Origin of the sequence: Isoptericola sp. BMS4 (assembly GCF_011634835.1) — a bacterium.
Taxonomy (GTDB): domain Bacteria; phylum Actinomycetota; class Actinomycetes; order Actinomycetales; family Cellulomonadaceae; genus Isoptericola.
This window is the reverse complement of record NZ_SIRP01000001.1, coordinates 1,507,274-1,564,944: the sequence shown is the minus strand read 5'-3', so window position 1 is coordinate 1,564,944 and position 57,671 is coordinate 1,507,274. Positions and strand designations below refer to the sequence as shown.

47 protein-coding genes and 1 riboswitch (2 of these 48 running past the window's edge) are annotated in these 57,671 nt (G+C 73.6%); of the genes, 16 read left to right on the top strand and 31 right to left on the bottom strand.

What is annotated here, in order from left to right; translation table 11 throughout:
• A protein-coding gene (locus tag EYB28_RS06930) for a formate/nitrite transporter family protein (RefSeq protein WP_166845988.1) crosses the window boundary here: on the top strand, positions 1-374 show its 3' end. 487 nt of this gene lie to the left of the window's left edge; only the last 374 of its 861 coding nucleotides appear in the window; the start codon falls outside the window, past its left edge; its stop codon occupies positions 372-374.
• 45 nt (positions 375-419) lie between these two features.
• Positions 420-869, top strand: coding sequence for a cyanase (gene cynS / locus EYB28_RS06925; RefSeq protein ID WP_166845986.1), 450 nt, complete (start codon positions 420-422; stop codon positions 867-869).
• Here cynS and EYB28_RS06920 read toward each other — a convergent pair.
• Positions 857-4,579 (bottom strand): ATP-dependent DNA helicase, encoded by a 3,723-nt coding sequence (locus EYB28_RS06920; protein ID WP_166845985.1) that lies wholly within the window; start codon positions 4,577-4,579, stop codon positions 857-859. The two genes, cynS and EYB28_RS06920, sit on opposite strands and share 13 nt — an antisense overlap.
• Entirely contained in the window at positions 4,579-7,962 is a 3,384-nt protein-coding gene (locus tag EYB28_RS06915) for a PD-(D/E)XK nuclease family protein (RefSeq protein WP_370459447.1), read from the bottom strand. Before EYB28_RS06915 ends, EYB28_RS06920 begins: the two co-directional genes overlap by 1 nt.
• A gap of 282 nt (positions 7,963-8,244) precedes the next feature.
• Between EYB28_RS06915 and EYB28_RS06910 the strand changes: the two genes are divergently transcribed.
• Complete coding sequence (locus EYB28_RS06910) at positions 8,245-8,469, top strand: DUF3107 domain-containing protein (RefSeq protein ID WP_166845983.1); 225 nt, start codon at positions 8,245-8,247, stop codon at positions 8,467-8,469.
• A gap of 67 nt (positions 8,470-8,536) precedes the next feature.
• On the opposite strand, the gene EYB28_RS06905 is transcribed toward EYB28_RS06910, so the two are convergent.
• Positions 8,537-9,292, bottom strand: coding sequence for a ferritin-like fold-containing protein (locus EYB28_RS06905; RefSeq protein ID WP_166845982.1), 756 nt, complete (start codon positions 9,290-9,292; stop codon positions 8,537-8,539).
• Positions 9,293-9,598: 306 nt separating this feature from the next.
• Here EYB28_RS06905 and EYB28_RS06900 point away from each other — a divergent pair, with 306 nt between their 5' ends.
• On the top strand, positions 9,599-11,233 hold the full coding sequence (locus EYB28_RS06900; protein ID WP_166845980.1) for a DEAD/DEAH box helicase: 1,635 nt from the start codon (positions 9,599-9,601) through the stop codon (positions 11,231-11,233).
• A gap of 121 nt (positions 11,234-11,354) precedes the next feature.
• A complete protein-coding gene (locus EYB28_RS06895) occupies positions 11,355-11,654 on the top strand; it encodes a DUF1905 domain-containing protein (RefSeq protein ID WP_166845979.1) in 300 nt (99 codons plus the stop codon).
• Positions 11,655-11,693: 39 nt separating this feature from the next.
• On the opposite strand, the gene EYB28_RS06890 is transcribed toward EYB28_RS06895, so the two are convergent.
• The 4 genes from EYB28_RS06890 to EYB28_RS06875 form a co-directional block, all read right to left on the bottom strand.
• On the bottom strand, positions 11,694-12,881 hold the full coding sequence (locus EYB28_RS06890) for an MFS transporter (RefSeq protein WP_166845978.1): 1,188 nt from the start codon (positions 12,879-12,881) through the stop codon (positions 11,694-11,696).
• Positions 12,878-13,600, bottom strand: a complete 723-nt coding sequence (locus EYB28_RS06885; RefSeq protein WP_166845976.1) for a FadR/GntR family transcriptional regulator — start codon at positions 13,598-13,600, stop codon at positions 12,878-12,880. Before EYB28_RS06885 ends, EYB28_RS06890 begins: the two co-directional genes overlap by 4 nt.
• Positions 13,601-13,868: 268 nt before the next feature.
• A complete protein-coding gene (locus EYB28_RS06880; RefSeq protein ID WP_166845975.1) occupies positions 13,869-14,504 on the bottom strand; it encodes a MarC family protein in 636 nt (211 codons plus the stop codon).
• Positions 14,501-15,352, bottom strand: a complete 852-nt coding sequence (locus EYB28_RS06875; protein WP_166845974.1) for a PHP domain-containing protein — start codon at positions 15,350-15,352, stop codon at positions 14,501-14,503. The genes EYB28_RS06880 and EYB28_RS06875 overlap by 4 nt, the downstream gene beginning before the upstream one ends.
• A 96-nt stretch (positions 15,353-15,448) precedes the next feature.
• Between EYB28_RS06875 and EYB28_RS06870 the strand changes: the two genes are divergently transcribed.
• Entirely contained in the window at positions 15,449-16,321 is an 873-nt protein-coding gene (locus EYB28_RS06870) for an alpha/beta fold hydrolase (protein ID WP_166845972.1), read from the top strand.
• Between the two features lie 54 nt (positions 16,322-16,375).
• Positions 16,376-17,959: an aminopeptidase P family protein gene (locus tag EYB28_RS06865; RefSeq protein ID WP_166845971.1), complete on the top strand. Its 1,584-nt coding sequence runs from the start codon at positions 16,376-16,378 to the stop codon at positions 17,957-17,959.
• Positions 17,960-18,044: 85 nt separating this feature from the next.
• On the opposite strand, the gene EYB28_RS06860 is transcribed toward EYB28_RS06865, so the two are convergent.
• Entirely contained in the window at positions 18,045-18,884 is an 840-nt protein-coding gene (locus EYB28_RS06860) for a general stress protein (protein ID WP_166845969.1), read from the bottom strand.
• Positions 18,885-19,248: 364 nt separating this feature from the next.
• On the opposite strand from EYB28_RS06860, the gene EYB28_RS06855 reads away from it, so the two are divergent.
• The 4 genes from EYB28_RS06855 (at position 19,249) to galK (ending at position 23,512) form a co-directional block, all read left to right on the top strand.
• On the top strand, positions 19,249-20,520 hold the full coding sequence (locus EYB28_RS06855; RefSeq protein WP_166845968.1) for a magnesium transporter MgtE N-terminal domain-containing protein: 1,272 nt from the start codon (positions 19,249-19,251) through the stop codon (positions 20,518-20,520).
• Positions 20,513-21,025 (top strand): DUF1003 domain-containing protein, encoded by a 513-nt coding sequence (locus EYB28_RS06850; protein ID WP_166845966.1) that lies wholly within the window; start codon positions 20,513-20,515, stop codon positions 21,023-21,025. The genes EYB28_RS06855 and EYB28_RS06850 overlap by 8 nt, the downstream gene beginning before the upstream one ends.
• A gap of 9 nt (positions 21,026-21,034) precedes the next feature.
• The gene (locus EYB28_RS06845) at positions 21,035-22,195 is read left to right on the top strand and encodes an Mrp/NBP35 family ATP-binding protein (RefSeq protein WP_166845965.1); all 1,161 of its coding nucleotides are present in this window, start codon (positions 21,035-21,037) and stop codon (positions 22,193-22,195) included.
• Positions 22,196-22,282: 87 nt separating this feature from the next.
• Entirely contained in the window at positions 22,283-23,512 is a 1,230-nt protein-coding gene (gene galK, locus EYB28_RS06840; protein WP_166845964.1) for a galactokinase, read from the top strand.
• Between the two features lie 81 nt (positions 23,513-23,593).
• On the opposite strand, the gene EYB28_RS06835 is transcribed toward galK, so the two are convergent.
• From EYB28_RS06835 to EYB28_RS06785, 11 genes are all read right to left on the bottom strand, one after another.
• Positions 23,594-23,899, bottom strand: a complete 306-nt coding sequence (locus tag EYB28_RS06835) for a hypothetical protein (protein ID WP_166845962.1) — start codon at positions 23,897-23,899, stop codon at positions 23,594-23,596.
• 23 nt (positions 23,900-23,922) lie between these two features.
• Entirely contained in the window at positions 23,923-25,173 is a 1,251-nt protein-coding gene (locus tag EYB28_RS06830) for a Na/Pi symporter (protein ID WP_166845961.1), read from the bottom strand.
• Positions 25,174-25,401: 228 nt separating this feature from the next.
• Positions 25,402-26,223 (bottom strand): exodeoxyribonuclease III, encoded by an 822-nt coding sequence (locus EYB28_RS06825; RefSeq protein ID WP_166845960.1) that lies wholly within the window; start codon positions 26,221-26,223, stop codon positions 25,402-25,404.
• 71 nt (positions 26,224-26,294) lie between these two features.
• Entirely contained in the window at positions 26,295-26,777 is a 483-nt protein-coding gene (locus EYB28_RS06820) for a VOC family protein (RefSeq protein WP_166845958.1), read from the bottom strand.
• A 90-nt stretch (positions 26,778-26,867) separates the two neighbouring features.
• Positions 26,868-27,731 carry a PPK2 family polyphosphate kinase gene (locus EYB28_RS06815; protein ID WP_166845957.1) on the bottom strand — a complete coding sequence of 288 codons (864 nt, stop codon included), beginning with the start codon at positions 27,729-27,731 and terminating at the stop codon, positions 26,868-26,870.
• A gap of 27 nt (positions 27,732-27,758) precedes the next feature.
• On the bottom strand, positions 27,759-28,640 hold the full coding sequence (locus EYB28_RS06810) for a bifunctional methylenetetrahydrofolate dehydrogenase/methenyltetrahydrofolate cyclohydrolase (RefSeq protein ID WP_166845956.1): 882 nt from the start codon (positions 28,638-28,640) through the stop codon (positions 27,759-27,761).
• Positions 28,641-28,792: 152 nt separating this feature from the next.
• Entirely contained in the window at positions 28,793-30,073 is a 1,281-nt protein-coding gene (glyA, locus tag EYB28_RS06805) for a serine hydroxymethyltransferase (protein WP_166845954.1), read from the bottom strand.
• Between the two features lie 93 nt (positions 30,074-30,166).
• A riboswitch (ZMP/ZTP riboswitch) is annotated at positions 30,167-30,254 on the bottom strand.
• 109 nt (positions 30,255-30,363) lie between these two features.
• The gene (locus EYB28_RS06800; protein WP_166845953.1) at positions 30,364-31,275 is read right to left on the bottom strand and encodes a carbohydrate ABC transporter permease; all 912 of its coding nucleotides are present in this window, start codon (positions 31,273-31,275) and stop codon (positions 30,364-30,366) included.
• Positions 31,275-32,252: a carbohydrate ABC transporter permease gene (locus EYB28_RS06795; protein ID WP_166845952.1), complete on the bottom strand. Its 978-nt coding sequence runs from the start codon at positions 32,250-32,252 to the stop codon at positions 31,275-31,277. The genes EYB28_RS06800 and EYB28_RS06795 overlap by 1 nt, the downstream gene beginning before the upstream one ends.
• 68 nt (positions 32,253-32,320) lie before the next feature.
• The gene (locus EYB28_RS06790) at positions 32,321-33,688 is read right to left on the bottom strand and encodes an ABC transporter substrate-binding protein (RefSeq protein ID WP_166845951.1); all 1,368 of its coding nucleotides are present in this window, start codon (positions 33,686-33,688) and stop codon (positions 32,321-32,323) included.
• Between the two features lie 241 nt (positions 33,689-33,929).
• The gene (locus EYB28_RS06785) at positions 33,930-34,958 is read right to left on the bottom strand and encodes a LacI family DNA-binding transcriptional regulator (protein ID WP_166845949.1); all 1,029 of its coding nucleotides are present in this window, start codon (positions 34,956-34,958) and stop codon (positions 33,930-33,932) included.
• Positions 34,959-35,144: 186 nt separating this feature from the next.
• Between EYB28_RS06785 and EYB28_RS06780 the strand changes: the two genes are divergently transcribed.
• On the top strand, positions 35,145-36,716 hold the full coding sequence (locus EYB28_RS06780; RefSeq protein ID WP_166845947.1) for an alpha-N-arabinofuranosidase: 1,572 nt from the start codon (positions 35,145-35,147) through the stop codon (positions 36,714-36,716).
• Between the two features lie 50 nt (positions 36,717-36,766).
• Here the strand turns inward: EYB28_RS06780 and EYB28_RS06775 are convergent, their stop codons facing one another.
• The 3 genes from EYB28_RS06775 to EYB28_RS06765 form a co-directional block, all read right to left on the bottom strand.
• The gene (locus EYB28_RS06775; RefSeq protein WP_205710861.1) at positions 36,767-38,077 is read right to left on the bottom strand and encodes a sulfatase; all 1,311 of its coding nucleotides are present in this window, start codon (positions 38,075-38,077) and stop codon (positions 36,767-36,769) included.
• A gap of 101 nt (positions 38,078-38,178) precedes the next feature.
• Positions 38,179-40,089, bottom strand: a complete 1,911-nt coding sequence (locus EYB28_RS06770) for a right-handed parallel beta-helix repeat-containing protein (RefSeq protein WP_166845943.1) — start codon at positions 40,087-40,089, stop codon at positions 38,179-38,181.
• A 115-nt stretch (positions 40,090-40,204) separates the two neighbouring features.
• Complete coding sequence (locus tag EYB28_RS06765) at positions 40,205-42,127, bottom strand: NosD domain-containing protein (RefSeq protein WP_166845941.1); 1,923 nt, start codon at positions 42,125-42,127, stop codon at positions 40,205-40,207.
• A gap of 136 nt (positions 42,128-42,263) precedes the next feature.
• Here EYB28_RS06765 and EYB28_RS06760 point away from each other — a divergent pair, with 136 nt between their 5' ends.
• Entirely contained in the window at positions 42,264-43,295 is a 1,032-nt protein-coding gene (locus EYB28_RS06760) for an acetylxylan esterase (protein ID WP_166845940.1), read from the top strand.
• A 15-nt stretch (positions 43,296-43,310) separates the two neighbouring features.
• Here EYB28_RS06760 and EYB28_RS06755 read toward each other — a convergent pair whose 3' ends face one another.
• From EYB28_RS06755 to EYB28_RS06745, 3 genes are all read right to left on the bottom strand, one after another.
• Positions 43,311-44,129 carry a carbohydrate ABC transporter permease gene (locus EYB28_RS06755; RefSeq protein ID WP_240930418.1) on the bottom strand — a complete coding sequence of 273 codons (819 nt, stop codon included), beginning with the start codon at positions 44,127-44,129 and terminating at the stop codon, positions 43,311-43,313.
• 170 nt (positions 44,130-44,299) lie between these two features.
• Positions 44,300-45,256, bottom strand: a complete 957-nt coding sequence (locus EYB28_RS06750; RefSeq protein ID WP_166845936.1) for a carbohydrate ABC transporter permease — start codon at positions 45,254-45,256, stop codon at positions 44,300-44,302.
• Positions 45,253-46,614, bottom strand: a complete 1,362-nt coding sequence (locus EYB28_RS06745) for an ABC transporter substrate-binding protein (protein ID WP_166845934.1) — start codon at positions 46,612-46,614, stop codon at positions 45,253-45,255. Before EYB28_RS06745 ends, EYB28_RS06750 begins: the two co-directional genes overlap by 4 nt.
• Before the next feature lie 216 nt (positions 46,615-46,830).
• Here EYB28_RS06745 and EYB28_RS06740 point away from each other — a divergent pair, with 216 nt between their 5' ends.
• Both EYB28_RS06740 and EYB28_RS06735 read left to right on the top strand, forming a co-directional pair.
• Entirely contained in the window at positions 46,831-48,297 is a 1,467-nt protein-coding gene (locus tag EYB28_RS06740; RefSeq protein ID WP_166845932.1) for a sulfatase, read from the top strand.
• A gap of 91 nt (positions 48,298-48,388) precedes the next feature.
• Positions 48,389-49,063, top strand: a complete 675-nt coding sequence (locus tag EYB28_RS06735) for a GntR family transcriptional regulator (protein WP_166845930.1) — start codon at positions 48,389-48,391, stop codon at positions 49,061-49,063.
• A gap of 93 nt (positions 49,064-49,156) precedes the next feature.
• Here EYB28_RS06735 and EYB28_RS06730 read toward each other — a convergent pair whose 3' ends face one another.
• Positions 49,157-50,089 (bottom strand): dihydrodipicolinate synthase family protein, encoded by a 933-nt coding sequence (locus EYB28_RS06730; protein WP_166845928.1) that lies wholly within the window; start codon positions 50,087-50,089, stop codon positions 49,157-49,159.
• Positions 50,090-50,228: 139 nt separating this feature from the next.
• On the opposite strand from EYB28_RS06730, the gene EYB28_RS06725 reads away from it, so the two are divergent.
• Entirely contained in the window at positions 50,229-51,323 is a 1,095-nt protein-coding gene (locus tag EYB28_RS06725; protein ID WP_205710860.1) for a sialidase family protein, read from the top strand.
• A 99-nt stretch (positions 51,324-51,422) separates the two neighbouring features.
• Here EYB28_RS06725 and EYB28_RS06720 read toward each other — a convergent pair whose 3' ends face one another.
• From EYB28_RS06720 to EYB28_RS06700, 5 genes are all read right to left on the bottom strand, one after another.
• Positions 51,423-52,700, bottom strand: a complete 1,278-nt coding sequence (locus tag EYB28_RS06720) for a hypothetical protein (protein WP_166845926.1) — start codon at positions 52,698-52,700, stop codon at positions 51,423-51,425.
• Between the two features lie 201 nt (positions 52,701-52,901).
• Complete coding sequence (locus tag EYB28_RS06715; RefSeq protein ID WP_166845924.1) at positions 52,902-53,885, bottom strand: carbohydrate ABC transporter permease; 984 nt, start codon at positions 53,883-53,885, stop codon at positions 52,902-52,904.
• Entirely contained in the window at positions 53,882-54,865 is a 984-nt protein-coding gene (locus EYB28_RS06710; protein ID WP_240930417.1) for a carbohydrate ABC transporter permease, read from the bottom strand. Before EYB28_RS06710 ends, EYB28_RS06715 begins: the two co-directional genes overlap by 4 nt.
• Positions 54,866-55,004: 139 nt before the next feature.
• Positions 55,005-56,396 (bottom strand): ABC transporter substrate-binding protein, encoded by a 1,392-nt coding sequence (locus EYB28_RS06705; protein WP_166845922.1) that lies wholly within the window; start codon positions 56,394-56,396, stop codon positions 55,005-55,007.
• Between the two features lie 97 nt (positions 56,397-56,493).
• Positions 56,494-57,671, bottom strand: partial view of a glycoside hydrolase family 13 protein gene (locus EYB28_RS06700; RefSeq protein ID WP_370459446.1) — the 3' portion only. It continues 469 nt past the right edge of the window; only the last 1,178 of its 1,647 coding nucleotides appear in the window; the start codon falls outside the window, past its right edge; its stop codon occupies positions 56,494-56,496.

The following is a 57,671-nucleotide window of genomic DNA, read 5'->3' as shown; positions in this document are numbered from 1 at the left end:
CGCTGTTCGTGCGCGGCGTCCTCTGCAACTGGATGGTGTCCACGGGTGTGGTGGCGTTCCTCATGTCCAAGGACACGGTCAGCAAGGTCGTCGTGATGTGGATGCCGGTGTTCCTGTTCTTCTACATGGGCTTCGAGCACTCCGTGGTGAACATGTTCTTGTTCCCCTCCGGCCTGCTCCTCGGCGGTGACTTCACGATCTCCGACTACCTGCTGTGGAACGAGCTGCCGACCGTGCTCGGCAACCTCGTGGGCGGTCTGACGTTCGTCGGCCTGCCGCTGTACCTCACGCACTACCGCACGCGGCCCGAACGCCGGCGCCCCGCCCCCGTCGAGCCCGCCGCGGACGAGCGTGAGGCCGCACCGGTCGCCTGACCGCGGCCGACCGGCAGCACCCGCACCACGACAGGAGGAGCATCGATGGACCCGATCATGTCGAAGGCCGCCGCGGCCGAGCAGGTGGTGACCGCCCGACTGCGCTCGGGGCGCACCTGGCAGGAGATCGCCGACGCGGTGGGCGCCCCCGTCGTCTGGACGACGGCGGCGCTGCTGGGGCAGCACCCGATGCGCGCGGAGCAGGCCAAGGAGGCCTGCGCGCTGCTGGGCCTCGGCGACGACGTCGCGGAGGCGCTGTGCGTGCAGCCGTCCCGCACACGCGACGACGCCGTCCTGACCGACCCGACGATCTACCGCTTCACGGAGGCGCTCGCCGTCTACGGCCCGGCGCTCAAGGAGCTGATCCACGAGGAGTTCGGCGACGGCATCATGTCGGCGATCAACTTCCGGGTCGACGTCGCCCGGCGCCCGCACCCGGACGGCGACCGCGTCGTGGTGACGTTCGACGGCAAGTTCCTCGACTACCGCTGGTGACGGCCCTGGTCCGCGGGTCGGTCCCCGCGGACCAGGGCCTCCAGCTCGGCCTCGCCGAGCAGGCGCTCCGGGCGCACGGTCGTGCCGGTGGGGACGTAGCAGAACGCCGCGGAGACCCGCTCGACCGGCGTGCCGGTGTACCGCGCCCACGCCAGCCGGTAGACGGCGAGCTGCACCTCGCGCGCCGCCCGCGCCGCCGCGTCGGCCGGTTCCCGTCCCGTCTTCCAGTCGACCACGACGACGGCGGGGGCCTCCCCTGGGCGCGCGTCGGGCGCGTCCGGGTCGGCGAACACGGCGTCGATGCGCGAGCGGAGCATGACACCGCCGACGGGCGTCTCCACGTCCACCTCGACGGCGAGGGGCGTGCGTGCCGCCCAGGGCGAGTCGAGGAACCGGGAGCGCAGGGTCTCGAGGTCCACGTCGGCCGGCACCTCGCCGTCCTCCGCGCCCGGCAGGTCGTCGACGTCGACGAGCGACGACGACGTGTAGAACCGCTCCACCCACTCGTGGAACCGGGTCCCGCGGCGCGCGTGCACCGTCGGCTCCGTCGGTACCGGCCGGCGCAGCTGCAGGGCGAACGCGTCCCGGTCCGCGGCGAGCCGCACCAGACCGGAGGCCGACACGTGCGCGGGCATGACGACCTGGTGCGCGTCCCGGTCGGCCCGCTCCGCGAGCAGCACCCGCGTCAGCGACACGAGGTCGCGGCCGCCCGGGTCGAGCAGCACGCCCGGGCGGGGCTCGGCGCCGCCGCGCGCCGCCGCCGTCACCTGCGCGGCCGTGGCCCGCAGCACCTCGCGCGGGCTGCCGGGTCCGGGGTCCTCCGGCGCGGGGCCGTCCGGCCCGGGGGCGCCGGGAGTGCGGGGCAGCTCGTCGGCCGGCCAGCGGGCCGTCACCTCGAGAGCGTCCCGCGGGTTCGTGTCGTCCGGGCCGGGGGGCGCGGCCCAGCCCCTGCCGTCCACGACGCCCGCCTCGGCGAGCTCGGCCAGGAACGGCGACGCACGCCGGGGGCCGCTGCCCGTCCCCCACCAGTGCGCGGTGAGGTGGAGCTCGCGGCGGGCGCGGGTGAAGGCCACGTAGGCCAGCCGCCGCTCCTCCGCGAGCCGGTGCTCCCCGGACGCCGCCCGGAACTCGTCGCGGCGCTCCGCGAGGTCCTTCGTGTCGGCGGCGTCGCGCCACGTGAAGTCGGGCAGGTCCTCCGCGTCCCCGCGCAGGTGGTACGGCAGCGCGGCGAGGTCGGTGAGCCACCCGCTGTCCGTGCGCCCCTGCTGGGACTCGGCCTGGCTCGGGAAGATCCCGTCGACGAGGCCGGGGACGGCGACGACGTCCCACTCGAGGCCCTTGGCGGCGTGCGCCGTGATGACCTGCACGGCATCCGGGTCGGGCTCGCGCACCGGCATGTCCAGGCCGCGCTCCTGGTCGCCCGCGACCCCGAGCCACGCGAGGAACGCGCCGAGCGTGGCGACGTCCGCCGACTGAGCGAAGCTCGCCGCGACGTCCCGGAACGCGTCGAGGTGCTCGCGCCCGCGCTGGCTCACGCCCGCCCCGGACGGCAGCCCGGGCGCTGAGTGCACTGCGGGCCCCGCCCCCTCGGTCGGCAGCGCGTCGGCCAGCACCTGCGCCGTGGCGACCTCGACGTCGAGCCCCAGGGCGCGCTCGGCGCTGACGACGAGCTCGGGCAGCGACAGGTACGTCACCCCGCGCAGATCGCGCAGGAGCCGCGCGAGCGCGGTGAGCCGGCGGTGCCCGTCCGGGGTGAGGGCCCTCCCGTCGCGCGCCGCGCGGCCGGGTTCGGGCAGGTCGTCCAGGGCGTCGACGATGGAGCGGTGGTCGACGACGTCGCCCTCCACGACGCGCGGCGCGTCGTCGTCGGGGTCCGTGACGTCGCCCGGCCCCGCCCCGTCGCCCGGTGCGCCGTGCGGGGCGTCGCCGGGCCGGCCGGGGCGTGCGCCGTCGGCGCGGGCGAGGTCCGCCGCCCACGACCCGAGGGCGTGCAGGTCCGCGGCGCCGAGGTTCACCCGCGGCCCGGTCAGCAGCCGCAGCAGCGAGTCACCGCGGGAGGGGTCGTGCACGGACTCCAGCAGCGCGACGACGTCGACCACCTCCGGGGTGGACAGCAGCCCGCCGAGCCCGACGACCTCCACGGGCAGGCCCCGGCGCCGCAGGGCCACCTCGACGGCCACGAACTGCGAGCGCGCCCGGCAGAGCACCGCCGCCGTCACCCGGTCCGAGCCGTCGGGGCGGGTGGCGCGCCGCCACCGGGACGCCACGAACTTGGCGGCCGCCTCGGCCTCCTCCTCGATCGTGGCCGCGACGTGGGCGGTGACCGCACCCGTACCGGCACCGGGACGCAGGTCGAGCGGCGGGACGTCCACGCCGGTGCCCGTCCGCCGCGCCAGCCCGCGCAGGGGTGCCGCGGTGACGTTCGCGGCGGCCAGCACCGCGGCATCGTTGCGCCACGACGTGCTCAGGTAGCGCACGGCCGCGGGCGCCCCGCCCGCGGTGCGGAAGCGTTCGGGGAACCGCGCCAGCCCGGACGCGGAGGCGCCGCGCCACCCGTAGATCGACTGGTGCGGGTCGCCCACGGCCGTGACGGCGTGGCCGTCGGCGAACAGCCCCGCGAGCAGCTCCACCTGGGCGTACGACGTGTCCTGGTACTCGTCGAGCAGCACCACCCGGTACCGCGCCCGCTCGGTCGCCCCCACGGCCGGGACCTGGCGCGCGAGCTCGGCGGCGAACGCGATCTGGTCGCCGAAGTCGAGCGAGTCGGCCACCCGCTTGCGGCGGCGGTACTCGGCCACGAGGTCGAGCAGGCGCCCGCGCTCGGCCACCGAGTCGATGAGCTGCTGGATCGGCTTGGTCCGCCGCTTCTGCTTCTCGCCCAGCGGCAGGGCGTCGAGGTGGTCCATCAGGTCGGCCAGCTCGGCGCGCACCTCGTCGACGCCTACGAGGTGCTCTCCCAGCGCCCCGGACAGCGCGATGACGGCGCCCACGACGGTGCTGACGGCCTTGTCGGTGCCGAGGTCGTCCGCCCAGGACTCGACGACCTGGGCCGCGAGCTGCCACTGGTTGGCCTCACCGAGCAACCTCGACCCCGGCTCGATCCCGAGGCGCAGCCCGTGGTCGGCCACGAGCGAGGCCGCGTAGGCGTTGTACGTGGCCACCGTGGGCCGGGCCAGCAGGTCCAGGCCCGACGTCGGGCGGCCCTGGGCGCGGGCGAGCTGCGCCAGCCGGGCGGTGACGCGGGTGGTGAGCTCGCCCGCCGCCTTGCGCGTGAACGTCAGCCCCAGCACGTCCTCGGGGGCGACCAGCTCGTTCGCGATGAGCCAGACCACCCGGGCCGCCATCGTCTCCGTCTTGCCCGAGCCCGCGCCCGCGACGACGAGCGCCGGCTCGAGGGGCGCCTCGATCACGGCGACCTGCTCGTCGGTCGGGCTCGGCCGGCCCAGCATCTCCGCGATCTCGCGCGCGGACAGCCGCGGCGCGGGGGCGGCGGCCGGGACGGCGGCGTCCTCGGCACCGACGAGGCCGTCGTCTCCCGGCGCGACGGCGTGCCCCGTCGCGGGCGGGGCGAGGTCCGCGAGCTCGGGGAAACCGAGGTCGGCGTCGCGGCCGGCGCCGTCGAGCACGTCGCCGAGGATCGCCCAGTCGGGCTCGGGGCGCGGGTCGCCGCCTTGTTCGTGGCGCGGTTCGCCGGGGGCCTGACCGGTCATCAGACGACGTTCCTTCCCTCGGGCTGCACCGGGCACGAGCGTCGCACGGGGCACACGGTGCACAGGTCGTTCTCGTGGGCGGTGAACCGGGACGCCGCCATCGTGTCGGCGGCGGTCTCGACGAGCGCGCGGGCCCAGCTCGAGCCGTCCTCCCCGACGTCGAGCCCGGGCTGGGTGCGGACCGTCGGCGACACGGTCGGGGTGCCGACGTACACGAGCTGGGCCCCGGCGCTGCGGGTGCCGGGCGGCAGGTCCAGCGCGCCCTCGGCGACGGCCAGCTGGTAGGCCCCCAGCTGGGGGTGCTCGGCCGCCTTCGCCTTCGACGGCGCCGCCCGGCCGGTCTTGAGGTCCGCCACCGTGACGGTGCCGTCGCCCGCCTCCTCGACGCGGTCGATCTTGCCGCGCAGGCGTGCCCGGCCCACGGGAACCTCGAAGTCCGGCTCGACGAGCACCGGGCGCCTCGCCGTGGCCGTGTACGCCGCGAGCCGTTCGACCATCTGCTCGGCGCGCCGGCGCAGCTGCCGCGCCGGCCAACCGTCGGGCAGCGCGAGCTCGGGCCAGCGCCGGTCGAGCTCGGCCCGCAGCTGTGTCAGCGAGCCCTGCGGGTACGTCTCCGCGATCTCGTGCACGAGGGTGCCCAGGGTCTGGTGCGTCGCGTCGGGCGCCGTCGCCCCCGCCGCCTCGAACGCCCAGCGCAGGGCGCAGGTGCTGACGGTCTCGACCTTCGACGGCGACACCGCGACGGTGTCGTCGGGGCCCCACAGCGGGGCGTCGCTGGACGCCGCGGCCACCCCGTACCAGGTCCGCGGGTCGGCCTCCGCCACCCCCGACCGGGCGAGGTGGGCGAGCAGCGCCGCCGCGGCCGCGGGACGGTCCCGGACCTCGCCGGGCCCACGGTCGTCGGAGGACTCACCGTCCTGGCCCGCCGGCGGCGCGGCGCCCGACGCCGTCGCGGCGCGCACCAGCTCCGCCCGCGCGGCGGCCACGACGCCCCGCAGGTCGAGCGGGGGCCCGACGGCCACACGCCGGCGGTCGGCGCCCTCGCCCCCGGGGCCGTCCTCGCCCGGCGGCGCCACGAGGTCGAGGAACACCGACGGGGTCTCCTCGGCGTCCTCGACGGCGGTCACGACGAGCCGGCGGCCGGCCCGCGAGGTGGCGACGGCGAACGACCGGAGCTCGTCGGCCAGCACCTGCCGGCGCGCCTGCGGCCCGACGCCGTGGGCGTCGTCGGCCCGGCCCGCGAGCAGCTCGACCAGGGCCTGGGAGCCGAGCAGGGAGTCGCGCAGGCGCAGGTCGGGCCACACGCCGTCCTGGACGCCGACGACGACCACCACGTCCCACTCGCGGCCCGCCGCGCCCGCCGGGGTCAGCGCCTCCACCGCCTGGGCGCCCACCGCCGCGGCGGCGAGCGAGTCGGCCGGGAGGTCCTGGGAGGCCAGGTAGTCGACGAACGCCGCCACCGGCGCGCCCGGCATCCGGTCCACGTACGTCTCGGCGGCGCGGAACAGGGCCAGCACCGCGTCGAGGTCGCGGTCGGCGCGCACGCCCGCCGGACCTCCCGCGAGCGCCATGTCCCGCCACCGCTCGGCGAGCCCGGTCGCCGACCAGACGGCCCACAGCACGGTCTGTGCCGTCGCCCCGGGGGCGGCCGCTGCCTCCCGGCCGGCCGCCAGGACGCGGGCGACGGCCACGGGGGCACGGCGCACCGGGGACGGCAGGGTGCCGGCGCGGGGCTCGTCGGCGAGCACCTCGACCAGCAGGGCGTCCGACGACCGGCCGCCGCCTCCCGACAGCTCCTCGGCGCGCAGGGCCCTGCGCAGGCGCCGCAAGCCCACGGCGTCCAGCCCGCCGACGGGCGACGTGAGCAGACCGGCCGCGGTCTCGGCGTCGAGCGCCGGGTCGGTCGTGTCGCCCAGCTCGTCGGCGAGCAGCCGGTCGAGGCCGCCGCCGCCCGCGCACACGCCCAGCGCCGCGAGCAGCGGGGCGACGGCGGGCTCGTCGCGCAGCGGCAGGTCGGACCCGAGCAGCGCCACCGGGACGGACGCGGCGACCAGGTCGCGGCGCAGCGAGGCGAGACGGTCGCCGCTCCGCGCGACCACGGCCATGCGGTCCCACGGGGTGCCGTGCAGCAGGTGCTCCGCCCGCAGCTCCCGGGCGACGTACGCCGCCTCCTGGGCCTGGCCTGCCAGGACCGCCACCTGGACGCCCCGGGGCGCGGGGGTCTCGCCGTCGGGCGCGTCGGCGCCTGCGTCGTCGGTGTCGTCGGTGTCGGGGCGCGCCGACGCCCCCCGGTGCAGGGCACCGGAGACGGTCGCGACGCGCGACGTCACGGCCCGGGTCACCTCCCGCAGCTCTGCGGGCTGCCGCCACGCCGTGCCGAGCACCACCGTGCCGGCGTCGAAGGCGCCCACCGCGCCGGGCCGGGCCGGCGCGGCGGCACGGCCCACGAGCCCCGGCGACGCGCCGCGGAAGCCCTGGACCGCGGAGTCGGGGTCCGCCAGCAGCACCAGCCGGGCCCCGGCGTCGTGCAGCACGTGCAGCAGGCGCGCGGTCGCGACGGTCGCCTCGTGGTAGTCGTCCACCACCACGAGGTCCCAGGTGGGCCGGGGCACGCCCGGCAGCTCGTCCTCCCACCCGTCGAGGCACGCGGCGGCCTCGTCGATCACGCCCGCCGGGTCGTACCGGGCACCGGAGTCCGGGGTGCCCAGCCGCAGGGTGGTGACGTCGAGGTACTCCTCGTACAGCCGCGCGGCGAGCTCCCACTCCGGGCGGTCGTACCGGCGGCCGAGGTCGGCGAGGTCGACGGGCCCCAGCCCGCGCTCGGCGGCGCGCATCAGCAGGTCGCGCAGCTCCTGGCGCAGGCCGCGCAGCCCCAGCGACTCGGCCGGCAGCCCGGGCGGCAGGTCCAGGTCCGCGCCCTCGCCCTCGAGGTGCCCGGCGAGCAGCTCGGCGAGCACGAGGTCCTGCTCCGGCCCCGAGACGAGCGTCGGGGCGGGGTCGCCGTGCGCCGCCGCCCGGGTGCGCAGCACCGCGAACGCCGCCGACGCCGCCGTGCGCACCATCGGCGCGCCCACCGTGCGGCCCGCCTGCGCCGTCACCCGGTCCCGCAGGCGCGACGCCGCCCGCCGGGACGCGGCGAGGACGAGCACCCGCGCCGGGTCGGCCCCGGCGGCCAGGGCCCGCACCGCCACCGTCGTCGCGACCGTCGTGCGGCCCGTGCCGGGGGCCCCGACCACCAGGGTGACCGGCTGGTCCGCGGCGGCCGCGACCGCGGCCTCCTGCGTGGGGTCGAGGACGACGTCCGTGCGCTCCCCCGACTCGGCGGGGTCGCGCGGCGGCACGAGGCGCGGCACGGGCGGCGAGGCGGGTCCTGCTGACGTCACGGGCACGATTCGACCACGCGCCTCCGACAGGGACCATGACGGCCGCGCGCGCCAGCACCGGCAGGTCGCCGCGAAGGCGCCGAGAGGACGACGGGAAGACGCCAGGACGGCACCGGGGCGACGCCCGGCGCCGCGCACCGGTTTTCGCCCTGCGCAATACGGCGCGCGCCGATGCTCCCGGGGCCCGGCGCCCTGACTAGGATCGTCGCGACGTCCGGGCAGCCCCGGTGAACCCGCGTCGTCGTGCGAGAGCGCGGCGGCGCAGCTCGCGAAGGAGACAACGTGGAGATCACGATCGGTGTGCAGAACCAGGCGCGCGAGCTGGTGGTGGAGACCGACGAGTCCGCCGACGCCGTCGCCACCACCGTGCGCGAGGCGCTCGACGCCGGCGGGGTGCTCGAGCTCACGGACAGCCGTGGCCGGCGCGTGCTGGTGCCGACCGCGGCGCTCGGCTACGTCGAGCTCGGCGCCGAGGAGCCCCGCAAGGTCGGCTTCGGCGCCATCTGACGGCCCGGCCCTCGCCGACGGGCGCAGCCGACCGGCCCGGTCGGCTGCGCCCGTCGGCGGTTCCGGCTCAGGCGGCCAGGCCCATGCGGTCCATCCGCCGGGTGTGCTCGGCGGTCAGCCGCGAGATGAGCCACGACCGCACCTCCGCCGCCTCGTCGCCGACGGGCTCGCCCACCGTCTCCCCCGTCTCGGCGGCGTCGGCGCGCCGGGCCGCGGCGGCCAGGCCGGCCAGCACGGGGTGCGCGGCCAGCAGCGCCGGCACGAGCCCGAGCGCCTCCCCCACGACGCGGCGGCCCCACAGGGCCAGCCGGGAGGCGAGCACCGGGTCCTGCTCGGCGGCCTGCGCGAGGACCACGGTCGCGGGCCCGTCCGCCTCCTCGGGCCAGCCGTCGTCGACGGCGCGGCGCAGCTCGGCGGCCTCGTCGGCGGGCAGCCCCCGGGTCAGCTCGCGGCAGAGATCCTGCGCGACGCCGTGCCCCACGACGCCCTTGAGCAGACCCTCGGACCAGCTGTCCGGCTCCGTCCGCGCGTCGAAGTCCGCGAGCACGCCGTCGAACGGCGTCATCGCCGCCGTGGCGTCCACGCCCCGGGTGGCCGCCACGGCGAGCAGGCGCTCCTGGCGCCCGAGGACCCGGCCCGCGGCCGAGGCGAGGGCCTGGCGCGTCACGAGGTCGGGTGCGTCCACCGACCGGCCGGCGAGCAGGCCGAACGCCGCCAGCTCGAGGTAGGCCGCGAGGCCGGTCAGCGCGACCGGCCCGCCGTCGGCGCCACCCCCTCGGGACGTCGCGTCCACGGGGCCGGGAGTGCTGCGCTGCTCGCTCACGCGGCCAGGATAGGCGCCCGGCGGGCCGCCCCGGTGCGAGGGCCTGCCGCCCGGACGGGCCCCTGACTGCCGTCCACGGGACGGTTCGCGGCGTGTCGCGTACCATGGTCGGGTACCTCGGTTGCCCGGTCGTCACGTGTTGACCCGACCGCAGTGCCCGCGAGGCCCGGCCTCGCGGCGCCCGTGCGACGTTTTTCCACGATCGGCTGCCGACCACCTCGGCGCTCCGCGCGATCGTCGCCGGCACCCGGCCAGGCCGGGAGTCCCCGGTCCTCCGCGCGCGCCGACGAGCATGCGAAGGCACCAGTGACCACTACCGAACCCGCCGCCGCCACGAGCGCGGCCCCCGCCGAAGGCCCCGACTACGCGACCGCCGCCGCGATCCAGGCGCAGGGCGTCTCCTTCGCCGACTTCGGCGTCCGGCCGGAGATCGTCGAGGCCCTCTCCGAGTCGGGCATCACCCACCCGTTCCCGATCCAGGCAATGACGCTGCCCGTGGCCCTGCAGGGGCACGACATCATCGGCCAGGCGAAGACCGGCACCGGCAAGACGCTGGGCTTCGGCGTCCCGCTGCTGCACCGCGTCGTCGCGCCGGGCGAGCCCGGCTACGACGAGCTGCCCGCCCCGGGCAAGCCGCAGGCGATCGTCGTCGCCCCCACCCGCGAGCTCGCCGTGCAGGTCGCCAACGACCTCACGACAGCGTCGAGGAAGCGCTCCGTGCGGATCGTGCAGATCTACGGCGGGCGCGCGTACGAGCCGCAGATCGAGACGCTGAACGCCGGCGTCGAGGTGGTCGTCGGTACCCCGGGCCGCATGGTCGACCTCATGAACCAGGGGCACCTCAACCTCACGCGCGCGGCCACGGTCGTCCTCGACGAGGCCGACGAGATGCTCGACCTCGGCTTCCTGCCCGACGTCGAGAAGATCCTCGCGCGCACCCCCGCGGTCCGGCACACCATGCTGTTCAGCGCGACCATGCCGGGGCCCGTCGTCTCCATGGCGCGTCGCTACATGTCGCAGCCGACACACATCCGCGCGGCCGAGCCCGACGACGAGGGCGCGACCGTGAAGGACACGCGCCAGGTCGTCTACCGCGCCCACGCGCTGGACAAGGTCGAGGTGCTCTCCCGCCTGCTGCAGGCCGAGGGCCGCGGGCGCACGATCGTGTTCGCCCGCACGAAGCGGACCGCCGCGAAGGTGTCGGACGAGCTGCGGGACCGCGGCTTCGCGGCCGGCGCCATCCACGGCGACCTGGGCCAGGGGGCCCGCGAGCAGGCGCTGCGCGCCTTCCGCCACGGCCACATCGACGTCTTGGTCGCGACGGACGTCGCGGCGCGCGGCATCGACGTGGACGACGTCACGCACGTCGTCAACTACCAGTGCCCGGAGGACGAGCGCACGTACCTGCACCGCATCGGCCGCACGGGCCGCGCGGGCAACAAGGGCACGGCCGTCACGTTCGTCGACTGGGACGACGTCCCGCGCTGGCAGCTCATCGACCGCGCGCTGGACCTGGGCTTCCCCGAGCCCGTGGAGACCTACTCCTCCTCGCCGCACCTGTACACCGACCTCGGCATCCCCGAGGGCACCAAGGGCCGCCTGCCGAAGGAGAAGCGCAAGCTCGCCGGCCTGGAGGCCGAGGAGCTCGAGGACCTCGGCGAGACCGGCAAGCGGTCCGGCGGGTCCGGTGGTCGCGACGGCGGTCGTGGCGGCGCCCACGGCGGCCCGCGACGCGACGGCGGTGGCCGCTCGCGCGGTGGCCGTGGCGGCTCCCGCGAGAGCCAGGGCAACGGGCGGGGCGACGCCGACGCGGCGGGCTCGGCCGAGCAGCGCGACGGCGGCCAGCGTCGCCGGCGCAGCCGGAACCGCCGCCGCACCCGCGGGGGCCGCCCGGTCGACGGCGGCTCGTCGTCGGCGGCCTCGGCCCCGTCGGAGGGCTGACCGCCGCGCACGGCCCCGTGCTGTGGGTACGAGACACGCCGCCGCCCTCGATGGGGCGGCGGCGTGTCTCGTACCCACAGCGCTCCCGGCTCGTGTCGGTGCCCGGCCATAGGCTCGCGGCATGCACCTGACCTTCACCGCGCCGCTGTGGCAGTGGCAGGTGCGGAGCGACTCGTGGTGGTTCGTCACCGTGCCGCCGGACGAGTCCGACGCCCTGGCCGACCTGCCGCTGCCGCCGCGCGGCTTCGGCTCGATCAAGGTGACGGTCACGGTCGGCGGGACGACCTGGTCGACGTCGGTGTTCCCGAGCGACGAGCAGAAGGGCTATGTGCTGCCGATGAAGAAGGCTGTCCGTCAGGCCGAGGGGATCGGGCCCGGCGATGCCGTCCGCGTCACGCTGGAGCCGGTCGGCCTGCCCTGAGCCCCTCGACCCCGAGCCGCTCGACCTGACGCCCTCGGCTCAGCCGACCGTCTCGTCCCGGCCGGCGAACCACACGGCGACGCCCTGCACCGCGGCCGCCGCGACGAGGATCAGCAGCGGCACGGACCACGACCCGGTGCTGTCGTGGGCGAACCCGACGCCGAGCGGGCCGCAGGCCGCCAGCACGTACCCGGCGCTCTGCGCCATCCCGGACAGCTCCGACGTGCGGGCCGCGGTGTCGGTGCGCAGCGCCATGAGGGTCAGCGCCAGGCTGATCCCGCCACCCTGGCCGTACCCGAGCAGGGCGACCCACAGCACGGCGGCCCCCGGCGCGAGGAGCAGGCCGAGCAGTCCCGTGGCGATGAGGCCCACGAGCACCAGCCCGAGGCCGCGCTGGCGCCGCATCCGCCCGGCGAGCACGGGCGTGACGAACGAACCGGCGATCCCGACGAGGTTGCTCAGTGCCAGCAGCCAGCCGCCGACGGCGACGCTGCGCCCGGTGTCCACGAAGATCTCGGGCAGCCAGGCGTTCACGGAGTAGAACGACATCGACTGGGTCCCCATCAGCACGGTCACCGCCCACGCCAGCGGGCTGCGCCAGACGGACCGCAGCGCGTCGGCGCCGGTGGCGCCGGCCGGCCGAACCGGTGCCGCCACCACGGGGCGCAGTGCGCGCGGCGCCCAGACCACCGCGCCGAGCACGGCGAGCACGCCCCAGGTGGCCAGCGTCCCGCGCCAGTCGAGCCCGGTCGCGGCGGCGATCGGCACCGTGAGGCCCGCGGCCAGCGCCGCCCCGCCCGACAGCGCCATCGAGTACAGCCCGGTCATCAGCCCGACCCGGTCGGCGAAGTCCCGCTTGATGAGGGCCGGCAGCAGCACGTTGCCCAGGCCGATCGCGCTCCCGACCGCGAGAGTGCCCGCGAACAGCGCGCCGGTCGTCGGGACCAGCCGGACGGCGAACCCCACGCACAGCAGCACGAGACTCCCGAACAGCGCCCGCTCGAGCCCGACCCGGCGGGCCAGCACCGGCGCGACCGGGGCGAGCAGGCCGAAGCACAGCACCGGCAGGGTGGTGAGGACGCCGCCCGCGGTCGCGCTGAGGTGCTCGTCGGCGAGGATCTCGCCGAGCAGCGGGGACACGCCCACGACGGCCGGGCGCAGGTTGAGGGCCGCGAGAACGATGGCGAGCACGGCGCCGGCCCCGAGCGGGCGGCGCAGCGTGGTCACGCGTCCTCCCGGGCGGCACGGTCCGCCACGGCGGCGATCTCGGTCAGGTGGTGCCGCACCGCGGCGATCGTCGTGTCGACGGCGTGCTCGGCCGCCCCCGCGTCGCCGTCCGCGACGGCGTCGACGACCGCTTCGTGGCCCGGCACGTCCCGGTGGTGGCGCCCGTGCGCGTCGGTGGCCATCGTGCGCACCAGCACGTGGTCGAGGCCGTCGTACAGCTCGACGAGGAGGGGGTTGCCCGCCGCCCGCACGAGCTCGGTGTGGAATGCCACGTCGGCCGCGCGGAACGCGTCGTCGGCGGCGTCCCGTGCGGCGACCTGGGCTGCCAGCGCGGCGCGCAGCGCGTCCACGGCGGCGGGGTCGCACCGCTCGGCCGCGGCGCGGGCGGCGCCCCGCTCCAGCACGGCGCGCACCTGCAGCACCTGCAGCGCGTCGACGGCGCGGGCCCGGCGCACCAGCGCGGCGTCGAGGCCCGTGGCAGCGCGCACGTACGTCCCGTCGCCGCGCCGGGGCTCGAGGATGCCCGCGTGCTCCAGGGCGCGGACCGCCTCACGCACGGTGTTGCGCCCGACGCCGAGCTGGGTGACCAGCTCCGGCTCCGCCGGGATACGGGTGCCGACCGGCCAGGCACCGGACTCCACGAGGTCCGCGATCCGCTCGACCACGAGCTCGGAGACACGGCGGGGCGGGACGACGGAAGGCGCGACGGGCTGAGACACCGAAAGACCCTAACATCCCATGTTTGAGCGAAGCGCCGACCGACGAACGGCCCGTCACCGGACGCCGCCAGCAAGCAATCCCTCCCCAGCCGATCGGGCGGGAACCGCGACACCACCGACGAGCCGCCGGTCACGGGATGTCGTGTCGAGAGGCTGGCTGGGCCTGGCAGGAGGACGCGAGGAACGAGCGGCCGAGCGGCGTGCCTCGCGACACGACATCCCGCGACCGGCGGCGGCCCGAACCCGGAGTCCACGGCCCGGCCGAAAGCTAAGCAGCCCGCACGAACTCCGTGATCGCGGTCGCGATCCCCTGCACGGCGATCGCGGCCAGCAGGATGCCGGAGATCCGGGTCACGAGCGTCACGCCGGAGTCCTTGAGCACGCGGTGGATGACGTTCGCGAACCGCATGGACAGGTACAGGCTCACGTGCACCAGCACGACCGCGGCGGCGATGGCGACGAGCTGCGCCGGTCCGCCGTCGTCGGACGCCCGGGTCTGCTGCACGAACACCATGGTCGCGACGATCGCGCCGGGACCGGCGAGCAGCGGCGTGCCGAGCGGCACCAGGGCCACGTTCACGCCGGCGGTGCCCGACGGCGCGGGCTCCTCGTACTTGCCCGTCAGCAGGTCCATCGCCACGAGGAGCAGCAGCAGACCGCCGGCCGCCTGCAGGGCCGGCAGCGAGATGCCCATGTAGTGCAGCACCTGCTGACCGAACAGCGCGAACACCACGATGACGCCGAAGGCGACGAGGATCGCCTGCCGGGCCGCCCGGCTGCGCTGCTTGTGCCCCATCGCGGACGTGAGTCCGAGGAAGACCGGCACCGTGCCCGGCGGGTCCATGATGACGAAGAGGGTGACGAAGACCTCGGTGAACAGGGCGACGTCGAGCACCTGGTTCACGGCCGGACCACGCCCAGCGTGCCGCGCGCCTCGATCTCCTCGAGCACCTCGGGCGCCGTCGTGTGCTCCCCGATGCGGTTGAGCTTGCCCGTGCCGTGGTAGTCGCTCGACCCGGTCACCAGCAGGCCCAGGTCCCGCGCCAGCGCGCGCAGCCGGTCGCGCGTGGGGGCGTCGTGGTCGCGGTGGTCGACCTCCAGCCCCGCCAGCCCGGCGTCGGCGAGCGCGGCGATCGTCTCGTCGTCGACGATCCGCCCCCGCTTCCCCGCGCCCGGGTGCGCCATCACCGGCACGCCGCCGGCGGCGACCACCGCACGGACCGCCCCCGCGACGTCCGGTGCGTAGTGGCCCACGTAATACCGCGACCCGGCGTGCAGCATCGTGGCGAACGCCTCGTCCCGGGACGCCACCACCCCGGCCACCACGAGCGCGTCCGCGAGGTGCGGGCGCCCCACCGTGGCCTCGTCGCCCGTCTGCTCGACCACGTCGTCCCACGTGAGCGGGTAGTCCTGCGCCAGCAGGTCGACCATCCGCCGGGCCCGGTCCATCCGCGAGGTCCGCGTCCGGTCCCACTCCGCGCGCAGCGCCGGGTCGTCCGGGTCGTGCAGGTAGCTCAACAGGTGCACGCTGACCCCGCCGTCGGCCGTGCGCGCCCGGGTGGAGATCTCCGTGCCCCGGACCAGCGCGACGCCGGTGCGCCCGACGGCCTCCGCCGCCTGCCGCCAGCCCGCCGTCGTGTCGTGGTCGGTCAGCGCCACGACGCGCACACCGGCGGCCGCGGCCGCCTCCAGCACCTGCGCCGGGTCGTCCGTGCCGTCCGAGGCCCGCGAGTGGGTGTGGAGATCGATCACGGGGCAAGTGTAGGGACCGCACCCACACAACCTCTCCACGGGTCCCGCCGCGGCCCGGCCCCGAACGCCCCGGTGTCCGCGAGAGGATCGGCGGCGATGGAACCGCAGCGCACCACCCGTCCGACCCGCCCGCGCACCCTCGACGCCGGCGGGCACGACGCCGGCGCGCCCGCGGGCGTCGTCCTCGTCCACGGGATGCGCACGTCCTCGGCCATCTGGCAGCGCCAGGTCGACCACCTGCGCACCGCGGGGCACGAGGTCGTGGCCGTCGACCTGCCCGCGCACGGGGACCGGCACGGCGAGCGCTTCTCCATGGCGCGCGCGTTCGAGGTCATCGACGACGCGGCCGCGTCCTTCCGGCCGGGCACGCCCGTGGTCGTCGTGGGGTTGTCGCTGGGCGGCTACACCTCGCTGGCGTGGGCGGCGCGGCACGCCGTCGAGCACGGCCACCGGCGCGGCGACGGCACCCACCCGCGCCTCGCCGGGGTCGTCGCCGCCGCCTGCACCGCCGACCCCAAGGGCAAGCCCGTGGCCGCGTTCCGCGACGTCGCCCGGGTCGCCGTCGCCGGCGCGACGGCGGTGCGGCGGGCCGCCGGGGAGGCGGCGCGCGCGTGGCGGGCCGCGCTCACCGGCGGGCGCTCCCGCGCGGGCGGCGCCGACGTGGCCGCCCTCGTCGGCCCCGGCGCGCCGCCGCGACGCCCCGCACCGGGCTGGGACGTCGTCACCGACGCTCTCTCGCACCTCGCCGGCACGTCGTCGGTGGCGCACCTGCGCACCATCCGGGTGCCGGTGTGGCTCGTCAACGGCGCCCGCGACCAGATGCGCCTCGAGGAGTCGCGGCACCTGGCCGCGGCCGAGCGCGGCGCCCTCGTCGTGGTACCCCAGGCAGGTCACGACGTGAACTCCGACGCGCCCGACGCCTTCAACCACGTGCTGACGCGGGCGCTGGCGGACTTCGCGCGCGCCTGACTCCTCCGCCGGCCGGGCACCCGTGCCCGTCCCCGCGGTGCGACACTGGGTGCCATGACCGACGCAACCCCTGTCGACGAGTCCGTGCCCGCTGAGCCCAGCGCGACGCCCGAGGAGGTGTCCGAGCGCGTGAACAACCGTTCCCAGCGCCCGGTGTCCGAGGCGTTCAAGGCGTTCATCACCTCGCGGTGGGCCCCGCGCCCCGACCTCGGCGTCGAGGCGAGCACGGCCTCGGAGTACACGCCCGCACGCCGGGCCGGTCTCTCCGCCCGCTTCCCCGGTGCCCGGCTGGTCGTGCCCGCGGGGTCGCTGAAGGTCCGTTCGAACGACACCGACTACCGGTTCCGTCCCCACTCCGCGTTCGCGCACCTCACCGGCCTGGGCACCGACGAGGAGCCCGACGCCGTCCTCGTGCTGCACCCGACGGCCTCCGGCGAGGGCGACCCGGACGGCGACGGCCACGGCACGGACCACCACGCGGTGCTCTACGTGCGCCCGCTGGCGGCGCGCGACACCGAGGAGTTCTACGCCGACTCCCGGTACGGCGAGTTCTGGGTGGGCGCCCGCCCGTCGCTGGACGACGTCACGACGCTCACCGGGATCGAGGCGCGGCACGTCGACGAGCTGCGCGACGCCCTGGCCAAGGACGTCGGGGAGGACGGCGTGCGGCTGCTCGTCGTCACGGGCGCGGACGAGTCCGTCGAGACCCTGGTCGAGGCCATCCGGACCGAGGCGGGCGTCGAGCAGGTCGAGGACGAGGAGGCCACCGACGAGCAGCTCGTCGAGGCCGCGTCCGAGCTGCGGCTGGTCAAGGACGAGCAGGAGATCGCGCAGCTGCGTGAGGCCGTCGCGCGCACGATCGAAGGGTTCGAGCAGGTGGTCGGGTCGCTGTCGCGGGCGGTCGCCCACCGTCGCGGCGAGCGCGTCATCGAGACCACCTTCGACGCGCACGCCCGCCTGGAGGGCAACGCGGTCGGCTACGAGACGATCGCCGCCGCCGGCGAGCACGCCACCACGCTGCACTGGACCACCAACGACGGCGTCGTGCGCCACGGGGAGATGGTGCTCGTCGACGCGGGCGTCGAGGTCGACTCCCTCTACACCGCCGACATCACCCGCACCCTGCCCGTGGACGGCGAGTTCACCGAGGTGCAGCGCCGCGTCTACACCGCCGTGCTCGACGCCGCCGACGCCGCGTTCGCCGTCGCGAGGCCCGGCACGAAGTTCCGCGACATCCACGCCGCGGCCATGGAGGTCATCGCCGCGCGGCTCGAGGAGTGGGGGCTGCTGCCCGACGGGGTCACCGCCGAGGTGTCGCTGTCGGCCGAGGGCCAGCAGCACCGGCGCTGGATGGTGCACGGCACCAGCCACCACCTGGGCCTGGACGTGCACGACTGCGCGCAGGCGCGGCGCGAGCTGTACCTGGACGGCGTGCTGGAGCCCGGCATGGTGTTCACCATCGAGCCGGGCCTGTACTTCAAGGCCGACGACCTGGCGGTGCCCGAGGAGTACCGCGGCATGGGCGTGCGCATCGAGGACGACGTGCTCGTCACCGCCGACGGCAACGAGAACCTCTCCGCGGCGCTCCCCCGCCGCCCGGAGGACATCGAGGCCTGGATGGCGCGCCTGCGCGGCTGACCCGCGGGCCGGGTCGGCACTCCGTCCCCGGGTCGGCAGACTTGTGTGCCGACCCGGGGACGAACTGCCGACCCGGGGTGGTGCCTCAGGCGCGGCGGTCGTCGTCCGACGGCGGCGCGTACGGGTCCCGCGGCTCCTCCGGCTGAGACTGCGGCGGCGCGGGCTGCTGGGGCTCCGGCTGCTGGGTCTGCTCCGGCTGCGCGGGCGCCTGCGGCTGGGCGGGCTGCTGAGCCTGGTCCGGCGTCGTGGTCTGCTGGGGCGGAGCCGCCTGGGCGGGCGACTGCGGCTGGTCGGGCCGCATGGCGCCGTAGCGCGGTTGTCCGCTGGGCGTCGTCCAGCGCGGGTCCGGGGTGCGGGGCGCGGGCGGCGCCTCGGCGCCGGGTGCCGCCGTCGTCGTCGCCGGGGCGGCCTGCCGTGTGGTGCTCCCCCGGCGCGCCTTGCCCAGCCCGCTGGGCGACTCCATGAGCATCGCGCGCGCGTCGCCGGCCTGCTCCGCGGCGCACAGGATCGCGTACGAGGACGCGACGATCTGCGACGACGAGGTGAAGTCGCGCCGGCCGCCGGTGAAGGCGTAGGACAGCACGGAGAACATCAGTCCGAACCCGGCGCCGAGGGCGATGCCGACGAAGATCACGCTGGTCGCCCCCGTTCCGCCGAAGAGCGAGAGCAGCAGCCCGACGAAGAAACCGAACCACGCGCCGGACAGGGCGCCCGCGAGCGCGACCCGGCCGTAGGAGAGGCGGCCGGTGACGCGCTCGACCATGCGCAGGTCCGTCCCGACGATCGTCACGTGCTCGACGGGGAACTTGTTGTCGGACAGGTAGTCGACCGCCTGCTGGGCCTCGAGGTAGGTGTCGTAGGCCGCGACCTCGTCACCGCCCGGGAGCGTCGGGACGCGGGGCACAGCTTTCTGGCTGAAGCTCATTCGCCCAGTCTGTACCACGGTCGGCACCGGCACCAGCAGATCGCGCGCGCCTCGCTGGCCTGCCACCAGGAACGGGGGGCGTCGCCCACGTAGGCTGGCGCGCGTGGACGCGAGGAGCCCCCGCGCGGGGACGCCGAGGTACGAGGCGCACCGGAGCGAGGCACCGCAGCGGCCACGCCAGCACGACACCGTGGACGCGAGGAGCCCCCGCGCAGGGACGCCGAGGTACGAGGCGCACCGCAGCGAGGCACCGCAGCGGCCACAGCGAGGCACCGCAGCGGCCACGCCAGCACGACACCGTGGACGCGACGAGCCCCCGCGCAGGAGCGCCGAAGGTCGGGGTGTCGCGCGGGGAGGAGGTGCGGTGAGCACGGCGACGAGGGTCTTCGTGGCGCGCCTGGCCGGCACCCAGGTCTTCGACCCGATCGGCGACGAGGTGGGTCGGGTGCGCGACGTCGTCGTCGTCATCCGGGCGAAGGGCTTCCCCCGGGCGGTGGGCCTGGTCGTGGAGGTCCCGGGCCGGCGGCGCGTGTTCCTGCCGATGACGCGGGTGACGGCGATCGACGCGGGTCAGGTCATCTCGACGGGGCTGCTGAACATGCGCCGTTTCGAGCAGCGGGCGATGGAGTCGCTGGTGCTGGGCGACCTGCTGGACCGTCCGGTGCAGCTGGCGGACGGGACGGGCGAGGCGTCGGTCGAGGACCTGTCGATGACCCGGCAGCGGACCGGGGACTGGCTCGTCGACCAGCTGTTCGTGCGGCGCCGGCAGCCGACGCGCGGGCTGTCGCTGCGTCGTCGGGGCGAGACGCTGGTGGTGCCGGTGGACGCCGTGACCGGGCTGGCGGGGTCCACGGGGGACCAGGGGGCGACGAAGCTCCTCGAGGCGTACGTGGACATGCGGCCGGCGGATCTCGCGGACGCGCTGCACGAGCTGGGTGACGCGCGGCGGGCGGAGGTGGCGGACGCTCTGGACGACGAGCGGCTGGCGGACGTGCTGGAGGAGCTGCCGGAGGACGACCAGGTCGCGATCCTGTCGCGCCTGGAGGTGGACCGTGCGGCGGACGTCCTGGAGGCGATGGACCCCGACGACGCGGCGGACCTGCTGAACGAGCTGCCCGAGCAGCAGGCGACGCGGCTCCTGGAGCTGATGGAGCCGGAGGAGGCGGAGGACGTCCGCCGTCTGCTCACGTACGACGAGGACACGGCGGGCGGTCTGATGACGACGGACCCGGTGATCCTGGGCCCGGAGACGACGATCGCGACGGCGCTGGCGCAGATCCGCCGGCAGGACCTGCCGCCGGCGCTGGCGTCGATGGTGTTCGTGGTGCGCCCGCCGCTGGAGACGCCGACGGGGCGGCTGCTCGGGGTGGCGCACTTCCAGCGTCTCCTGCGCGAGCCGCCGCACGCGGCGATCGGCTCGATGCTGGACACGGGCACGGAGTGGCTGACCCCGGACGCCCCGGTCGGGCGGGTGACGCGCATGCTCGCCGCGTACGACCTGCTGGCGCTGCCGGTGCTCGACCCGGAGCGGCGGCTGCTCGGCGCCGTGTCGGTGGACGACGTGCTCGACCACATCCTCCCGGACGACTGGCGAGAGCAGGTCGACGAGGACCTCGAGGAGGTGCCGCGTGACTGACCGCCTGGACCTGCCGAAGGAGAGCCGGCGCACCTTCATCCCCCGCCCGCGGATGGACCAGGACGCGGTGGGCAAGGCCACCGAGGCGATCGCCCGTTTCCTCGGCACGCCGCGGTTCCTGGTCTATCTGACGGTCTTCTGCGCCCTCTGGCTGGCGTGGAACGCCTGGGGTCCTCAGGAGCTGAGGTTCGACAGCGCCGCGAACGGGTTCACGGCGCTGACGCTGATGCTGTCCCTGCAGGCGAGCTACGCCGCCCCGCTGATCCTGCTGGCGCAGAACCGTCAGGACGACCGGGACCGTGTGACGGCGGAGCAGGACCGGCAGCGCGCCGAGCGCAACCTCGCCGACACGGAGTACCTGGCACGGGAGATGGCGGCGCTGCGCCTCGCGCTGGGCGAGGTCGCCACGCGCGACTTCGTGCGGTCGGAGATCCGGAGCCTGCTGGAGGAGCTGGAGGAGCGCGACCGGCCACCGGGTGACCGGCCGCGCCCGACGTCCTCGTAGGATCGAGGCATGACCTCCGACGACCGCCCCACGCTCGCCGACCGCGTCCGTTCCGCGCTGGCGTCGGTGATCGACCCGGAGATCCGCCGGCCGGTCACGGAGCTGGACATGGTCCGGTCGGTGGAGGTGCACGACGGCGAGGGGCCGGACGGCGCGCGGGTCACGGTGGGCATCGACCTGACGATCGCGGGGTGCCCGATGAAGAGCACGCTCGTGCGGGAGGTCACGGCCGCGACGGAGGCGGTGGACGGCGTGGCGTCGGCGGACGTCGAGCTCGGCGTGATGTCTCCGGAGCAGCGGGCGGCGCTGCGCTCGCGCCTGCGGGGCGGTACCGGCGACCCGGTGATCCCGTTCTCCCAGCCGGGGTCGCTGACGAAGGTGTACGCGGTCGCGTCGGGCAAGGGCGGTGTCGGCAAGTCGTCGGTGACGGCGAACCTGGCCGCGGCGATGGCGGCGGACGGACTCAGCGTCGGCGTGGTGGACGCGGACATCTACGGCTTCTCGATCCCGCGCATGCTGGGCGTGGACCGCCAGCCCACCCGGGTGGACTCGATGCTGCTGCCGCCGGTCGAGCACGGCGTGAAGGTCGTGTCGATCGGGATGTTCGTGCCCGAGGGGCAGCCGGTGGTGTGGCGCGGTCCGATGCTGCACCGGGCGCTGGAGCAGTTCCTCGCGGACGTGTTCTGGGGCGACCTGGACGTGCTGCTGCTCGACCTGCCGCCGGGCACCGGGGACATCGCGATCTCGGTGGCGCAGCTCCTGCCGGGCAGCGAGATCCTCGTGGTGACGACGCCGCAGGCGGCCGCGGCGGAGGTTGCCGAGCGCGCCGGCTCCATCGCCACGCAGACCAACCAGGGCGTCGTCGGCGTCGTGGAGAACATGTCGTGGCTGACGCAGCCGGACGGGTCGCGGCTCGAGGTCTTCGGGTCCGGCGGTGGGCAGCGGGTGGCTGACCGGCTCGCGGACACGCTCGGGGCGGACGTGCCGCTGCTCGGCCAGGTGCCGCTCGACGTCGCGGTCCGCGCGGCGGGCGACGACGGCACGCCGGTGGTGCTGTCCGACCCGGACGCCCCGGGGGCGCAGGTGCTGCGCGACGTCGCCCGCGGGCTGGCGACCCGGTCGCGGGGGCTCGCGGGGATGCGGCTGAACCTCAGCCCGGTCTCGCGCTGACGTCCGCGCCACGACCAGACGCTCCGACGCTCTCACGTGCCGATCGGCGCCCCCGGGGCGCCGACCGGCACTGTGATACTGGGGGCCATGACGTCTCCCGCTTGGCTCGAGTCCTGGTCCCCCGACGACGGCGCGCAGCGCGTGCGCGACCTGTTCGGCAGGTCCTTCCCCGCGGTCGGCGCGCCGGACGGCGTGTGGTCCGCGCCGGGGCGGGTCAACCTCATCGGCGAGCACACGGACTACAACGGCGGCCTGGCGCTGCCGACGGCGCTCCCCCACCGGACGTACGTCGCGCTGCGCCGGCGCGACGACGACGTCGTGCGGCTGGCGTCCGCGCAAGCGCCGGGCGAGCTCTGGCAGACCCGGCTCGCGGACGTGGCTCCCGGGGCCGTGACCGGCTGGGGCGCGTACGTCGCGGGCGTCGCCTGGGCGCTGGCGAAGGACGGCCACGACGTCTCCGGCTTCGACGCGGTCGTGGACTCCTGCGTCCCGTTCGGCGCGGGGCTGTCGTCCTCGGCGGCGCTGGAGTGCGCCGTGGCGGTGGCGCTCGACGAGGTGCACCAGCTGGGCCTGGCTGCCGACGACGCCGGCCGGGCGGCGCTGGTGTCCGCCTGCGTGCGGGCGGAGAACGAGGTCGCGGGCGCCCCGACGGGCGGGATGGACCAGGCGGCGTCGCTGCGCTGCACCGCCGGGCACGCGTTGCTGGTCGACAGCCGCCCCGGCCTGTCCGCCCTGGAGTCGGGCACCCCCGTCCCGTTCGACCTCGAGCCCGCACGCCTCACGCTGCTCGTCGTGGACACCCGCGCGGAGCACGCGCTCGTGGACGGGCAGTACGCCGAGCGGCGAGCGTCGTGCGAGCGGGCCGCGTCGCTGCTGGGCGTCGAGACGCTGCGCGACGTCGCCCCGGAGGCGCTCGAGGGTGCCCTGGTGGCCCTGGAGCCCCACGACCCCGACGGGGTGCTGCGCCGCCGCGTGCGCCACGTCGTGACGGAGATCGCCCGGACGGCGCAGTTCGTCGCGCTGGTGCGCGACGGACGGGTCACCGAGGTCGGGCCGCTGATGAACGCCTCGCACGCCTCGCTGCGCGACGACTACGAGGTGTCCGCCCGCGAGCTCGACCTCGTGGTGGACAGCGCCGTCGGCGCCGGGGCGCTGGGGGCCCGCATGACCGGCGGCGGGTTCGGCGGGTCGGCCATCGCGCTGGTGCGGGTGGAGGACGTCGAGACGGTGGTCACGGTGGTGCAGGCGGCGTTCGACGACGCCGGGCTCACCGCGCCGGGCTTCCTGCTCGCGCCGCCCTCGGCCCCGGCCCTCTGAAACTCTCCCCGGAAGCGTTGTGGGCGTGATTTTGGCGCTATTCCTGACGGAATAGCGCCAAAATCACGCCCACAACACGTCTCAGGCCGGCGGGTCGTCGCGGTCCGTGCCGCCCTCGGCCTCAGGCTCCTGCGGGTCGCCGGGTGCCCGCAGGTGCGTGATGACGTCGTCGAAGAAGTCGCGCACCTCGCCCCAGCGGACGGTCGCGTTGGCGAGGTGCTCCTCCAGCCGGTCGATCTCGGCGTGCTGGGCGGCGTGCTCCGCGGACCGGCGCCGCCGCTCGGCGAGCTCGCGGCGGACCTCCGCGAGCCGCGTCTCGGCCTCCGCGACGATCCGTTCGAGCTCGCGCTCGACGGCGGCCGCGTCCTCGGGGCGCTCGCTCGTCATCCGGTCCCCCTCGCGGTACGGCCTCACAGCACCGCGGTGATGCCGATGAGGGCCAGCGGGATGCCGACGAACACGCCGAGCGTCCACGCGGCCGCCCACACCTTGTTGGTGGCAGCGAGATTACCGAGCCAGGTCGCGCCGCGCAGCGGGAGCTGGCGCATGAACGGCAGCCCGAAGACGACCAGCGCAGCGAAGACGTTGAACAGCACGTGGACGAACGCCGCCTGCAGCGCCAGCTCGCCCTCGGCCCCGGTGAACGCGAACGCCGCGATCAGCGCGGTGATGGTGGTGCCGATGTTCGCCCCGACGGTGAACGGGTAGACCTGCTTCAGGGTGAAGGTGCCCGACCCGGCGAGCGGGATCATGAGGCTGGTCGTCGTCGACGAGGACTGCACCATCATCGTCACGACGGCGCCGCTGGCCACGCCGCTCATCGGGCCGCGGCCGACGGACCGGTGCAGCACATGCGCCGCGCGCCCGACGAGGAGCACCTTGAGCAGCTTGCCGAGCCAGGTGATGACGGCCAGGATCAGACCGATCCCGAGCACGATCATGACGATGCCGTGCCAGGCGCCCGGCAGGAACGACGTGCCGGACTCGAGCAGGTTCGCCAGCGGCTCCGTCACCGCGTCCACGACGGTCCCGGCCGCGGCGAAGACGCTCGCGACGACCCCGCCGTCGGAACCTCCGGTCGCGTCCGCGAGCCAGCCCGACGCGCGCTCCAGCAGGCCGAACATCAGCTCGAGCGGCAGGAAGATCGCCACGGCGACGAGGTTGAAGAAGTCGTGCACCGTCGCGGCGGAGAACGCCCGGCGGAAGTCGTCGCGGTCCCGCGCCATGCCGAGGCTCACGAGCGTGTTCGTCATGGTGGTGCCGATGTTGGCGCCCATGAGCATGGGGATCGCGATCTCGATCGGCAGGCCGCCGGCCACCAGGCCTACCGTCACCGAGGTGGTGGTGGAGCTCGACTGCGTCGCGGCGGTGAACAGCACGCCCACCATCAGTGCGACGAAGGGGTTCGACGCGAACGCGAACAGCGACTCCGCCGTGCCTCCGGTGGCGGCCTTGAAGCCGGACCCGATGAGCTCGACGGAGGTGATCAGCACGTAGACGCCGGCGACGACGCCGAGCCAGTTCGCCCAGCTCAGCGCCCGGCCGGACAGGCCGAGGCGCTCGAAGGGGCTGACGAGGCGAGCGCGAGTGGCCGCGGTGCCCTCGACGGCCTCGGACGGGTTCTCGGTGGCGCCGGCCGGCCTCGTGGCGACGTCGGTCATGCGGGGGCTCCCCGTGGGTGATGGGCGCCGGACGACGCCCGCTGTGAACCTGACACCAGGAGCACACCAGCGGGGGGTGAAGTCACGAGGGATCGAAGGTTACGAGAAGATGAACACTTCGCGTGGTGTCCGTCACACGTTCACCCGGGCCACCCGCTGTGGGTACGAAGAGTGCGGGATTCCGGCCTGGAATCCCGCACTCTTCGTACCCACAGCGTCCGGGGACGCTCAGAGGTCGTAGGTGGCGACGACCGCGGCGTGGTCGCTCCAGCGCTCCTCGTACGACGGCGCCCGGTCGACCTCGACCTTGAGGGCGCGCTCCGCCAGCGCCGCGTTCGCGAGCTGGTAGTCGATGCGCCAGCCCCGGTCGTTCTCGTACGCCTTGCCGCGCCACGTCCACCAGGTGAACGGGCCGGGGCCGTCCCCACCGTGCGCGCGGCCCAGGTCCGTCCAGCCGAGCTCACCCGTCCACCGGTCCACGTAGGCGCGCTCGTCCGGCAGGAACCCCGCGCTCTTCAGGTTGCCCTTCCAGTTCGCGATGTCGACCTCGCGGTGGGCGATGTTGAGGTCGCCCGCCGTCAGCACGGGGTGGGCGGCCTCGCCCAGCTCGGCGAGCCGCGCCGTCACCTTGTCCAGGTGGGCGTACTTGGCCGCCATCGTGTGCTCCTGCCCCGGGTTCGTCGACCCCGAGTGCAGGTAGGCGGAGACGACGGTGACCAGGCCGCCGTCCGGCAGCACGACGTCGGCCTCGATCCACCGGCCGGTGTCCACCGGCGGCTCCTGCTCCCCCGCCGGGCCGTGCTGCGCCAGCCCGGTGCGCACCTCGCGCAGGGGGAACCGCGACGCGACCGCGACCCCGGCGCGCCCCTTGAGCTCGGACGGCTCGTGGGCCACGTGCCACCCGTCGAGGTACTCGCGCACCAGCTCGTCGGGCGCGCGTACCTCCTGCAGCAGGAGGACGTCGGGCGTCCGGTCGGCGATCCAGGCGTCCATGCGGCGCCGGAAGGCGGCGCGGATCCCGTTGACGTTGGCGGTGGCGACGATCAGCACGCCGCACATCCCATCACACGACGCCGACACGCCCCGTCACACGCGACGACGTGCCCGGGGAGCCGCCCGGTTCACTCCCCGGCGTAGGCGGCCTCCAGCGCGGCGACGTCGATCTTGCCCATCTGCAGCATCGCGTTCATCGCGCGCAGGTTCGCCGGCGTCGAGTAGTCGCCGCACAGGTCCTCGAGCTGCTTCGGGATCACCTGCCACGAGACGCCGAACCGGTCCTTGCACCAGCCGCACGGGCCGGGCTCGCCGCCTCCCGAGGTGAGGACCTCCCAGTAGTGGTCGACCTCGTCCTGGCCGTCGAGACGCAGGTAGAAGCTGAACGCCTCGTCCAGGTGGAGCGCCGGACCGGCGCTGAGCCCGACCACCCGGTGCCCGGCGAGCGTGAACTCGACCACGAACGGAGCCCCGGGCTCGACGCCCGGCACGCCCTCGGGCGCGACCTGCACGGCGTCCACGGAGGAGTCCGGGATGTGCGCGGCGTAGAACTCGGCGGCCTCGTAGGCCTTGTCGTTGCCGAACCACAGGTGGGTACGGACGTCGACCATCGTCGTCTCCCGTCGCCGTCGCCCGCCGGCCCCGGTGGCCGGCGGTGGTGTCGGGTGAGACCGCGCCCCGGCCGCGGACTCATCGGTGGGTCACGTGGCTTCCAGGCGTGCCCGCTCGGCCTCGACGTCGAAGGTGGCGGCGGGCCAGCGCGGGTCGACGGCCGCCAGAGTGCCGACCAGCAGGGCCTGGACCGCGAGGCGCGCATACCACTTCGCGTTCGCGGGCACCACGAACCAGGGAGCCCGCACGGTCGAGGTCCGCTCGAGGGCGGTCTGGAACGCGTCCATGTACCGCGGCCACAGCAACCTCTCGTCGACATCCTCCGGGTGGTACTTCCAGTGCTTGTCCGGTCGGGCGAGCCGCCGGCCGAGACGCCGCTTCTGCTCGTCCGCGGAGATGTGCAGCATCACCTTGACCAGGTGGACGCCGCGCTCGACGAGCCGGTCCTCGAACGCCGTGATCGCGCCGTACCGGCGCTCGATCTCGTCGGCGGGCGCGAGCCCCCGCACCCTGCCGATGAGCACGTCCTCGTAGTGCGACCGGTCGAAGACGCCGACGTACCCGGCCGGGGGCACCTCCCGCTCGACGCGCCAGAGGAAATCGTGCGCCAGCTCGGCGGGCGTCGGCGCCTTGAACGCCACCAGGCGGACCCCCTGCGGGTCGGCAGCGCCGACCACGTGCCGCACGACGCCGCCCTTGCCCGCGGAGTCCATGCCCTGCAGGACGAGCAGGACGGCGGGCGCGCACGGGTCGTCCCGGCTCTGCGCGAAGAGCCGTTCCTGCAGCGCGCCGAGCCGCTGTGCACCAGCCGCGAGGTCGGTCCGGCCGTCCTTCTTGGACCCCTCGTACCCGGGCGTCGCCTCCGGGTCGACGTCGGCGAGCCGGAACCCCCGCCCCACCCGGAGCAGGGTTCCCGGATCGTCCGTCCAGCCGTTCCCGTCTCCCGCGGTCATGTGTCCATGGTGGCGGACCCGGGCGAGTCAGACGGCCAGGCGCTCCGCGGTCTCGACGACGTTCGCGAGCAGCATGGCGCGCGTCATCGGCCCGACACCGCCGGGGTTGGGCGAGTACCACGACGCGACCTCGCGGGCCGCGGGGTCGATGTCGCCCACGACGCGCGACTTCCCGGTCTCCGGGTCGGTCTCGCGCGAGACGCCGACGTCGATGAGCACCGCGCCCGGCTTGACCATGTCGGCCGTCACGAGCCCCTTGACGCCCGCGCCCGCGACGACGACGTCGGCGCGCCGCACGAGCTCCGGCAGGTCGCGCGTGCCGGTGTGCGTGAGCGTGACGGTCGCGTTGACCGCTCGGCGCGTCAGCAGCAGGCCGATGGGCCGGCCCACGGTGACGCCGCGACCGAGGACGACGACCTCCTTGCCCGTCAGGTCGACGTCGTGCCGCAGCATGAGGTCGATGATGCCGCGCGGGGTGCACGGCAGCGGGGAGTCGATCGGCTCGTTGACGCGCAGCACGAGGCGACCGAGGTTGGTCGGGTGCAGGCCGTCGGCGTCCTTGGCCGGGTCGACGAGCTCGAGGACCCGGTTGGTGTCGATGCCCTGCGGCAGCGGCAGCTGCACGATGAACCCGGTGCAGGCGGGGTCGTCGTTGAGCCGCTGCACGGCGGCCTCGATGTCGGCCTGGGTCGCGTCCGCGGGCAGGTCCTCACGGAGGGACTCGATGCCCACCTCGGCGCAGTCGCGGTGCTTGCCCGCGACGTACCACTGCGAGCCGGGGTCGTCGCCCACCAGCAGGGTGCCCAGCCCGGGGGTCACGCCGCGCTCGCGCAGCGCCGTCACGCGCTCGCGCAGCTCCGCCTTGATCTCGGCCGCGGTGGCCTTGCCGTCCAGCTTCTGTGCCGTCATCCGTGCGTCCTCACCTCAGGGTCGTCGGTGCGCCGTGGCTGTCCCGGCGCCGAACATGTCGTTCCTCGGCGCCGAACATGTGGTTGGTCCGGGATTCGGCATACGAATCCCGGACCAACCACATGTTCGGCAGGCCACCGGGGCGGTGCGGGCTACTGCTGCAGGCCGGGGTAGAGCGGGAAGTCCGCGGTGAGCTTCGCGACGCGTGCGGCGAGGGCGTCGACGTCGGCGGACGCGCCGTCGCGCAGGGCCGTGGCGATGATGTCCGCGACCTCGGTGAACTCGGCGTCGCCGAACCCGCGCGTGGCGAGCGCCGGGGTGCCGATCCGCAGGCCGGAGGTGACACGCGGCGGGCGCGGGTCGAACGGCACGGCGTTGCGGTTCACGGTGATGCCCGCGTCGTGCAGGAGGTCCTCCGTCTGCTGGCCGTCGAGCGCGGAGTTGCGCAGATCGACGAGCACGAGGTGCACGTCGGTGCCGCCGGTGAGCACGGACACGCCCCGCTCGCCGACGTCGGCCTGCGACAGGCGCTCGGCGATGATCCGCGCACCGCGCAGCGTGCGCTCCTGGCGGTCCTTGAACGCCTCGGTGCCCGCCACCTTGAACGCCACGGCCTTGGCCGCGATCGCGTGCATGAGCGGACCGCCCTGCTGCCCCGGGAACACGGCCGAGTTGATCTTCTTGGCGTACTCGTCCTTGCTCAGGATGAAGCCGGAGCGCGGGCCGCCGATGGTCTTGTGCACCGTGGAGCTGGTGACGTCGGCGTGCGGGACAGGGGAGGGGTGCAGGCCGGCGGCGACCAGCCCGGCGAAGTGCGCCATGTCCACCCAGAGCTTGGCCCCGACCTCGTCGGCGACCTCGCGGAACGCGGCGAAGTCGAGCTGGCGCGGGTAGGCCGACCAGCCGGCGATGATGACGTCCGGGCGGTGCTCCAGCGCCCTCTTGCGCACCTCGTCCATCTCGATGCGGTGCGTGGTGGGGTCGACGCCGTAGGCGCCGACGTCGTAGAGCTTGCCGGAGAAGTTGATCTTCATGCCGTGCGTGAGGTGGCCGCCGTGGGCCAGCTCGAGGCCGAGGATCTTGTCGCCCGCGTTGATGAGGGCGTGGAGCACGGCGGCGTTGGCCTGCGCGCCGGAGTGCGGCTGCACGTTGACGGCCTCGGCACCGAACAGGTCCTTGGCGCGGTCGATCGCCAGGTTCTCCGCGATGTCGACCTGCTCGCAGCCGCCGTAGTAGCGACGGCCGGGGTAGCCCTCGGCGTACTTGTTGGTCAGGACGCTGCCCTGCGCCTGCAGCACCGCGCGGGGGACGAAGTTCTCGCTCGCGATCATCTCGAGGGTGTCGCGCTGGCGCGCCAGCTCCTCCTCGAGGACGGCCGCGATCTCGGGGTCGAGCTCGGCCAGGGGCGCGTTCATGGGGTCGGCAGTGCTCATGCGGCGTTCTCCTGCTGTGTCGGACGGCGGTCGGACGGCGGTCGGGCGGCAAGGCCCCTCGGACCGCCCAGGGTGTCGGACGGGGTCATCGAGCGAACGGGCCCAGGCGAACGACCCGTCGTCAGCACAGCGCGTCGCTCCCCGGTGGTGATCCACCTGTACGCCAGTCGCGACACGGTGATCCTAGCCGATCACCCGGCGGGGCAGGGCGGCCCGCGCCCGGACGCACGACCGCCCCGGGAGGCCACCGCCGTCGCGTGGCGGCCCTCCCGGGGCGGCGGGGCCCACGGCTACTTGATGGCGCCCAGGGACAGTCCGCCCTGCCAGTACTTCTGCAGGCCGAGGAACGCCGCGATGAGCGGCACGATCGACACCAGCGCGCCCGTGACGATGAGGTTCCACACCTGCTCGCCGCCGGCTCCGGCGTTCGACAGCGCCTGCCACTGGTTCAGGCCCACCGTCACCGGCAGCAGGTCGGTGTCGCGCAGCACCGCCAGCGGGAGGAAGAAGTTGTTCCAGCTGAACACCGTCGCCAGCAGGAGCACAGTGACCACGGCCGGGCGCAGGAGCGGCAGCGCCACGCGGAAGAAGAGCCGCAGCTCGCCGGCCCCGTCGACCCGCCCGGCGTCCAGCATCTCGTCGGGGATCGCGTCCTGCGAGTACACGCGCACGAGGTAGACGCCGATCGGGCTGAGCAGCGACGGCAGGACGACGGCCCACATCGTGTTGATGAGCCCGAGGCTGGACAGCAGCACGAACGTCGGGATGGTCAGGGCGGTGAGCGGGACCATGACGGAGCCGAGCAGCACGGCGAAGTAGGCGTTGCGCCCCTTGAACCGGTACTTGGCCAGGCCGTAGCCCGCGAGCACCGCCAGCACCGTGGACCCGACGCCGCCCGCGAACGCGTAGACGAACGAGTTCCGCAGCCAGATCCAGTAGATGCCGCCCTGGTGCTCGAAGAGGCCCCGGACGTTGTCCACCAGGGAGAACTCGGAGTTGAACCACAGCGCGCCCCCCGACCCGACGAACAGCCCGCTGTTCGACTTGGTCGAACCGACGACGAGGAACCACAGCGGCACCACGAAGTACAGGGCCATGAGGAGCAGGAACGTGTGCGAGCCGATGCGGCGGCCGCCGGCGCGTCCCGCCGGCCGGCGGGCGTCGCTCGCGGTGGACGAGGTGTTCCGGGTGATCGTGGCCATCACTTGAGTCCGCTCTGCTTGCGGGTCGCGAACAGGAAGATGTACGACCCGATGAACACGAAGATGCCGAGCGCGAACGCGATCGTGGACGCGTAGTTGAACTGGCTGTAGGAGAACGCCAGCGAGTACGCGTACATGTTCGGCGTGTAGTCCGAGGGGATCGCGCCCTGGGCGACGGACCGCAGCACGGTCGGCTCGGTGAAGAACTGCAGGGTGCCGATGAGCGAGAACACGAGCACCATGACCATCGACGACGACACCATCGGCACCTTGATCCGCAGGGCGATCTGCGGACCGCTGGCGCCGTCGATGCGCGCGGCCTCGTAGACCGACGGGTCGATCGTGCGCAGCGCGGAGTACAGGATGATCATGTAGTAGCCGACCCACTGCCAGGTCACGATGTTGACCAGGGACCCGAAGATCGCGCTCGAGCTGAGGAAGTCCGGGGCGTCGAGGCCGAACAGCCCGAAGATGTCGCCGGCGGGGCCGAACCGGGGGCTGTACAGGAACCCCCACATCAGCGCGCCGATGACGGCGGGCACGGCGTACGGCACGAAGATCAGCAGGCGGGACGCCTTGCTCAGCCGGGTGGCGAGCGTGTCCAGCACGAGTGCGCACAGCAGCGCCAGCCCGATCTGGATCGGCACCATGACGACGACGAACTTCGCGACGCGCGCCAGGCCCGCCAGGAAGATCGGGTCGGTGAAGGCCCGCGTGTAGTTGTCGATCCCCACGAAGACCGACTGGCCGCCCGTGGCGATGCCCTTGTTGTGCAGGCTCATCCAGAACGCGTACGCCAGCGGTACGACGAGGAAGAGCAGGAACACGATGGTGAACGGGGTGACGTAGAGCCATCCCCACCACTGGCGCTTGCTGTCGATGGTGCTGGTCGAGGCGTTCCGCCTGCCGCCGGGCCGCGCCCGGCCGGCGGGGGCGCCCGCCTCGGGCGCACCGACCGTCGTCGACGACGTCGTCATGTCAACTCCCTGCGCGATGCTGTGCGACGGGGGTCGCGGGCCGGCCCAGCGGCCCGCGACCCGGACCGTCACTGGACGGTGAAGCCCTGCTGCTGGGCGTACTGGACCAGGCTGTCCTGGATGGTCTGCAGCGCGGTGGCCGCGTCGCCGTCGTTCTCGACCATGTCGTACAGCGCCTGGGTCTGCTGGTCGTACGCGTAGACCTGGAAGGGGCTGAACGAGAAGCCCTGGTAGCCGTTCGCCGCCTCGAGGAAGACGTCGGAGTTGATCTGCTGCCCGCCGAAGAAGTCGTACTTCTTGTTGACGAAGTAGTCGGACTGCAGCGCCTCGTTCCACTGCGGGAAGAGGGCGGCGTCGTCGATCCCCGACTTCCAGGCGTCCATCGTGCCGAACAGGCCGCTCGCGACCTCGTACGCGGCCTCCTTGTCGTCCGCCTGCGTGGTGACCGCGAAGGTGGAGCCGCCCCAGTTCACCTGCACGGGGTTCGCCTCGTCCCATTGGGGCAGCGGGGCGGCCTTCCACGTCGCGTCGGTGTCGGCGTCGGAGAGCCCCTGGAGGTAGCCCGGGCCCCACGCCGCCGCCAGGTACACGGCGTAGGTGCCGTCCACCAGGCTGGTGTTGTAGTCGCTGGTGAACGCGTCGTCGGTCGAGACGAGGTCCTTGTCGACGAGGTCCTTCCAGTACGACAGGACCTGCTCGGACTCGGGCGTCGCCACGTCGATGCCGATCGTCTCCGGGGCGGAGGCGTCGTACTCGAACGGCGCCCAGCCCGCCTGCGCGAACAGCGCGTAGTTGAGGGCGTTGCCGTTCGTCGGGTAGTTCGTGATGTAGCCCTCGTAGCCCGCGTCGCGCAGGTCCTGGGCGGCCTTCGCGAAGTCGTCCCACGTGGTCGGCGGCTCCACGCCGTACTTCTCGAAGATGTCGGCGCGGTACAGCATGCCCATCGGGCCGCCGTCGACCGGGATGGCGTACACGGCGTCGCCGCTGCTGACGTCGGACCAGGAGCCCGGCGTGAACTGGGACTCGAGCTCGGACGCGCCGTAGGCGGACAGGTCCTCGAGCGAGCCGAGGATCGTGTACGTGGGCAGGACCTCGGACTCCAGCATGATCACGTCGGGGGCGCCGGAGCCCGCCTCGATGGCCGTCGAGAACTTGTTGTACTCGTCCGCTCCTTGACCGGCGTTGGTCCAGCAGACCTGCACGTCGTCGTGGGACTCGTTGAACTGGTCCACGATCTTCTCGAACGCGGGGTACCAGGCCCAGACGGAGACCTGGGTCGCGTCGGGTTTCGCGATCTCGTTGGTGCAGCTCTCCTCAGCGCCGCCAGAGGCAGCGCCGTCGTCGCTGCCGCCGCCGGACGAGCAGCCCGTGAGGGCGAGCCCGACGGTGAGAGCCGCGGCGACGGCCGCTCCGCGCTGGAACGTCCTGATGCGCATCCGAGTCCTCCTTGAGTCGATCTCTGCGCGTGGGGCACGGCGCCCCACGAGGTGCCACCTGCGGTGGCGGCGCCTCGATCCCTGCGTCCGTGCAGGTGGTGACGGAGAAGTCCCGTCGCCCCGCTCTCTAACGTTGTAGATCTGCGGACAGTGAGTTTTCTACACCGTTGTAGAGCGTGCTCGCAACCCCTTCCGGGGTGTCGTGATCAGTTCGAGCCCGACGAGCCGGCGACGCCCCCGGTCACGACGCCGCGGCGGCGCGCCGCGGCCCTCCGCTCGACGCCCGCTCGACCACGGAGAAGTCGGCCACGACCCGCCTCGGGGGCACCTGCGAACCCCCGATCCGCTCGATGAGCATGTCCACGGCCGTGCGGGCGATCTGGTCCCGCCCGGGGGCCACCGAGGAGAGCTGGGGCTCGGCGTACTGGGCGTCGTCGACGTCGTCGAACCCGATGACGGCCACGTCGCCCGGTACCTTCACCCCGCGGTCGTGGAGCACGTGCAGCGCCCCGAGGGCCAGGGCGTCGTTCATCGCGAACACGCCGTCCAGCTCGACTCCCGAGTCGAGCAGCCGCGACATCGCCTCGGCACCGGTCGAGCGGTGCCACAGCCCCGCCGCCCCGACGAGCGCCGGGTCGAACGGCAGGCCGGCGTCGGCCAGTGCCTGCCGGTACCCCTCGAGCCGCAGATGGGCGGAGCCCATCCGCTCCCCCGGATGGGCGCCGAGGACGGCCACCCGGCGACGACCCTGTGCCACGAGGTGCGCCGTCGCGGCGCGCGAGGCGTCGACGTTCGCCATCGTCACGTGGTCGACCGGCCCCCCGAACATCCGCTCTCCCAGCAGCACCATCGGGTACTCCACCGCGAGCAGGTCGGTCTCCTCGGGCTCCAGCGCGAGCGGCGAGAAGAGGAGCCCGTCGGTGAGGCGCCGGTGCGGCGAGGTCAGCACCTGCAGCTCGCGCTCGCGCGTGGCGCCGGTCTGCTCGATGAGCACCACCAGCCCGCGCGCCTCGGCGGCCCGCATCACGGCGTCCGCGAGCTCGGCGAAGTACGGCAGGGAGAGCTCGGGCAGCGCGAGGCCGATCATGCCGGTCCGCCCCTGGCGCAGGCTCCGCGCCGAGAGGTTGACGGTGTACCCGAGGTGCTCGATCGCCTCCTCCACCCGCGCCCGGGTCTCCGGGCGGATGTGGGGGTAGCCGTTGACGACGTTGGAGACCGTCTTGATGGACACACCGGCACGGGCAGCCACGTCGTGCATGGTGACGGGCATCGAACCTCCTCGAGCGACGCACGGCCTGTGGCCGCTGGGGCAGAGCCCACCACAGCCTAGGTGACACCGACGGTGGTGCCGTGATTCACTCTACATCGTTGTAACGTGATGGTGCGTCCAGCGCGGCGCGTGGCGACCCCTGGACCGCCGCACCGGCACCCATCTCGACAAGGGAGTTCGAGCCCCATGCCCGACCAGCAGCCCACGCCGACCGACCACCGGCACCCTGCCGCGCGCCCGCGCGTCACGCTCCACCCCGACTTCCGCCGCGGCGCCGTCGACCGCCGCCTGTTCGGCTCGTTCGTCGAGCACCTCGGTCGCGCCGTGTACACCGGCATCCACGAGCCGGGGCACCCCACGGCGGACGAGCACGGCTTCCGCAAGGACGTGGCCGAGCTCGTGCACGAGCTCGGCGTCCCGATGGTCCGCTACCCCGGCGGCAACTTCGTCTCCAACTACGTGTGGGAGGACGCCGTCGGGCCCGTCGAGCAGCGCAAGCCGTTCCTCGACCTGGCCTGGCGCACCGTCGAGCCCAACCTCGTCGGCACGGACGAGTTCCTCCAGTGGGCCGAGCGCGAGGGCATCGAGCCGATGATGGCCGTCAACCTCGGCACCCGCGGCGTCGACGCCGCCGCCGCCCTCGTCGAGTACTGCAACGGCGAGGCCGGCACCCGGTGGGCCGACCTGCGCATCGCCAACGGCCGCACCGAGCCCTACGGGGTGAAGCTGTGGTGCCTCGGCAACGAGATGGACGGGCCCTGGCAGATCGGGCAGAAGAACGCGCACGAGTACGGCAAGCTCGCCTTCGAGGCGGGCAAGGCGATGAAGCTCGTCGACCCGTCGATCTCCCTCATCGTCTGCGGCTCGTCCTCCATGCAGATGCCCACCTTCGGCGAGTGGGAGCGGACCGTCCTGTCGTACACCTACGACCTGGTGGACCACATCTCCATGCACGCGTACTACGAGGAGATCGGCGGCGACCGGGCGTCGTTCCTGGCCTCCGGCACCGCGATGGACCGGTTCATCGACCGCGTCGTCGCGTCCGCCGACGCCGTCGGGGCCGAGCGCCGCTCGGACAAGAAGATCACGATCAGCTTCGACGAGTGGAACGTCTGGTACAACGAGACCCGCTTCGGCGGCGAGGAGAACCTGCCGATCCAGCGGGACGCCCCGCGGATCATCGAGGACGTCTACTCGGGGCTGGACGCCGTCGTCGTCGGCGACCTCATGGTCACGCTCCTCAACCACGCCGACCGCGTGCCGGTGGCCTGCCTGGCGCAGCTCGTCAACGTCATCGCGCCGATCATGACCGAGCCCGGCGGCGAGGCCTGGCGCCAGCCCACGTTCCACCCGTTCGCCACGACGGCGCGCCTCGCCCGCGGCACCGCGCTCGACGTCCGCGTCGAGGCGCCGACCTCCACCACGGACCGCCACGGCGATGTGCCGCTCGTCACCGCCGCCGCCACGGTGGACGACGACGGGGCGCTGGGCCTGTTCCTCACCAACCGGTCCGACCGCGAGGTCGAGGTCGAGCTGGCCCACGTCGGCGCCGGTCTCGAGCTCGCCGAGGGCTGGCGGATGGTCGCCGACCACGAGCCGGCCGTGCACGGGCCGGAGCACGCGGCCAAGGTCGCGCAGACGTGCTGGTCCGCCCTCGACACGGCCGACGCGGTCGCGGCCACCGACGGCGGGACCACGACCGTGCGCCTCGCCCCGGAGTCCTGGACCGCGTTCGCCGGGACGTTCGCCCGCGCCTGACACGGGCGTCCGCCCTCTCCCCGCCCGACCGCCGGGGAGAGGGCGTCCGACTACCGGCCCGCGGCCAGCCGCGCCTGGCGCGCGATCGGGTTCGGGCTGGGGTCGTCGACCCGCGCGCCCGGCGGCGGTGGCACCGGGCCGTGGCGCACGGGGTCGTCGGTCTCGACCATCCACTCCTCGAGGCGGGCCCGCAGACCGGCCAGCGCCACGGCGGCCCACGGCTCGCCCGCGACGTTCTCCGCCTCCTGCGGGTCGAGCAGCCGGTCGAAGAGCAGCTCGCGCTCGCGAGGGCGCGAGCCCCAGCCCGCCGCGAGGAGGACGTCCAGCGCCGGGGATTCCGCCTCGTTGCTCACCGGGTCACTGCCCAGGTCGTCGAACCGGCGCACGTAGCACCAGCGGTCGGTACGTACCGACCGCTGCGGCGCGTACGCGACGTGGAACGTCGTCTCCCCGAACACGGCGTCGTGCAACCGGTCGACCTCGCCCGACGCGAGCGGCTGGAGAGGACGTCCCGGCAGCGGGGCGGGCACCTCGACCCCTGCCGCCCGGTATAACGTGGGGAGCACGTCGAGCTGGGTGACGAGTGCGTCCACGACCCCGCCCGCCGGGAACCCCGGGCCGCGCACCAGCAACATGACCCCCAGCCCGTGGGTCGTGAGCTGTCCCTTCATCGACGGGAAGGGCAGGCCGTGGTCCGTGGTGCACACGACGACGGTGTCCTGCGCCAGGCCGTGCGCATCCAGCGCGTCCAGGACGGCACCGACGCCGTCGTCCAGCCGGCGCAGGCTGGCCCGGAAGCGCGCCATCTCCTCGCGCACCTCCGGCGTGTCGGGCAGGGGCTCGGGCGGGCGCAGGTATCGCGCGTCGTCCTGGGCCTCGGCGGCGTCGAACTCGCGGTGCGTCTCGCGGAAGCCGACGTCGAGGAAGAACGGTTCGTCGCTGTCCCGCTGGCCGGACAGGAACTCCACGGCCGCCGCGCTGACGTCGGGGGCGTCGCGCGAGGCGACCGGGAGCACCTCGCTGTAGCCGACCTGCTCCCAGTCGGTGCTGACGTGCTGCACGCCCGCGAGCGCCGTGGTGTAGCCCTCCGCCCGCAGCGTGCGAGCCACGTGCTCGTCCGGGTCCGACAGGGCGAAGCCGCGGTTCGCGAGCCCCAGCATGCCCACCTCGTGCGGGTAACGGCCCGTGGTGAGCGCCGCGCGGGACGGCGAGCACGTGGGCGCTGCCGCGTAGGCGTCGCGGAAGACGACGCCGCCGGCGGCGAGGCGCTGCAGGTGCGGCGTCGGCGCGGCGTACCCGTAGGGGCTCACGTAGCGGCCCGTGTCGTGGGAGTGCAGGTACACGAGGTTCGGCCGTCTCACGGAGCGGTTCATCGCGATCCTCTGGTTCGGGTATCTCGCGGGGGCAGGTACGGGCGTGGCGCCGGTCACCCGGCGCCACGCCCGCCGTGGTCAGGTCGTCGTCACGCCGTGATCGCCAGGCCGTAGGCGAGGTTCGCGTAGCGGTCGGTGTCCGGCTGCTCGGCCCAGGCGACGTCGGCCAGGTCCCAGTCGACGTTGCCGGTCTGCAGCACGTCGGTGCGCCCGCCGCGGCTGAGGTTGGCGAGCTGCCCCTGCGCCACGACGTTGTCCCGCACGGCGAACGTCTGGCCGGAGGCTCGGTCGCCCGTGCGCAGGTCGCCGTACGCGATCGCGACGTCGGTGGCAGCGTCGATCGTGTTCCGGTCGATCGTGGTCATCGAGGCCGCGTCGGCGCGGTGCTGGACCACCAGCAGCGGGATGGCGGCCGGGTCGGCGTTCGCGATCTGCAGCCGGTTGTCCCGCACCACGCAGGAGCGCCCGAGGCCGTTCTGGCGGCCGAGCGCGACGTAGACGTCGTCGGCCGCAGTGGCGTTGGTGAACCGGAACTCGTTGCCGACCAGAGACTGGGAGCTCTTCGAGTGTCCCACCAGTCCGTCCAGCACGACGTTCTCGAAGTAGTTGTCGGTGATGGCCACGTCCCCGTAGTTGTCGAGGCGTAGCACACCGAAGCCCTCGGCACCGTCCCAGCGGAACGTGTTGCCACGCACGGCGAACTGCTCGGGCACCCCGTCGTCGTCGAAGCTCGCGATCTGCCGGAACACCTCCCGCCCGTGCTGCTGGCCGACCGGCCCCATGTCGGCCGCCGCCGGGCCCTGGATCGCGACGTTGTTGCTGAACACGCCGTTGCGGCAGCCGTAGAACACGCTGTAGCAGAAGTTGCCCGCGTACTTCACCGTGTTGCCGTCCACGGTGAAGTTCTGGCACCCCTCCATGTCGATCGCCGTGTCGATCGAGTACTCGCACGTGTTGCCGACGACGGAGATCTCCGAGCCGTTGTTGCCGTAGATCGCGCCGTTGTTCCGGTGCAGGTAGTTGTGCGCGATGGTGAACTGCAGGCACCGGCGCAGGAAGTGCTTCTCGCCGCCCTCCCCCTTGCGCGCGCCGCCGCCCCACCAGGAGACCTGAGCGAATCGACAGATGTTGCCGGTGATCACCGCACGCTTGACGAAGTTCAGGCGCAGTGCCATGACGAAGTACGTGACGCCGTCGACGTGGTTGTCGGTGAACCAGACGTCCTCGCACAGGTCGTCCGTCGAGTCCGGCGAGAAGCCGGCCTGGACCGCCGGGTCCCCGCTGGTCCCGGGATTGCCGCGGTCGTACGCGCCGTTCATCTCCAGCTCGTGGCACACGAACGCTGCCCCGCAGTTGACGAAGGTGCATCCGGCGATCGTCACGCGACGGGCGTTGACCAGCTTGAAGACGCCGTTGCGCTGCTGCTCGAGCGACTCGAACGTCAGGTCACGCACGGTGATGTCGTACGAGAACGCCCCCGTCGGGTCATCCATCACCTTCTGCTCACGCAGCCGGAAGAACCCGCCCCGGACGTGGATGTCGTCGGTGTCCTCGATCGGGATCGTGAAATAGATCCGCGAGTCCCCGTCGCCACGCAGCGAGGTGCGCTCTCGCATCGCGATGTAGTCGCTCACCAGGTAGCGCGGCGCCGTGTTGGGGAAATAGATCACCCGGCCCTGGTTCTCGTCGATCGCCGCCTGGATCGCCGCGGTCCAGTCCCAGTCCGCCTCGGCATCGCTCTGGTTCGGCACGAGCGAGACGTACTCGTGGATGTCGACCCAGCTCGGCACGGGCGGCGCGGTGGGGTCGGCCGCGGCGACGCCGGCCTGTCCCTTCCCGTCGCCCTTGCTCCGTGGCAGGGCTGTGGCGGGCGCGCCCCCGGACAGCGCGAGCGCGCTCGCGGCGGCGCCGGTCAGGCCGAGCCCGAGGATCCGGCGACGGGTCTGGTGGCCGGCTCCTTCAGCCGGCGAGGCGGTCCCTGTGGTGGACGTGATGGGCATGATGGTGCTCCTCCGTCGTTGGAGAGTGGCGTGGCTCAACCGCACGGTCGGCGGTCGTCTGCGGGATCGGCCGCTCGGTTCGAGCGGTCCGAGGGTCCGGGTGGTCGGCGAGGCGTCAGCCGACGTCCGGGCCGAAGTGGAGCGCGCCGAACCGCTCGCGGTCAGGCGCCTGGTCGACCCGGACGGGCGTCAGGTCGAAGGTCGTGTTGTTCGCGTGGCCCTGGTCGCCGCGGACCCGCGCGCCGCCGTCGTCGGGGTGGGTCGACAGGTTCGCGACGATGCCGCCGCCGCGCACCTTGTTGTCGGCGAAGTCGAAGTACTGGTGCCCCGACTCGCTCGCGTCGGCCCAGTCGACGTAGGCGATGGCGATGTCGGTGGCGGCGTCGATGACGTTCCCCGCCACGACGGTCAGCTTGTTCTTGCCCGGGTTGCCCTGCTGGACCACCAGGGGGATGGCCGCGGGGTCGGCGTTCTCGATGCGGAGCGTGTTGTTCTTCACGCTGAGGACGGAGGCCCCCTCGGGCCGCTGGTCGCCCAGCTGGACGTAGACGTCGTCCGCCTTGCTGGCGTTGGTGAAGCGCAGGTCGTTGTCGTGGAAGGTCTCGTCGTACTTCTGGGCGATGGGGACGTCCTTGTCGAACCCCTCGACCACGACGTTGACGAAGTGGTTGCCCGTCACCTCGGCCTGAACCTCGCTGGCCGTGCCGAAGGAGCCGAAGCCGGTGTCGTCCTCCCACACGAACGTGTTGCCACGAAGCGCGAACTGGTGCGGGCGGTCGTCCTCGAACTGGGCGACGCGCCGGAACACGTGCTTGCCCATCTGCTCGGCGATGTCGCCGATGCCCTCGGCCTTGCGCCCCTGGATCGCGACGTTGTTGCTGAAGACGCCGTTGTCGCTGGCGTACAGGACGGCGTAGCAGAAGTTGCCCGCGTAGCGGCAGACGTTGCCGTCGACGACGTAGTGGGTGCAGCCCTCCATGTCGATGCCGACGTCGACGGCGTACTCGCAGACGTTGCCGGTGATGGTGAGGTCGGTGCCGTTGTTGCCGTAGATCGACCCGTTGTTCCAGGACAGGTAGTTGTTCGCGATCGTGAACTGCCGGCACCGGCGCAGGAACCTCAGCTCGCCGCCCTCGCCCTTGCGCGCGCCGCCGCCCCACCAGGAGATGGAGGCCCACCGGCAGATGTTGCCGGTGACCACGGCACGCTTGACGAAGTTGAGCCGGACCGCCATGACGAAGTACGTCTGCCCCTCCACGCGGTTGTCCGTGAATCGGACGTCCTCGCACAGGTCGTCCGTCGAGTCCGGGGAGAACCCCGCTTCGACCGCCGGGTCGCCGCTGGTCCCGGCGTCGCCGCGGTCGTAGGCGCCGTTCATCTCCAGCTCGTGGCACACGAACACGCCGCCGCAGTTGACGAACGTGCACCCCGTGATGGTGACACGGCGGGCATTGACGAGCTTGAAGGCGCCGGCGCGCTGCTGCTCGACGGACTCGAAGGTGAGGTCGCGCACGGTGATGTCGTACGAGAACGCCCCCGTCGGGTCGTCGATCACCTTCTGCTCCCGCAGCCGGAAGAAACCGCCCCGCTCGTGGATGTCGCCGGCGTCCGGGAGGGAGATCGTGAAGTAGATCCTCGAGTCGCCGTCGCCCACGAGCGTGGTGCGCTCGCGCAGCGCGACATAGTCGCTGATCAGGTAGCGCGGGGCGGTGTTCGGGAAGTAGACGACGCGGCCCTGGTTCTCGTCGATCGCCGTCTGGACCGCCGCGGTCCAGTCCCAGTCGGCCTCAGCGGCGTGCCGGTTCGGGACGAGCGAGGCGTACTCGTGGATGTCGACCCAGCTGACGACCGGGGCCGTGTGGCCGTTCCCCTGACCGTAGCCCCTGCCCCGCTCCAGCGCGGTCGCGGGTGTCGCGCCGGAGAGCGCGAACGCTCCGGCGGCCGCTCCGGTGAGGCCGAGACCCAGGATGCGGCGGCGGCTCTGGTGCCCGCTGGTCCCGTCGTGCTCACTGAGACCCGTGGTGGGCGTGGCGGACATGGTGGTGCTCCCTCCGTCGTTGGAGTGCGATACCGCACGGTGCCCTGCGTTCGCCTACGATATCCGATGACCGGTCACTGTCAACCGTTACTGTCAACCGTCATCTCACCAGACCGACGAGCCGAGGAGCCTCCCCATGCCGCCACGCCCGCCGTACGACCGCTGGTACCCCGACAGCCCGATCGACGGCACCTTCGGGTATGACCTCGACGGGCTGTTGTCCGTGCGCCCGGCGGACGAGCCCGAGGGCTTCGCACGGCTCTGGCGGGAGTGGTACGCCGCGGCGCGCACGGCCCCCGCCGACGCGGTGCTCGAGCCGCTCGGGCGCGCGGGGGCGCACGACGTCTCGCGCGTCACGTTCACAGCCGCTGACGGGCTGCGGCTCCGCGGCTGGGTCGGGCTGCCTGCTACAGACCTGGCGCGCGTCGGGATCGTGCACGGTCACGGGTACGGCGGGCGCGACTTCCCCGACCTGGAGCGCGTCCCCGCCGACGCGGCGGTGATCTTCCCCGTCGCCCGGGGCCTGGGCGCCCTCAACGCCGGCCTCGGCGCGCCGCCGGTGAACGTCGAGCACGTGGTGCACGGCATCGACGACGTCGGCACGTACGCGCTCGGTCGCTGCGCGGTCGACCTGTGGCACGCCGGCACGGCGCTGCTCGAGGTGCTCGCCGAGACCGGTGCGGACGACGTCCCGCTGTACCACGTCGGCAAGAGCTTCGGCGGCGGGATCGCGGCCCTCGCCGCGCCGTGGGACGACCGCGTCGTGGGCGCCACGCTCGTCGTGCCAAGCTTCGGCCAGCACGACCTGCGGCTCGCCGTGCGATGCCTGGGCAGCGGCGAGGCGGTGCGGCGGTACGTGGCCGAGCACCCCGAGGCTCGCGAGGTGCTGCGCTACAGCGACGCGTCCGTCGCCGCGCGCCACCTGCGCGTGCCGGTGCGCGTGGAGGCGGCGGCGTGGGACACCCACGTCCCGCCGCAGGGCCAGCTGGCCATCGCCAGTGCCGTTCCCGGCCCCGACGACGCCCCGGACGGCGGCCTCGAGCTTGAGGTCTACCCGGCGGGCCACGCCTGGTACCCGGGCCTGCGCGAGGACGAGGCCGCCGCGTACGCGGCGACGCACGACCACGTGCGGCGCGCCGTGGAGCGCGCCGCACGTGCCGTGCGGTGAGCGGGGCGGCGCCCCTCAGCCCTTGAGCCCGGAGAACCCGGCGCCCGCGACGATGTGCTTCTGGAAGACGATGAACAGCAGCACGGGCGGCAGGGCCGCGATGAACAGGGCCGCGAACAGCATGTTCTCCTGCACGAACGGGGCGATGCGGGCCAGCGCCACGCTGATGGGCTGCGCCCCCGAGTCGGGGATGGCGATCAGCGGCCAGAGGAAGTCCTTCCAGGACGCCATGACGCCGAGCAGCCCGACGACGGTGAGGATCGGCTTGGACATCGGCAGCACGATCCGCCGGAAGATCGCCCACGGGCCGGCACCGTCGATCTGCGCGGCCTCGAACAGCTCGCGCGGGATCCCCTCGAAGAACCGCACGCACAGCAGCACGCTGAACCCGTGCACGCCGGCCGGCAACCAGACGCTCCACACGGTGCTCTGCAGGTTCACGCCCACCAGCGGCACGTCGAGGATCGTGAGGTACAAGCCGATGAGCAGCACCGTCGGCGGCAGCAGCAGCGTGGACAGCACGGCGCCGTACACGGCCTTCGAGTAGCGCGGGCGGAGCACGGCGATGCCGAACCCGAGGGTCGTGGCCACCAGCATCTGGAAGAACACCGAGCCGCCCGTGAGCACGACCGTGTTCCACAGGTACCGCCCGACGCCGAGCTCGCTCCAGGCGGAGGCGAAGTTCGCCCACTGCGGGTCGCTCGGCCACAGCCGGAACGGCTCGCGCAGGATCTCCTGCGTCGGCGAGATCGCGGACTTCGCGAGCCACAGCAGCGGCAGCACGGACAGCGCGAACACGATGAGGAACATCACGAGCTGCAGCGGCGTCAGCACTCGGCGAACCGCGGGGCGCTGGTGGTCCGCCGAGGACAGCAGGCCTCGGCGATCGTCCACACCGCCCCGGCCTGCCGCCCGACGGCGTCGGTGCGGCGGGGGCGACGGCGGGACGTCCGCGCCGGCCCGACCGGCCGGCGCGGCGGCCGAGGGTGCGCTCTGGTCGACGGTCATGACTGGCTCCAAGTCCGGGTGACCCTGAGGTAGACGGCCGAGACGACGGCGAGCACGGCCGCGAGCATGACGCTCAGGGCCGCGGCGCCCCCGTAGTCGCCGTAGACGAACGCGTACCGGAAGATCAGCAGCAGCACGGTGACCGTGGAGTCCTGCGGGCCGCCGTCGGTCATGACGTACGGCTCGATGAAGGTCTGCATCGTGGCGATGATCTGGACGAGCAGCAGGATGAGCATCACCCCGCGCATCTGCGGCAGCGTCACGTGCCAGACGCGCCGCCAGATCGACGCCCCGTCGACCTCCGCCGCGTCGTACAGCTCGGTGGGGATGGCGGTCAGCGAGGCGAGGTAGATGAGCACGGTCCCGCCGGCCGCCGTCCAGGTGGCGGTGAGGACCAGGCTGGGGATGGCCCACGACGGGTCCTCCAGCCAGGGGAACGGCCCGAGCCCGACGAACCCGGCGATGCGGTTGAAGACACCGTCCCCGCCCGGCTCGTAGAACCACTTCCACAGCAGCACCGCCACCACGGGCGGCACGGCCGCCGGGACGTACACGAGCACACGGAAGACTCCCCCGTACCGGCGCAGCTCGTTCATCACCGTGGCGAGGAACAGCGGGAGCGGGAACCCGATGACCAGCGACACGAGGGCGAACGTCAGGGTGTTGACCACTGCTCGCCACAGCAGCGGGTCCGCCAGGATGTTGGCGAAGTTCTCCAGCCCCACCCAGCTCGGGTCCGACACGAGGTTCGTGTCCTGGAAGCTGAGCAGCACGCTGCGGACCATCGGCCACCACGCGAAGTAGCCGAAGATCAGCAGCCCGGGCACGAAGAACGCGAACGTCTGCAGCGCGTGGCCGAGACCGACGCGGCGCCACCGCCGGCGGCGCGGCAGGGCGGCCGTGGCCGCCTCCGCCGACGCCGTCGGGGTGCGCTCGGTGACCACCGACGTCATCCCTTCCTCCGGATCGCCGCCTGCGCCTGCTCCTTGGCGTCCGCGAGGAGCGCCTGGATGTCGGCGCCCTCCTCCGAGAGCACGCTCTGGATGACCGAGTCGAGCGCCGAGTAGATCTCCTGCCCGGCCACGGCGGGCTCGGGCACGTACTCGAGGTCGGCCGTGCCGGCCACGTAGCTCGCGGCGTTGTCCGCCGGGAAGGTCGCGAACGGGGCGATCGCGTCCTGGACCGCCTGGGTGGTCTCGGCGTCGAACAGCGGCACCTCGGGGATGCCCACGGCGACGCCCGCGTCCTTGTCCGCCTCGGCCTGCTCGGCGGCGACGTCGGCGTCATAGCGCTGGCGGAGGTTCTTGAAGTCCATCCACCGCACCGCGGCCGCGCGCTCGGCGTCCGTCGCGTCGGCGCTGACCATCGTCACCCAGCCGCCCGTGAGGGTCGCGTCCCCGCCAGCCTGGGGCATCGGCCCGACCCCGAAGGCCTTCGGGTCACCGTCGAAGTTGTTGACGTACCCGTTGAAGACGTCGGGCGAGCCGAGCCACATGCCGACGTCGCCGGCCGCGAAGTCGCGCAGCGTGTCGGCCTGCTCGCGCAGCTGCTGCGTGCCCATGACGTCGTCCTGCCACCGCAGCTCGGCGAGGTTCTCGAGCGCCGCCACGGTCCGGTCGTTGTCGAACGTCGCCACGTACTCGTCACCCTGCTGCTCCTCGATCGTGCCCCCGTAGGAGTACGTCTGCATGGTGATGTGCCAGCCGCCCTGGTTGTTGGTGGTGAGCTCGGCGTACGGGGTGTCGACGACACCCTGCAGCGCCGTCGCCGCCTCGCGCAGCTCGTCCCAGGTGGCCGGCGGCGCGTCCGGGTCGAGGCCCGCCTGCTCGAACAGGTCGCGGTTGTACAGCAGCCCGACGGCGTACGCCCGTTCCGGCAGCCCGTAGACCGCGCCGTCGGCGTCGGACATCAGCTCGAGGATGCGCGGTTCCAGCGCCGCCCCCGCCTCGAGTTCATCCACCTCGGCCGTCACGTCCGCGACCTGGCCGCGCCGGATCAGCGCCTGGGACTCCGTGAACGGCACCCGCAGGACCGTGTCGACGTTCCCGCCGGCGAGGCGCGCCGAGAACGTCTGCGCGTCGAACTCGTACTCCGACGGCTCGACCGTGACGTCGGGGTTGGCCTCCTCGAACGCGTCGACGGCGTCGAGGAACGTCTGCCGCTCCTCCGCCTTGCTGTCGGGCGGGAGCCCCATCACGGAGATCGTCACGCCGTCACCCTCCGCCGCGTCGTCGCCGGAGGACGAGCATCCCCCCACGACCGCGAGCGCCGCGACCGCGCCGAACGCCCCGATGATCTGCACTCTTCTCATGCCGCCGTTCCCTTCACCGTTGATGGTCACGCCCGGCGCAGCCGCACCGCCGTCGGTGTCTGGTTTGCTGTCGCCGGTTTTCGGTTATCCGATCACACAGTAAAGCCATCCGCCACCACCCTGTCAACGTTCGGGCATCGGGCACCGGCTCACGGTGTAATGTTGACCGTCATCGAGTGACGCCAGAGACGACGACACACAGGAGGGGCGCCCAGCATGCCCGACGAGACCGCGGCGGCACGGCCGACGAACGTGCTGCTCGTGATGACCGACCAGCAACGCGCGGACTCGATCGGGGCGTACGGCCCCGCGCCCGCGCCAACGCCCCACCTCGACGCGCTCGCCGCGGACGGAGCCGTCTTCGACGCCGCGTACTGCACCTCGCCCCTGTGCACGCCGAGCCGCGCCAGCCTGCTCACCGGGCGGCACGTCGCCGGGCACGGCGTGGCACGCCTCTACGACTCCCTGCCCGGCGACCAGGTGCTCGTCGGCGAACACCTGCAAGACGCCGGCTACCGCACGGGCCTGATCGGCAAGCTGCACGTGAGCAGCCGGGTCGACGAGGCGGAGCGGCGGCACCCTCACGACGGCTTCGACGTCTACGAGCTGTGCAACGAGATGTCGATGGACATGGGCTCGCCCCTGCAGGCCTACTCACGCTGGCTGGAGGTCGCCGACCCGGAGTTCCACGCACGCATGGTGACCGAGGGACGGGGCGTCGTGCACCACCCGGAGCACCTGCACATGTCGCACTGGGCCGCGGAGCGCACGATGGACTTCCTGCGCGGCGCGACGGCCGACGGCGTCCCGTTCTTCGGCGTGATGAGCCTCTTCGACCCGCACAACCCCTACGACAACGCCCCGCCAGGATGGGACGAGAAGGTCGGCGCCCTGCCGCCGGTGCTGCCGCCCGCGGACGGGCCGACGCCCCGCGGCCTGCAGGTCGAGGCCGCCTCCAAGACCGTGGACGCGCATGTCCCGCACGATCTCGACACGGCGCGCCGCGGCTACCACGCGGCCGTCGCGTTCGCCGATCACGAGATCGGGCGGGTGCTGACCGAGCTGGATCGGCTCGGCCTGCGCGAGAACACGCTCGTGGTCTTCACCTCCGACCATGGCGAGGCGCTCGGGGACCGCGGCCTCATGACGAAGGGAGCATTCTTCACCGAGGCGGTGGCACGGGTCCCGCTGCTCGTCCGTGGGCCGCGCGTCCCGGCCGGGACCCGCGTCACGGCACCGGTCCAGCTGACCGACGTGGCGGCGACGGCCGTGGCCGCCGCGGGCCTGCCGCCGACGACCCTCGGGCCGGGCGCCGACTCACGCGACCTTGTCGCCCTCGCGCGCGGCGAGGCCGCACCTCGCCCCTACGCCGTGAGCACCTACCGCAACGGCGGTCTCGCCGTGGGCGAGGGCAGCCGGTACTTCGACCCGCCCCTGCTGGCCACGATGCTGCGCGACGAGCGGTACAAGCTCGTGGCGTACCACGACGTCGACGACCCGGACACCGGCCAGCTCTTCGACCTTGCCCAGGACCCGGACGAGTCGCGCAACCTCTGGCACGACCCGGACCATCGCGAGCGGCGCGACCGCATGCTGCGGGCGATGCTCGACTGGTCCGTGCACGACCAGTGGCGGGCCGGGCCCCGCGGCGGCGAGCGGATGCCGGCGGTGTCGGTGGCCTGACCCTCGGGACCACCTCCGCTACAGTGTCTTTGGTTGACGGATGACAGCAGTGCTGCTCGATGCCGAGCGGTGCCGACCCACGGAGCATGTGATGAGCCTCGATGTGACCCCCCTGAAGCAGACCGCACTCGGCGAGCGCGTCGCGCAAGAACTGCGCCGCCTCATCGTGCGCGGACAGCTGCCCGCTGACACCCACCTGGTCGAGGCCCAGCTCTCGACCGACTTCGGGGTGAGCCGCGGCCCGATCCGCGACGCGCTGCGCCGGCTCGAGGCCGAGGGTCTGGTGGAGACACGCAGCCGCGGGACCTATGTGGTCGGCCTCACCGACAGCGACATCGCCGAGCTGTTCTCCCTGCGGGCGACGCTCGAGTCGTTCGCCCTGCGGTTGTGCGCCGATCGCGGCGACGCGGACTGGTCCCGGCTGCACGCGGCGCTGGACGACATGCGCGCGGCCGCCGACGCGGGCGACGCGACCGAGTTCGCCATCGCCGACCTGCGCTTCCACTCCCTGTTCTACGAGATCGCCGGGCATCGCCGCCTCATGGCGATCTGGCGCGACAACGAGCCCACGTTCCGCTCACTGGTGCAGATCACGACGGCGCGGGACACCGACCTCCACCCGTCGGCCGAGTCCCACGCCGCCATCCTGCGGCTGCTCGAGGACGGGGAGATCGAGCCCGCCCTGACCGAGCTGTCCGCGCACCTCGACGGCTCCAGCCGGAGGATGCGCGAGGCCCGGCGCGAGCTGGTCGACGCGTCCCGCTGAGGCTCGGCCCCGCACCCGTCGTCCGCGTCGAGGGCCGGCGTCCCCCGTCCGGGGACGCCGGCCCTCGACGTCGTGCGCGTGGACCCTGCCTTCTCAGCCCGGCGCGCCCGCCAGCCCGGGCAGCAGGTCGTGCGCGGCCAGGGTCTCCCGCAAGCGGCCGTGCAGCTCGTCCGAGAGCCCGGGCAGTGGCGCGGACACACGTCCCGAGCCGACTCCCTGGAGGGCGGCACCGGCCTTGAGCACGGAGAGCCAGAAGCCTTCCGCCGTGAGATCGGCGATCGCGTCCACGCGTGCCTGGGCCGCCGCCACAGCCCCGTCGTCGCCGGCCCGCACGGCGGCGGCGAGCTCGAGCATGGTGCCCGGCAGCACGTTCTCGAGCCCCGACACGTAGCCGTCGATGCCCGCGCGCCAGTAGTGGTGGGCGCGCTTCTCGTCACTGCCCTGGAGCACCGCCAGGCCGTGGGCGTCGCGGTGCTCCAGCAGCCAGGCGAAAAAGTCCCGGTCGCCGCTGGAGTCCTTGATCGCGACGACGTTCGGGTGCTGCGCGAGATCGGCGACGACCTCGCGGGTCAACGGCGTGTGCGTGTTGACCGGGATGTTGTACAGCGCCACCGGGACCTCGGACCGGTCGGCGACCTCCCGGTAGTGCCGACGCACGGCGTCCGCGTCGACGGGGTAGTAGTACGGCGTCGTCACCGCGACGGCGTCCGCGCCGGCGCCCCCCGCCCGGGCGACGTTGGCCAGCGCGCGCTCGGTGCCGACGTCGCCGACCCCGCAGACGAGCGTCGTGCGGCCGGCGAGCTGGTCGGCGGCCACCTCGACGACGCGGTCGGCCACGACCGCGGGGAGGATCGGCAGCTCGCCGCTGGTGCCGAGGACCATGACCTGGTCGCCGGCGGCCACGACACGGTCCACCTGGCGCCGCAGCGCGGGCTCGTCGAGCCGCCCCCGGTCGTCGAGCGGGGTGATGACAGGGCAGAAGACGCCCCCCAGCCGGGGGCGCCTCGGCGCGGTAGGTGCGCTCACGGGGTCTCCTTCGATCGTGCTGCTACTGTATCGGATGACGGTTATCCGTCAATCGTCACTGGTGACGATATCCCGTCGCCGGTTGCCCGATGTCCATCCGGAGTACCCTGCCGAAGGAGGCACGCTGACCGTGGAGACCGTGGAGCACGCACCGGGGAGCGTCATCGCGCACGTCCCCGCCGCCGAGAAGCAGTACGTCGGATCACCGACGCTGCTCGCGCTGGGGGACGGCGTCCTGCTCGCCGCCCACGACCTGTTCGGGCCCGGCACCGGCTTCGACACCGCCGTGGTGCACCGGTCCGAGGACGACGGGACCACCTGGCGGGCGGTCGCGACGCTCCACGGCCAGTTCTGGAGCACCCTCTTCCAGCACGACGGGGCGCTGTACCTGCTGGGCACGGCGCGACAGAACGGCGACGTCGTCATCCGTCGCTCCGACGACGGCGGCCTGACCTGGACCGACCCGGTCGACGAGGCCCGCGGGCTGCTGCGCCGGGGCCGCTACCACTGCGCGCCGACCCCCGTGCTCGAGCACCGTGGCCGGCTCTGGCGCGCGTTCGAGGACCTCGAGGGTCCCGGTGACGCGACCTGGGGCCGCAGCTTCCGGGCGGGCATGCTCTCGGCCACGGTCGACGCCGACCTGCTCGACGCCAGGTCCTGGACGGACACCGGGTTCCTCGCGAGCGACCCCTCCTGGCTCGACGGCACGGTCGTGGGCTGGCTCGAGGGGAACGCCGTCGTCACCCCGGACGGCGAGCTGGTCGACCTCCTGCGCGTCGACGTGCCCACCCCCGACCCCTGCTACGCCGCCGTGATCCGCGTGGGGGCCGACGGGACGACACTGGACTTCGACCCGGCGACCGGGTTCCGTGCCATGCCGGGCTCCATCACCAAGTTCACCGTGCGCTGGGACGAGCGCAGCGGCCGGTACTGGTCGCTCGTCAACCACGTTCCCGACCCGGCCGCGACGTCGGTCGGGCTGCGCTCGCGGAACACCGTTCAGCTCGTCAGCTCGCCGGACCTGGACCGCTGGGACCTCGGCCCCGTGCTGCTGCACCACGACGACGACCAGGTGCACGCGTTCCAGTACGTCGACTGGGTCGTCGACGGCGACGACATCCTGTTCGTCTCCCGTACCGCATTCGACGACGACGCCGGCGGAGCGGCCAGCTTCCACGACACGAACTTCCTGACGTTCCACCGCGTGGAGCGCTTCCGCGACACCGTGCGTTGAACGAGCGCCGACCGGCCCCCGCCGAGCCGGTCCCGGACACGCCGCTGCCGGGCGTCGCGCTCGCGACGCCCGGCAGCGGTGCTTCGTGGTGCGGTCGGGTCAGGAACCCGAGGACCGCGACGACGAGACCAGGTTGGCGATCTCGCGCTGGGTCATCCGGGCCCGGGCGAGCCCGTCGGTCCGCCGCTCGGGCTCGGAGGTCTCCTCGCCGGACTCGTCGACGGCGGGCGTCCCCGCGCCGGACGTGACCGGGGCGGGCTCCGCGTCGCGCGACGCCTTGTTCGGGCCGGTCCGGGCCCACCGCTCGGCCAGGGAGGGCGAGGTCCGCTCCTCGGGGCGGACCAGGTCGAAGAGCTCGACGCGCCGCGTGTGCCCGGTCTCCGGCAGCGGCTCGGCCCGGGAGATCGGGTCGTCGCCGATGACGGCGGAGGTCGCGGCGCTGGTCCCGGCGACCGCCTCGTCCGTGTCAGTGTCGTCCTGCTCGTCGTCGGTGTCCTCGGCGGCGGACGCCTCGGTCACGTCGGCGTCGTCGGCCTCCACCGTCTCGTCGCGCTCGGTCGCCTCGGCGTCGCCCTCGCCCTCGGACGCCGCGTCGGCGGCCAGGGCGGACTCGAAGGTCTCGGCGAACGGCTCGCCCTCGGCACGCCGGACCACCGAGGCTCGCTCGGCCTCCGCGGCAGCCTCCACGGCCTCGTCGACCCGGGCGTCGACGACCGCGGCTGCCACGCCCCGCGCAACCCCGCGCTTGACGGAGCTCGCGCCGATGGTGTCGAGCCGGTTGCCGTGACGCTCGGCGGCCTCGAGCCGCTCGACCCAGACCTGCATGCGCCGCTCGAAGTCCTCGACGGTGAGCAGCTTGAGAGCGCGGTCGCGCGCCGCCCGCTGCCGCCGGTGCATCTCGCGGATCTTGCGCATGCCGCGACGGCTCCCCGAGCTGTCGAGGCGTGCGTCGCGCCACATCTCCAGGGCGGTGACGTACTGGTGCACGCGGCTCTCGCGTCGGCGCTCGTCGAGGGTGTGCCCCGTGACGAGATGCCGCTCCCCCACGAGCGCCAGGTGCCACATCAGCGCCGCGACGAGCGGCGGCACGAAGCGGAACGCCACCATGTACGGCGTGCTCTCGTTGGGCACCGCGATCTCGTGCAGCGCCGCGAACAGACCCGAGGTGCCCGACAGGATCCAGGTCAGCGTCAGCAGGACGCCGTACGGTCGTGCCTCGAGCGCGGCGTTGCGCGCCATGAGCGCGACGGCGACGAGGCTGACCTCCAGGAAGCCCGCCAGCGCGTACGCCTCGATGGGCGTCATGTGCGCGACCTCGAGCCCGAACAGGACCATGCCGCTGTACGCCAGCGCGGTGGCGATGAACGCCGCCAGCACGACCGCCACCATCGGGAGGTGACGGCCGCGGTAGCGGGCTCTCGGACGGCCTACGACCTCTTCGGCTCCGGCCGTGCCCTGCTTCCCCACGTGGACCTCCGAAATATCAGGATGAGAGGTATATGTCAGCAGGTCGGGGGCACGGAAGTCAACGCTGTGCGCCGATGTCGTGGAGCCCGTGTGGAGATTTTCACCCACAATTCACCCCTTGACGGCTCCCCCCAGCCCCGCGCCCGACAGGAAGAGCCGCTGGAACGCCAGGAAGAGGGCCACCGGGATCACCGTGGCGATCGCGAGCGCCGCGAGGAACACGCCGAGGTCGGTGGACGCCGCGATCGACGGCAGCCGGACCGACAGCGGCTGGATCGCCGGGTCCTTGAGCACGAGCAGCGGCCACAGGAAGTCCTTCCACGCCGCGATGACCGCGAACACCGACACGACACCGATGATCGGCCGCGACATGGGCAGCACCACGGACCAGAACAGCCGGTAGGGACCGGCCCCGTCGACCCGTGCCGCCTCGAACACCTCCCGCGGCAGGTTGTCGAAGAACCGCTGCACGAGCAGCACGTTGAACGCGCTGGCGCCGGCGGGCAGCCACACGGCCCAGAGGCTGTCGATCAGGGACCGCCCGAGCAGCGGCGGGTCGAGGATCGTCAGGTACAGCGGGACGAGCAGCACTACGGCGGGCACGAACATCGTCGCCAGCACCATCGCCTGGACCACCCTGCCGTACCGGGGCCGCAGCACCGACAGCGCGTACCCGCCGGTCGTCGCGACCAGCAGCTGGGACGCCCACGACCCGGCGGCGAGCCAGACGGTGTTGAGGAAGTACCGGCTGATCTGCACGTCGTTCCAGGCGCGCTCCAGGTTCTCCCACGCGACGCCGTGCGGGAACACCGCCATCGGCGTGCTCAGGATGTCCTGGGTGGGGGTGATCGCGTACTTGGCCAGCAGGACCATCGGGCCCAGGCCGACCAGGACCAGCAGGGCGAGCAGCAGCACGTGGGCGCCACCCATCCCCCGGCGGACGGCCGGACGGCGCCAGTCGGACGGCGACAGGGCCCCGCGGTCGGCCTCGGCGGGGCGCCGTCGGCCGAGCCGTCGCGCGAGCGGCGCGCCGGTGGCCGTAGCACGCTCCGCGGCGTCCTGCGCGGGCGTGGCCCGCGTGTCGGAGAGGGTCATGAGGTGCTCCAGGACCGGGTGAGGCGGAAGTAGAGGACGGACAGGACCGCGAGGACCGCGGCGAGCAGCAGCGAGAGCGCCGTCGCGGCCCCGTAGTCCCCGCCGAGGCTGTTCTGGAAGGCGTAGCGGTAGACGAGCAGCAGCACGGTCACGGTCGCGTTGTTCGGACCGCCGCCGGTGAACAGGTACGGCTCGAGGAACACCTGGGCGGTGGCGATGACCTGGAGGATCAGCGTGATGAACAGGACGCCGCGCAGGTGCGGCATGGTCACGTGCCACACCTTGCGCCACAGCCCGGCGCCGTCCACCTCGGAGGCGTCGTAGAGCTCCGTCGGGACGCTGGTGAGCGCGGCGAGGTAGATGATCACGGTGCCGCCGGCCCCCGCCCACGTGGCCGCCAGCACCAACGACGGCATGGCCCACGAGGCGTCCTGGAGCCACGGGTACGGCCCGAGACCGACCCAGCCGAGGATGGTGTTGAACACACCCGACGGCGAGGCGTCGTAGAAGAACTTCCAGAGCAGGACGGAGACGACCGGGGGGACGACGACGGGCAGGTAGGCCAGGGCGGAGTACAGCCCTCGCGCCCGGCGGACCTCGCGCATCAGCACGGCGACCACGAGGGGCACGGGGTAGCCGAGCAGCAGGGCCAGGAAGGCGAAGTAGAGCGTGTTGCGCACGGCGGTCCACAGCAACGGGTCGGCCAGGACGCGGCGGAAGTTCTCCAGCCCGACGAACTCGGGGGCGGAGACGAGGTTCGTCTCCTGGACACTCATGATCACCGCGCGCACGATCGGGAACCACGAGAAGACGCCGAAGATCACCAGCAGCGGCAGCAGGAAGACCAGGTTGCTCAGGCCGCCGGCGCGCAGCCAGGCGGCCGGGCCTCGGCGTCGCCGGGGCCCGTGGGCGGGGCGAGGCGCCGGGGGGTCCGACGGCGCCCTGCCGTCGCGGCGTGGTGGTGCGGTGGTGGGGCTCACGTGTCGGCCTCCGGTTCGACGGCGGGTGACGGCGGGTGACGGCGGGTGACGGCGGGTGACGGCGGGACCGTGGCCGCGGCGGTGGTCGCCGCGGCCACGGCGGGCGGGTGGACCGACGGCCGACGCCCCGGGCCGGGGATCAGCCCTGGTCGAGCAGCGCCTGGGCCTGGGCGTCCGCGTCGGCGAGCAGCGCGTCGATGTCCGCGCCCTCGTCGGTGAGCACGGCCTGGACGACCGGGTCGAGCAGCGCGTAGACCTCCTGGGTCTTCTGCGACGGCTCACCGGCCAGCGGCAGGTCGAACATCGCGTCGGTGAACGCCGCCATCTGGTCCAGCGGCACGTTCACGTAGTCGGCGATCCATTCCTGGTTCAGCTCGTACTGCTCCTTCGAGAACATCGGCAGCACGGGCGTCCCCACGGGCTGGTCGTTCGCGACGAGGGTCTCGGCGTCGGCGACGGCTCGGTCCTCGTCGACGAGCTTGTTCAGGTAGTAGAAGTCGATCCACTCGATCGCGGCGTCCTTGACCGTGTCGTCGACCGAGGCGGGCACGCCGGCCAGCGTGCCGCCCGTGAGCGTCGCCGCGTCGGGGTCGCCGGAGAGCGGGATCGGGGCCAGCCCGTAGCTGTCGGGGTCGATGTCGTTCGTCTGGACCAGGGCGGTGTAGATGTCGGAGCCCGACGTGAACATGCCCACCTGGCCGGCCGCGAACTCCTGGTTGATGCTCCCCCAGTCGAGCAGGAAGTTGGCGCCCATGGAGTCGTCCTCCCAGCGCAGGTCGTGCAGGAACCGCAGGGCCTCGCGCACGCCCGCGTCGTCGAGCGTGGCGGTGGCCTGCTGGTCGGCGTCGACCTCGACGGTGCGCCCGCCGCGGGCGACGGTCTGCGCGGTGAGCTGCCAGCCGCCCGTGTTGTTCTGCGTCATGGTGGCGAACCCGGCGACGCCGGGGTGGGCGTCGGCGATCTTCTTCGCGGCGGCGCGGACTTCGTCCCAGGTCGTCGGCGGCTGCTCCGGGTCGAGCCCGGAGGACGCGAACAGCTTCCGGTTGTAGTGCAGGGCCACGGGGTACGCGTTCTTGGCGGGGATGGCGTAGACGTGCCCGTCGTCGCCCGTGCCGGCCTCCAGGATCGTGGGGTTGAACGCGTCCGCGTAGGGCAGGGAGCGGAACTGGGCGTCCATGTCGGCGAGCTGGCCGTTCTCCACCAGACCCTGGGCGTCGGTGAAGGGGATCTCGAAGACGTCGGGGAGCGTGCCGCCGGCGAGCTGGGCGGCGAACGTGGTCGCCTTCCACTCGTACTCCTCGGGCACCACGTCGATGTCGGGGTGCTCCTCCTCGAACTCGGCGACCTGGTCCTCGAAGGCGGCGACCGCCTCCTCGGTGGACCCGGGCAGCAGGGAGACGACCTTGAGGGTCACCCGGCCCGACTCGTTCGTGCTCTCGCCCTGCGGGTCGTCGCCGGAGCAGCCGGCGAGCAGGGCGATCGCGGTCGCGCCTGCGACGGTGCAGGCGATCGCGTGGCGTGTGGACTTCATCGTCGCTCCTTGGTCGGTGCACCGGTCACGGTGCGGGACTGTGCGGGATCGTGATGCGGGGTCGTGATGCGGGATCGTCGTGCGGGCCGGGAGCCCGTCACCACCGGACCCAGGCGGCCGTGTCGGTCAGGACCGACGTCGGTCGGGTGGCCGGGTCGCCGCTGTGCAGCAGCAGGTCGGCGTCCTGCGGCAGCGGCACGGGGTCGGGCCCGAGGTTGACGACGCAGGCGACGTCGCCCCGGGCGAAGGCGAGGGCGCGGGCGGGCACGGGAGCACCCGCCACGGCGTCGAGCCAGACGAGGTCGCCGTCGCGCAGCCCCGGCTCCGACCGCCGGACGGCGAGCATGCGGCGGTACAGCGCGAGCATCGACACCGGGTCGTCCTCCTGGGCCTCGACGGAGAGGTCCCCCCAGCCGTCCGGCTGGGGCAGCCACGGCGCCGCGCCGCCGTCGGGCCCGAAGCCGTAGGACGACCCGGTCCGTGCCCAGGGCAGGGGCACGCGGCAGCCGTCGCGGCCCGGGTCGACGCCGCCGGAGCGGAAGTGCATCGGATCCTGGATCGCCTCGACGGGCAGCTCGACCTCCGGCAGCCCGAGCTCGTCACCCTGGTAGAGGTAGAGGGCGCCCGGCAGGGCACCGGTGAGCAGCGCCGCCGCGCGGGCGCGACGCCCGCCGACGGCGAGGTCGGTGGGCGTGCCGAAGCGCTTGGCCGCGAAGTCGAACGAGCTGTCCTCGCGCCCGTAGCGGGTGACCGGGCGGGTGACGTCGTGGTTGGACAGCACCCAGGTGGGCGGCGCACCGACCGGGGCGTGCGCCTCGAGGGTGGTGCGGATCGACTCGCGCAGCTCCTTGGCGTCCCACGGACGGGTCATGAAGTCGAAGTTGAACGCCGTGTGCATCTCGTCGCCGCGCAGGTAGCGCGCGAACCGCCGGGCGTCCGGGAGCCAGATCTCGCCGACGAGCACCCGCGGCTCGTCGTAGGAGTCGGCGACGGCACGCCAGGAGCGGTAGATGTCGTGCAGCCCGTCGCGGTCCAGGTGCGGGTGCTCCCCCGGCCCCCAGGCCTCGGGGACCTCGGGCAGGGCGGGGTCCTTGACGGGCAGCGCCGCGGAGTCGATCCGGACGCCGGCGACGCCGCGGTCGAACCAGAACCGCAGGATCTCCTCGTGCTCGCGGCGCACGTCGGGGTGGTCCCAGTTGAGGTCGGGCTGCTCGGGGGTGAACAGGTGCAGGTACCACTCCCCCGGTGTGCCGTCGGGGTTCGTGGTCCGGGTCC

Excerpts from the sequence above, each read along its gene's own strand:
- cynS (WP_166845986.1), top strand. The coding sequence starts at position 420 with ATGGACCCGATCATGTCGAAGGCCGCCGCGGCCGAGCAGGTGGTGACC.
- EYB28_RS06920 (WP_166845985.1), bottom strand. The coding sequence starts at position 4,579 with ATGACCGGTCAGGCCCCCGGCGAACCGCGCCACGAACAAGGCGGCGAC.
- EYB28_RS06895 (WP_166845979.1), top strand. The coding sequence starts at position 11,355 with ATGCACCTGACCTTCACCGCGCCGCTGTGGCAGTGGCAGGTGCGGAGC.
- EYB28_RS06870 (WP_166845972.1), top strand. The coding sequence starts at position 15,449 with ATGGAACCGCAGCGCACCACCCGTCCGACCCGCCCGCGCACCCTCGAC.
- EYB28_RS06865 (WP_166845971.1), top strand. The coding sequence starts at position 16,376 with ATGACCGACGCAACCCCTGTCGACGAGTCCGTGCCCGCTGAGCCCAGC.
- EYB28_RS06860 (WP_166845969.1), bottom strand. The coding sequence starts at position 18,884 with ATGAGCTTCAGCCAGAAAGCTGTGCCCCGCGTCCCGACGCTCCCGGGC.
- EYB28_RS06845 (WP_166845965.1), top strand. The coding sequence starts at position 21,035 with ATGACCTCCGACGACCGCCCCACGCTCGCCGACCGCGTCCGTTCCGCG.
- galK (WP_166845964.1), top strand. The coding sequence starts at position 22,283 with ATGACGTCTCCCGCTTGGCTCGAGTCCTGGTCCCCCGACGACGGCGCG.
- EYB28_RS06835 (WP_166845962.1), bottom strand. The coding sequence starts at position 23,899 with ATGACGAGCGAGCGCCCCGAGGACGCGGCCGCCGTCGAGCGCGAGCTC.
- EYB28_RS06830 (WP_166845961.1), bottom strand. The coding sequence starts at position 25,173 with ATGACCGACGTCGCCACGAGGCCGGCCGGCGCCACCGAGAACCCGTCC.
- EYB28_RS06820 (WP_166845958.1), bottom strand. The coding sequence starts at position 26,777 with ATGGTCGACGTCCGTACCCACCTGTGGTTCGGCAACGACAAGGCCTAC.
- EYB28_RS06815 (WP_166845957.1), bottom strand. The coding sequence starts at position 27,731 with ATGACCGCGGGAGACGGGAACGGCTGGACGGACGATCCGGGAACCCTG.
- EYB28_RS06810 (WP_166845956.1), bottom strand. The coding sequence starts at position 28,640 with ATGACGGCACAGAAGCTGGACGGCAAGGCCACCGCGGCCGAGATCAAG.
- glyA (WP_166845954.1), bottom strand. The coding sequence starts at position 30,073 with ATGAGCACTGCCGACCCCATGAACGCGCCCCTGGCCGAGCTCGACCCC.
- EYB28_RS06800 (WP_166845953.1), bottom strand. The coding sequence starts at position 31,275 with ATGGCCACGATCACCCGGAACACCTCGTCCACCGCGAGCGACGCCCGC.
- EYB28_RS06795 (WP_166845952.1), bottom strand. The coding sequence starts at position 32,252 with ATGACGACGTCGTCGACGACGGTCGGTGCGCCCGAGGCGGGCGCCCCC.
- EYB28_RS06790 (WP_166845951.1), bottom strand. The coding sequence starts at position 33,688 with ATGCGCATCAGGACGTTCCAGCGCGGAGCGGCCGTCGCCGCGGCTCTC.
- EYB28_RS06785 (WP_166845949.1), bottom strand. The coding sequence starts at position 34,958 with ATGCCCGTCACCATGCACGACGTGGCTGCCCGTGCCGGTGTGTCCATC.
- EYB28_RS06780 (WP_166845947.1), top strand. The coding sequence starts at position 35,145 with ATGCCCGACCAGCAGCCCACGCCGACCGACCACCGGCACCCTGCCGCG.
- EYB28_RS06770 (WP_166845943.1), bottom strand. The coding sequence starts at position 40,089 with ATGCCCATCACGTCCACCACAGGGACCGCCTCGCCGGCTGAAGGAGCC.
- EYB28_RS06765 (WP_166845941.1), bottom strand. The coding sequence starts at position 42,127 with ATGTCCGCCACGCCCACCACGGGTCTCAGTGAGCACGACGGGACCAGC.
- EYB28_RS06760 (WP_166845940.1), top strand. The coding sequence starts at position 42,264 with ATGCCGCCACGCCCGCCGTACGACCGCTGGTACCCCGACAGCCCGATC.
- EYB28_RS06750 (WP_166845936.1), bottom strand. The coding sequence starts at position 45,256 with ATGACGTCGGTGGTCACCGAGCGCACCCCGACGGCGTCGGCGGAGGCG.
- EYB28_RS06745 (WP_166845934.1), bottom strand. The coding sequence starts at position 46,614 with ATGAGAAGAGTGCAGATCATCGGGGCGTTCGGCGCGGTCGCGGCGCTC.
- EYB28_RS06740 (WP_166845932.1), top strand. The coding sequence starts at position 46,831 with ATGCCCGACGAGACCGCGGCGGCACGGCCGACGAACGTGCTGCTCGTG.
- EYB28_RS06735 (WP_166845930.1), top strand. The coding sequence starts at position 48,389 with ATGAGCCTCGATGTGACCCCCCTGAAGCAGACCGCACTCGGCGAGCGC.
- EYB28_RS06715 (WP_166845924.1), bottom strand. The coding sequence starts at position 53,885 with ATGACCCTCTCCGACACGCGGGCCACGCCCGCGCAGGACGCCGCGGAG.
- EYB28_RS06705 (WP_166845922.1), bottom strand. The coding sequence starts at position 56,396 with ATGAAGTCCACACGCCACGCGATCGCCTGCACCGTCGCAGGCGCGACC.